Here is a 57,671-nt window from a genome sequence, read left to right as displayed (position 1 = left end):
AGACGCGAAAAGACGATCACGTCCTCACCGTCCTTGCCCGGCCGTGGCGCCGGTTCTTGACGGGTGACCGGCCTTCGGGCGACCGACGCGTATCTCGGCTCCTTCGCTTTCCGGTGCTCGTGTTGGCGTCGAGCGTTGGCTGCATACTCCGCCAAACCCCGCAACGAGCTGTCCGATCGCTTCCGCCATCGCGTGCTCTTGCGAAATGTCCGCATGAAGCTGGATGGCTTGGCGCACACATCCCGGTCGCGCGCGAGTGCTCCGACCTCCAACCCTTCAGCGGCACGTGCCAACGCCGCGGCCCTCCCAATCGCCAGGCCGGCTCCGGTGACAAGCGCTGCTGGTGGCGTCATTTCTAGCCTCCAATAATGTAGATGGTCGTCAGGAACCCGTGACATTGATCCGGGTTCCCCGGCCGGGGGCGTTGGCTGGATGAACAAGACCTGATCCGTGATGCGACTGGAGCCGTTGGCGCGGCAGGATTGCGTTGAATGGACGGGCAAGCCCGGTTCCAAGTCGCGGGCCAGCGGCGATTGGAAAGTCAGCGCTTGGAATCCTCCGCGTTGCTGTCATGCAAGTACCTTGGCCACCACGGCGGCCTCCACGAATGCCCGTCGAGCGAGCTCCGGGCTGCCGTGGCGGGCGATGGCGTCCACGCAACGGCGCTTGGCGATCGCGTATTCCGGGTAAGTATTGGATGGCCAGCGGCGAAGAAGCTCCGAGAGTGCCGCGTCGGGGCCGCCTATCCGTTCGCGGAACCCTGTTCCTATCCTCACGAAAACGGGCGTCTCCCAGGTAACGTGGAAGTCCACGTCAATAATCCTTTCCATGAGGGGCTCCTTTCTTGACATCTTTGCCTACAAACCACGCCCGGGCCGCCAAGTTCCTCCACCGGTCGGTTCGTGCGCTAACGGACACGAGCCATCCGGTTGGGAACCCGTGGCGAAAGCCAGGGTTGGGTGGGTGCAACCAAAACACATGGAGATCGAAAATGTTCTATACTGACGGGAAACTGCAATTCCCCGCGTTGAGACGCCCGACCCGCAATTCGCGCGAGCCTTGCAGCAGGCGATCGGCGGGGTTGAGGGAGAAATTCGCGTCGCCATGCAGTACTTTTTCCAGGCCTGTGGAGCCCGTGGCAATCCAAAGTTCCGCGACCTCTTGATGAACACGGCCGCGGAGGAGCTGGGACATATAGAGATGCTGGCGACCGCCGTCGCGCTCAATTTGGAAGGGGCGCCGGTCTCGGTCAAGGACGAGGTCGCGGCGGACCCGGTGGCGAGCGCGGTGCTCGGCGGCCTCAACATGAAGAACCTGCTGTCGGCTGGGCTTTCCGCGATGCCCGTCGATTCCGACGGCGTCCCGTTCGATATGTCGCACATCTACGCCAGCGGGAACATCGCGGCCGACATGACCGCGAACGTCGCGGCGGAATCCACTGGGCGGGTACTAGCGGTGCGTCTCTTCAATCTGACAAACGACGCGGGCATGAAGGAAATGCTTTCCTACCTCATCGCGCGCGACACGATGCACCAGAACCAGTGGTTGGCCGCGCTCGAGGAGCTTGGTGGTCCCACCGGCGTTTTTCCAATCCCCAACAGCTTTCCCCAAGAAAAGGAACTTCAGGAATTCAGCTACACCTATCTCGGCTTTCAAGCCGACGGCAGCGCCCCGGCCACGGGTCGGTGGTCGGAAGGGCCATCGGTCGATGGCAAGGGAACGTACTCGATGCGATCTCTATCGCCGATGGGCGAGACACCCAATCTTGGATCCGCGAAGCCGAACAGCGGCGCGCAAGCCGAGCAACTTTGATAAAATGGCGGGCTTCGGCCCGCCCCGCCGGATGAGCGATGAAGGATATTTTTCAGCCTTTCTGTCTGCCTGACCGCGCTACCCGCCGCGACTTCCGATGACGCGCGCGAAGCAGGAATTCGCGCGAAAGGTCATCACGTCAAATCTGCTCGAGATGGATGCGGCGAAAGTCGAAGTCGCCAGGGGGCGAGCGAACGATGCCACGTTCGCCCAGGATATGCCGCGGAACCACGGCCAAGCAGCGACGCCGCTCTCGGAAGCCGCCAGGAGCGATGCTGTGACCGTCGCGCGATCGCTCGACTTGGAGCATGGAAAAACTCGACGCGTTACGAGCGAGCGACGCCGCTAATCTGGACCTGGCGTGTCTCTCGACGCAAATGATCGCTCATCAGCAGACATTCGAAATGTTCGAGGCGTATCAGAGGGACGGTCCGGAGACGGTTCCTTGAGGAACTCGCCATGCGATGATGCCGGACCCGCGCATGCATTTAGCTCGTGTCCAGGGATTAGCCAACACATAGAGATACTCACGACGTGTCGGCTCGCGCTGTTTGAGCCACCTTTGGGATTTAGTCATGAGGTAATAGTCGCGCGACTTGCCACGGGATTTTTTTGCTTCCGCGCTCGTCAACTCCTATTCCTTGATGAACATGAGCGTGGATAACGGCGGCAAATCGGCTTCGATCGAGAATGAACGACCGTGAGCGGGTACGGGTTGGCCCGTGGCATCGCGAGCGTCCATTCCCGATCCACCATAGACCACATCGTCCGTGCTCAGTATCCTACGCCACAAGCCATCCAAGGGCACGCCTATCCTGTAGGCGTGGCGAGGCACGGGAGTAAAGTTCGATACAACGAGGCAAGCGCTGCTCCGCGTCTTATCGTACCGGACCATGGCCAGGACGGATCGCTCGGAATCGTCGGCGACCGCCCACTCGAACCCATCCGAATTCAGATCGCCGTGCTGAAGGCTCGGAAAATGCGAATATACCCGATTCAGGTCCCTTACCAATCGCTGGAGCCCTCGATGACGAGGATCGTCGAGCAGATCCCATTCGACCGAACCCTCGTGGTTCCATTCACTTCGCTGGCCAATCTCGCAACCCATGAACAGCAGCTTTTTGCCTGGATGGCCCCACATGAAAGCGAACAGCGCTCTTAGATTAGCGAGTTTGCCCCATTCGTCGCCCGGCATCTTTCCCAGCATCGAGCCTTTTCCGTGCACCACCTCGTCATGGGAAAACGGCAACACGAACCGCTCGTCATATGCGTAGATCATGCCGAACGTCATGGAACCGTGGTGGTATTTTCGATAGACCGGATCATCCGACATGTAGTGAAGAGTGTCATGCATCCACCCCATGTTCCATTTCATGTCGAAACCCAGGCCTCCGTGGGCGGGCGATCCCGTCACTTTCGGAAAGGCGGTGGATTCCTCGGCAATCATCAACACGTTGGGATGGCGTTCGTGAACGACGCTGTTGAGGTGCTTGAAAAACTCGATCGCTTCCAGGTTCTCTCGACCACCAAACCGGTTGGGGAGCCACTCCCCTTCAGGGCGGCTGTAGTCCCGATAAAGCATCGAGGCCACCGCGTCGACGCGCAGACCATCGACATGATACCGTTCCAACCACTCGAGAGCGCTGGCGATCAGGAAGTTTTTCACCTCGGATCGTCCAAGATTGTATATCAGTGTGTTCCAGTCCCGGTGATACCCTTCCCTTGGGTCCTCGTGCTCGTACAGGGCGGTACCGTCGAAGCGGGCCAGTCCCCATACGTCGCTTGGGAAATGGGCCGGAACCCAGTCCAAGATAACGCCAATGTCGCTCTCATGGCATCGGTTGACGAAATATCCAAAGTCCTCGGGCGTGCCGTATCTTCCCGTGGGCGCGAAAAGTCCCAAGGGTTGATATCCCCACGATCCGCCGAACGGATACTCCATGATCGGCATGAGCTCGATATGGGTGAACCCCATCTCCTTGACATACGGCACCAGTCGTTGCGAAAGCTCGAACCAGTCGAGCGACCTTCCGCCGTCGGACATCTCCCTCAGCCAAGACCCTGGATGAACCTCGTAGATCGAGATCGGCCGATCCATGACATCCGTCGTCGCGCGTTTCTCCATCCATGAAGCGTCGCGCCACCTGACAGGTTCCGGCGATGCGACCACGGAAGCGGTGGAAGGGGCGGCCTCGGCACTGCGTGCTACTGGATCGGCTTTCTGGGATAGCAGGTTGCCGTGACTGTCGACAATCTCGAACTTGTAGCGCTCGCCGACGGTCAAGCCAGGAATGAAGAGTTCCCAAACCCCTGCTTCACGCCTTAGTCTCATTGGATGTCTGCGACCGTCCCAACTGTTGAAATCCCCCACGACGGAGACCCTGCGCGCGTTCGGCGCCCAAACGGCGAAGCGGACGCCCTCGACGCCGTCGACGACAAGCGGGTTGGCGCCAAGCGCCGACGAAAGGCGGTAATGAGTGCCCTGCGATATCAAATGCAGATCGAGATCACCCAATAGCGGTGCGAAGCTGTAGGGATCCTCCGTCTCTTGTGAGCCTTGAGGCCAGATAATCCTCAGCCTGTATGATGCTCCGCCCTCCAGGGCCGCCTCGAACAATCCGCCGGCGTCAACCAGCAACGACACCGCCAAGACCGATCCGTCGCCACGATCAAGCAATTCGACGCCTAGCGCTCCAGGAGCAAAGGTACGGATTTTTACCTTGCCGTCCAGCGCCGGGTGAGGTCCTAGAACCGCGAAGGGGTCGCCGTGCCTGCCCTCGACGATCGCGGCGAGTTCGCCTGGATCTAGATCCGATGTCATCACCACCTCGGTCTCCATCATGCGCGATCTCCCCGCGAAGGTGAAACGATTTTCGAAAATCCAAACAATGGTATTGGCAGCCATTTTGGTCGATTGCGCGCTTCGTAGGCGATTTCATAGGCTGCCTTTTCCAGGAGGAAAATGTCGAGAAGCTCGCCGACTGTTTTCGGATCGCTCGGCAGCTCCGGTGACGCCGAAAGGGCTCGGGTATAGTTTTCAAGGAACGCTTTCTCGGCGGAGCCTCCGAACCGACTGATGACTAGCCGCCGACGCTCGTCGTGATGATCGGACACCGCGTCGTTCTCCAGGGTCGCCGTCGCCACGAGGTAGTCGAGCGAACGCAGCAGGCCCGCCGCGTCCCGCAGTGGGCTTGTCTTGGCGCGACGTTCGGCGAGATTTCGCGCTGGTTCGCCCTCGAAGTCGATGATGACAGCGTCGCCCTCCGACACCAGGATCTGCCCGAGATGGAAATCGCCGTGCGCGCGTGTCAACAACGTTGCCGCGGATTTCTCCGAACGCTGGGCGGCAAGCTCGAGAATCTGCTCCTTGCGAGAGAGTAAGTCGCGAACGCCTTCGTCGACCGCGTTATCGCCAGTGTCGCCCAGTTCCCGCAATTTCGAGAAAGCGTACGCGATCTCACCGGTGACCGCTGTCTTGATGGTATCGATGTCAGTCGACGAGGCGTGTCGTGGCGCGAACGATTGGTCATCGGTCGGTTTGGCCAGGAGCACGTGCAGCTCACCAAGGCGTTGGCCAATCATGGCAACGAAATTGAGGAGCGGGTCTAGCTGGTCGTCGGCAAGATCCAGGCCGGCTTCCGTGGTCGCCACCTCGTCCGCGATCCGCCTCAGATTGGCCAGCATCCAGTTCCACGCGTCGCCTTGATTGCGGATCGCGCCTTGAACCACGACGAGGGTCGACCGTCGACCTTCTCCATCGGTGCGAGCGACCTCGCCAAGAAGGGGCGCGGTATGTTCATAGCCTTGCTCTGTAAGAAAGCGGGTCATCTCGACTTCGGGGTGAATACCCTCGAACACGTGCCTGATGAGCTTGATCATCGCGACGTCGCCGATGATGAGCGAACTATTGGACTGTTCGGCCGAAAGCCACCTGATTTCCATTTCGTCGGTGATCTCGAGGCGGTCAAGATGCTCGGTGCCAATATATTCGATCGTACCGGAACGACCGGTAATCATCGATCTGTTTTTCAGGCCCTCGATTATCCCTCGCCCCATGGATTCCACGGTAAAGCCGTCCGTCAGAAATCCGACACGCCGCCCCTGTCTAATCCTTGCCAAGGCAAGCTGCTGGCCAAGGATGTTGGTCGTTGCGTCGTCCCATTCCACGGCGAGTGGAAGTTGATAGCTCTCGACGTGATCAGGTAGGACGGCTTCCAGCTCGCCGAGCACGACGCCATCGGCGAAGGGGATCGGGGTGGCTGAAACCAGCCTTGCCGATTGAAGCGATTGGTCCTTGGCGCCAAACCAACGCCGTCTGGATAGATATGCTGGAAGGATGTCGCCGCTCAAAACCCGTTCGTGCCGGGGTTCGTCCACGAGCTCCGTGAGGCTTCGGCGTATGACGACCGTGTGAAAATCTGGAAGTTGCTCGGGCGGAGCGGTGCGCCACGCTGGACCGTCCGATTGATCGGTGAGTTGAAACCAGAAAAAGCCATATGGCGGCAGCGTCAGAAGATAGGTGAGCTGTCCAATCGGCGGGAAAGGCGACATGCCCGTCATTTCGACGGGCACTCTTCCCTCGAAGGTCGAGAGGTCGAGCTCGACGGCTTGGGGTACTCTCGACAGATTGGCGACGCACAGGATCACCTCGCCCGCGTATTCACGAAGATAGGCAAGGATGCGCCTGTTGTCCGGCGTCAGAAATCGGAGCGATCCCCTACCGAAGGCGGGGTGTCGGCCGCGCAGCGCCAGCATGCGCCGGGTCCAGTTCAACAACGAATGCGCGTCGGAGGTCTGGGATTCGACGTTGAGGGCCTCATAGCCATATTGAGCATCCGATACTGGCGGAAGGACCAGGCGCGCCGGATTGGCCTTGGAAAAGCCGCCATTGCGATCGGGAGACCACTGCATCGGTGTGCGAACGCCATCACGATCGCCGAGATAGATGTTGTCACCCATTCCGATCTCGTCGCCGTAGTAAAGCACGGGCGTGCCGGGCATCGACAGCAGAAGCGCGTTCATCAGCTCGATCCGCCTGCGATCGCGCTCCATCAGCGGCGCCAGACGGCGGCGGATTCCAAGATTTATGCGTGCCCTCTTGTCGGACGCGTAGGTGTCCCAAAGGTAATCGCGTTCCGCGTCCGTCACCATTTCGAGCGTCAATTCATCATGATTTCTGAGGAAGATCGCCCACTGGCAGGTGTCGGGGATATCCGGCGTTTGCCGCATGATGTCCGTGATCGGGAAACGATCTTCCTTGGCGATGGCCATGTACATGCGTGGCATCAGAGGGAAATGGAACGCCATGTGACACTCGTCGCCCTCTCCGAAATACTCGCGGGTATCCTCGGGCCACTGGTTTGCCTCGGCGAGTAACATGACGCCGGGATGGGTCTCGTCGAGAGCTGCTCGGATGCGCTTCAGGATCGCGTGCGTTTCAGGTAGATTCTCGTTGTTGGTCCCCTCGCGCTCGACCAGGTAGGGAATGGCATCCAAACGAAAACCGTCTATGCCGGTCTCAAGCCAAAAGCGCATCACTGACAAGAGTTCCTCCATCACGAGAGGATTGTCGAAATTCAGGTCGGGCTGGTGCGAATAGAAGCGGTGCCAATAGTACGCACCGGCCGTCTGATCCCACGTCCAGTTGGACTTTTCGGTATCCAGGAAAATGATGCGGGTCTCGGGAAACTTTTGGTCATTGTCCGACCAGACATAGAAATCGCGCTCCGGACTATCCGGAGGCGCTAGCCTCGCCCTTTGAAACCATGGATGTTGGTCGGAGGTGTGGTTGATGACCAGCTCCATGATCACTCGAATATTGCGTTGATGGGCCGCTGAGACGAATTTGCGGAAATCGTCGATCGTCCCGTAATCGGAACTGACGCTGCCGTAGTCCGCGATGTCGTAACCATCGTCTCGTCTGGGTGAGGGAAAGAACGGCAGGAGCCATATGGCGGTCGCACCCAACGCCGCGATGTGATCGAGCTTCTCGAAAAGGCCTTGGAAATCGCCTATTCCGTCACCGTTGGCGTCGTAAAAGGACTTTATATGCAGTTGATAGATGATGGCGTCCTTGTACCACGAAGTGACGTCCGCGGTCTGCGTGGCGCTTGCGCCTATTGACACGTCGTCCATATCAAATCTCTCCTGTTTCGACGCGCCAGATAGCGAACGGCAAATGCGATGGATCGAGCCTGAGCGTCCGCCACTTCCCCGTTAGCGAGAACCGGCCGCCGCTGACCAAGTCTTCCACGTCGATCGTTCCACCGTCGTCCTTGCCCGATTTCCATAGGGGAATTTCAACAGTGCTTTCCTCCACGCCATGCGGGTTCAGGCAGATCCCGATAAGGAGAACGTTATGGCGGCCGGGCGCGGCTTTTTCGAAGAAGATCACATTTGGATTCGATGAGCTGAGAAGCGTGAGCCCAAGATGGGAATGGAGCGCGGAATTATCTCGTCGGATCCGGTTCAACATCGTTATTTCCGCCTTGATGTTGCCGGGGCGGTCATAGTCCCAGGCGCGGATCTCGTATTTCTCGCTGTCGGCGTATTCCTTGCGCTTGACGTCTGGTCGGCCCTCGCAAAGCTCAAATCCGTTGTAAACGCCCCACAGACCGGAAAGCGTGGCGGCCAGGGCGGCGCGAATGACAAACGCTGGCCGCGGGGCGTCTTGGAGAAAGTCCGGATTGATGTCGTGCGTGTTGACGAAAAAGTGGGGCCGAAAGTATTCCCGTGCCTCGGTCTGAGTGATCTCGAGCATGTACTGCTCGAGCTCCCACCGGCTGTCGCGCCATGTAAAATAGGTATACGACTGCGAAAAGCCCACTTTAGCCAGCCGATACATCACCTTGGGTCTGGTGAACGCTTCCGAAAGAAACACAACGTCGGGATGTCGGGCGCGAATGTCACCGATCAGCCATTCCCAGAAGGGAAACGGCTTTGTATGCGGGTTGTCCACGCGAAAGAGCTTGACGCCCTCGTTGACCCATAGTTGGACGATATCTCTCAACTCCTCCCAAAGCGCTGGCAAAGCGTCTCGCGCGTAGAAGTCGACGTTGACAATGTCCTCGTATTTTTTTGGCGGGTTTTCGGCGTAACGGATCGTCCCATCCGGCCGCCATTCAAACCAGCCCGGGTGCTCCTTGAGCCAAGGGTGGTCTGGTGACGCCTGAATTGCAAGATCCAACGCCAGTTCCAGACCCTCCTGCCTGGTTGCCGCGATCAACCGTCGAAAGGAATCGAACCCGCCAAGCCGAGGATGGATCGCATCATGCCCGCCATCCGCCGAGCCAATCGCGTAGGGGCTCCCCGGATCATCTGGCGCGGCCAAAAGACTGTTGTTTCGACCTTTCCGGTTCGTGCTTCCGATCGGATGGATCGGTGGAAAATAAAGGACATCAAATCCCATCGCGCGGATCGCGGGTAATCGAGCGATGACGTCGTCAAAAGTGCCGTGCCGGTTCACGTCTCCACTTTGCGATCGCGGAAACACCTGGTACCAGCTAGCAAACGATGCCTCCACGCGTTCCGCATCTATCAACGAAGGCGTTGACCGCACCCGGAATAATCGCGCGCCGGCTTCAAGCATCAGATCCGATAGACGAGATGACAAAAGCAGCCGCGTCTTCTCGGTTGCGTCCGCGTCATCGAGACTAGCAACGATCCCGAGAAGCCTTTCGCGCAGCGCGGGGTCGCTCGTCCCACCAGTCATCGCGGCGGTGGCTTTACCGACCAGGGTCTCTCCCTCGATCAGTTCCAGGGTGAGATCGAGACCGGCCTGCGCTTTCTTGGAGAGCTCATGGCGATATATGGCGAATGGATTCTTCCAGGCTTCAACGCAAAATTCAAACCGGCCAATCCTGTCCAGTCGAAACGCGCCGACCCATCGATCGTTGCCATCAAGCGCCAACGGTGCCCCCCGCCACGCATCATCGTCCACCGCTCGATACAGCAGGGCTGCCTCTATTCGATCGTGACCGTCGGCGAAAATGTCGGCTTGAACGGAGACCAAATCGCCGACGACCCGCTTGGCGGGAAAACGTCCGCCTTCGACCCTAGGCTCAATGTTTTCTATCGCGATTCGTGCTGATTGGTCTGTTGCCTTCCCCGGCGAGGTAACGATCTCATTCGCGATCACGGCGCTCGCGGCCGCGGGGAGCAACGCGACATCGCCGGGCGAAAGCACGCCGCTCGTGGCTTCTTGATCGGGAAAGAATGGCGGGGCGGCCCCCGATATGATGTCAATGGGGTACGAGGAAGGATTGCGAAGATCGCGGTTAATGGCGAGCAATTCCACATGCTTCGCCACGCGAAGATCCGCAGCGTCCGAGAGGGTGATGACGGTCACTCGAGCGGAAGTTTCATGGGCGAAAGGCGCGACCGTTTTTCGCGATGCCATCACCTCGTTGGCGTCTCTAACCGCGGCGGAAATATCGAACCCGCCGTTTGAACGCATCATATGCACGTTTTGGCCCGCGCCTCGGGTCGCGTCTTGTGGCAAGACGGCGCCGAATTCGAATCCCATGGGGATCATGATGCCGTCGCCAAGTCTCGCGGAGAGCCAGAGCGAGCGAAGGGACTTGCGCTGGCGTATCTCTTGGCTATCGGTTCCATGCGCGAGCCTGGTCGCGAACGGTGCTTCGGGAAAGGCGACTTGCATGCCAAGTCGCTGTTGCAAACGGTGTTCCTCTAGAAACCAGCCATCGCGCATGTTCCACCACGCGAGCGAGGAGAACACACCGTCGAAGCCAAGGTCCCGTAACTTTCCGCGAAAGGCGAAATCGGTGCCGGGCGTGTAAACCAGCCGCAACGACTGAGCCGTGCCCGTTGCCGATCGAGCAACGCGATGAAGATCCGCGTCGCTCAATGCATCAAGGCCCATGTAGCGAAATCCGGAGACGCCAAGGGAAGATAGCCGCGACACAACGTCGTTGAGGCCGTCTATATCGGGCGCTTTAACCGAATGCCGCCAAGGCGCGGATGGCGAACGTCGCGGATCGAGCGAACCCGGGCCATCGCCGAGGCTTGATCCGCTCGCGGTGAACGCGACATCCATCATGAGAGCGACGCCCCGCGATCTTGCGGCTTCACACAAAAACGCGGCGCTTTCTTCAACCCCACCCGTAAATCGTAACGCCGGATCGATGGAGCCGTAGTCGACGGAAGCAAAAATGCTTCCTCCCGGATCATGCCTTTGAAAAAATGGACCCGTCAGTACCGCGTTGAAGTTCAATGAGGCGGCATGATCGAACATGGCGAGCCAGCTCATCTCGTCGGGCATGTCGAGTGGATTGACATAATATATGCGGGGTCTCGAGCTTTCGGCGCGGCTCGGAGGTATCATCGGTGGTGTCTCCACGAGCGGGCGCGTTCAGCGCCAGGTTCCTTGACCAGAGCCATCGAAACTTCCAGACGATGTCCTTGTTCCTGGGGGAGGTTTGGAATTGTCGCGCTCGAAGCGATTCATGGCCTCGCCAAGGTGGTGCGCCCGACAATCGAGGCGATTGCCCGGGTCGGTTCGACGTGAAGAGTGATTTGCGATGGAAGTGTTCCCGGCCAGGACGAGGCGAGCGTCAAGAGCCGATCCCGCGACGGAGCCCATGCCGTGTGGAAAGACAACAAGTTGGTCGGGGCGGACATTGTTCTTTTGCTGATGGCACTTGGCGACCAAACGATGTTGACCCGAACAAAGAAGTCGGCCGCGAAGCTGGGTGAGAGCCGCGAGACGTCGACCGCGGAGCAGCGCCTGAAGGCTTGGCGACCAGGCTGGCCCGCCGCTTTCCGCCTCTTTACCGAAGCGGCCGGAACAATTCTCACGTCGCGAATGCCGCCCATTTTTCGGGGGCTTCCACCTGAAGAGAGCCCGCGTCTAGTTGCGGCACAGGCTCTGGGCGTTTCACCAGGTAATGACTTCGCGCTTCTCGATCGATTGGGCGGCGACGTTGCCGGAGCGCTTCAGTTGCTGCCGGAAGGTGAGTTGCCGCCTGTCTTTTCGCCCGCCTTCGAGGTGTTTGCACTCGTTCGCTAGGACTCGGACCCTGCGCGCCGCGTGCCTCGTCAGGATAAAGTGTCAGCGGTGGTGCTCATCCACGCGCGATGCCGTTCTTCATCTTGTCGCGCCTGCATGAAGAAGGCCTTGGAGGCGGGGATCGCATCCTCGTGTCGGGCCGCCCGCTCATAAGCCGTGACTGTATCGTCTTCATTGGTCTTCATCGCCTTGAGGATCGCGGTATCGCCAATGAGACCGGCGAGCGCGATTTTACCGGTGGTGAGCATCTGCTTCATATCGCCCTTGGTCGGGGCCTCGATCCCGAGCTCGCGAGCCATCGCGCTCAGCACGCGCAGATGTTCAACGTGGTCCTCCTTGAACCTGGCGATCTGAGTGCTGAATTCTCGATTATCGAGACGCTCGATGCAAGAATCGTAGGCGGCGATCGCATCGTGCTCGAGGTAGATCAGATCCTTTACCAATTCCTCGATACTTGACTCGTGTCCGACCATCGTGACCATCATGCTCTCCTTGTACGTTGGACAATGTTGGGGAACGGCGTTCGTTGACCGATGTTCCCGCGATTACGCGACTGTCGTGCGCCGTACAAACGCGGAGGGCGAAGTCACCATGGCTGGCTGACCAACATGCGGTGAGATCTTTTCCCATTGGGTCAGGGACAATGTCGATGGCGCGTAAATGTCTGTCGCTGATCGGCCACCACGTTCACTGTTGGACGCATCGTTCGCGCCTTGCATGACCGTAGACGCCTTTCCCGGGGCGATTGCCGATGATCAATATCGCGAACTTCTCTCAGCCTCTCTTCCCGGCTTGCTCGCCGCGTTGTCGCTCTTCCAGGTCTCCATTTTCAGCCTTCCATTGGTGCCCGGGGCCCGATCCCTTGAAATCCAGTGTGAACTTGAGGAACCTGAGCGAGTGACCGTCTGGATAGCCAAGACTGGGCTTGACGGTACTTGCACGAGGCGTGGACGCCGACGGTTATTCCGAGACGATGCATAGACGGCGCCTGTCAAGACGAAAGCAAAAGGTCGGCCGCGCCTCGAACGTCCGCGACCTCGACGTAGGGAAGCCAGTCAGGATTGCCCTTCTCATTCCGCCGGTTAACCCAGATGCCGCGAAAACCTAGCGCGTGGCGGGCTTTCATATCCCAATACATGCCCATGGCCACATGGACAGTCTCGTCCGCGGTCACCCCGATGGCGCGATAGGCATGCTCGAGGAACTTTCTCGAGGGCTTGTAGGCTTGCGCCTGTTGGGCGGTGATAACGTGATCGAATGGGGCGCCGATGCGTTCGACCGTGGGGGCGATCAGGTCGTCATCGGAATTCGTCAAGATGGCCAGCTTGTAGCGTTCACCGAGCCGCCGCAGCGCGTCTGGAACGTCCGGGTGCGGTCAATGTCCTAGGCGAGTTAGCGATACGCTCGAGATCATGATTGTCCAGCTCCACGTGATGCGTTCGGAACGCCGCGAGAAAGCCGGACCGCGGAATATCCTCGTTAGGCCGATGAGGCTTCGCCGCAGTGGTTCGCCTTGCTTCCCTTGAAAAGCTTCGAGGATCTGTCCGGCGTCGACCTCCGTTCGATCACCGGCTGCTAGCGTCCTACCCTTCGTCCAGGAGCACTTCGTACCACCGCACGAGAGCCCCGTAGCAATCAAACGTGATGACCTTGGGAGCAGGGCCGATAAATGACGGTTCAGGCGCGTGGTTCAGGTCTGGTGGAACCTGTTCAAGGGAACCGTTTTCCACGGCCATGTCGGCGGTCGCTTCGACGAGATCGAACGACTGCTCCTCGCCCGCCAGTCGTTCGTCCGCTCGCTTTCCGAGCCGCGTATCATGGCTTGTCCGCGGCCACGTGCTCGGCAAGCTCGCCCTTGCTGATGAAGGTGTCCGTCGCTCCCGCCTCGTGATCAGGGTGCGAAACCTCGATTTCGATTTCTTCCGGAAGCTCGAGTGCTTGTTCAGCGTTCATCAAGCCAAGGGGAATTCGATCACCATCCGATGTGACAGCTACCTCGACGATTTTGGAAAGCTTATCCAAGTCCATCTCCTTCAATGTGACAGTTCCAAAAAACCAAACCGGCGGGGACCCGATCACCTCAGCGCCATCTCGTCCGCTGCCCTTAAACCTTGGCAAACCCGCCTTGGCCCGCCATGAGGCTGGTAGGTGTTGTCTTCAGGCCTATAGGACCGGTAACGCGATGCGCACCAAGTCGCCACGCGCTCCCCCACGGAAGACGATCGCGCGGCTTGGCCTTTCGAGTATTTCGAGACGGGCGTGGTGGTTTCAAGCGGCGGCGAACAGGTTCTGACCTCGCCGCTAAACGAGCGGTAGGAATTCGTCGCGGGATTGAACGAACGATATCGGCTGGCGCACCAATGGAGATGGTCCGCCGACAAGGGCACAGCGCTGGCCGCGGGAGACCTCGAAGCCGCGACTTCCTGTTCCTCCGGCGCCTTTGTCCCGGCGGTCCGAACAGGTGCCGAGGCGTATGTCGAAAGAACGGCGGGTATCCGCTCGAAGGTTTGGGCGGACCGATCGATCTTGACCGGCGCCGAGGTCCACAAATCCGACCCCTCCAATTTCATCGACGCCGACCTGTCGGAGCCTTCTACGACTGAAGTGACGGACGCTACTCCAAGCGACGCGCCAACCGCGCAGGCCAGTCCGCAAGCGAGAGATGTGATGGTCTTCATGACGTTTTCCAGATGCCAAATTGTTCTGGTGGAGAAAACGCGAAAGAAGACAAACCGTTCAATCGAGTTTGAAATCGTCAAGAAGCGGTCGATCGCGGATAGCGCGAGCTGGCCAACGTTGGCCGGCTCCCGGCCCGCGACGAAGCACTGGCGTTTCGCGGTGGTTGTTTGATCTCCTTCGCGCATTACAACGCACGGGCTGATGACAAGAACGGGCCGAGCGATCCTAGCGCCCATCCCTGGGGCATCGGCGGTCCACTTATGTCATCGATGCGGAAGGCTCCGCGCCACATTAGAGCCCGACATGGATGCCTGCCTCTTCCCTCGGACCGCGCCGACGCGTTTCGGTTGGCTAGCCATTCTTCTCGCGCGCGCCGAGTGGGCGGTTCGAGCGCGCGAGACCCGCTCGCGGGCACGCCGCCGTTGTCCGCGCGCCCGCGAGCCCGATGGGAGCGTCGTGGGAAACTCCGTTCGTCCATGGTCCGCGAGGAGAACTGTCTTCACATATTGCCCGCGATCCTCTCATGCGGCATGATTGGCGGTATGCTGAACCTTTTTGATCCAGACAATTTCATCGTGCGCGCCGAGGTTCGTATCCTCGACATCGAACCCGAGATCAGCCGTGTTCTCGAGCTGCCGATCAGCCTCAACCTCGCTCAACTGCACGAAGTGCTGCAGGCTGCGTTCGGATGGACTGATAGTCATCTGCATCAGTTCAATATCGGCGGCCTGATTTATGGCGCGCCGGAGTTCGATGAGGATGGTCTGTCCGACAACACGACCTTCGAGGCCACCGAAGTGAGGATGACTGATTTTCATTTTCCCCATGGCGGCAACGAGGACGCGCTGACCTTCCTCTACGAGTATGACTTCGGAGACGGTTGGCGCCACCTCCTTCGCTTGATCCGCGTTCCTCGCGAGGAGGGTGTGAAATATCCCCGCTGCGTCGCCGGTAAACGCTCCGGACCTCCAGAGGATGTGGGCGGAACCTCTGGTTATGCCGACTTCCTTGAGGCCTGGCTCGATCCCGAGCACGAGGAACACAAGGATATGCGACGATGGGTCGGTCGCAAATTCCATCCGGAAGCCTGTAATCTCGATGATATCAATAAAGCGATCGTCAAAGCGATGCGTCGATCAAGGGGAGGCTATCGCTTCCGTCGAGAAGAGCGTTATTGATCCAGCCAGCGATCAACCATAAGGTCGAGATACCGGGCTGAAATAGCAATCATCATGGTTTCCCGGCTGAAGGGTCCTTGACGCATAAATGCGTGGGTCCGCTCAGCTTCGACGCCAGGCGCGTGCCACGCGATCCAGATCAGCACGGGGCATTGGCGACAAAAACATATCGTTAGCCGGGGTAAAACGCCGCGCGCCACCACGTTCGCGTCACCGAGGGCTGGCATATTTGGAGAAGAGGTAATCGTAGCGGCGCGCGGTCGACCGCGCCCAGATCTGGGCTCCGCCAAGGACGATCCGGCGTGACCGTTGATCATGCCGTCGTCGAAGCGGAAACCTGAGCGGATTTAGCGCGGAGGGCCCGAGGCCGAGGATGCCCCGGGCGCTACGTGGAAGGAAGCCTTGCCGCGCATAACCGGGGAGATTTCATGACGGAAGACACACTCGTGACATTCAATGCTGGCTCATCCTCCTTGAAGATCGGCGTCTTCGAAATGGCGTCGGGCGTGGCGCGTTCAGCGGGGCGGGCGAAGATCGACCTCGAGACCGGCCCTCCCCGGCTGTCTGGCAAGATTGGCGGCCTGGCCTTCGAACGAGAACTTGTTGGCGATCCAAAAGCCGACCTGGGTGATGTCGTCGCGCAGGTGATCGATCATCTGCATGCCGTCTTACCGGGCAAGATCATTGCCGCGGGGCATCGCGTCGTCCATGGCGGCATGACGTTCGACGCTCCGGTTCTGCTTGGTGATCAAGTCGTCACTGACATTGAAGGCTTGATACCGTTCGCGCCACTCCACCAGCCCGCTGCCTTGGGGGTGATCCGCGCCGTGAGGGACAGCCATCCCGCGATCGCGCAAACAGCCTCGTTCGATACGGCCTTCCATGCCTCGCAGAGCGATCTCGTCCGCCGCCTCGCGATCCCGCGGGCGATGCACGACGAAGGCGTTAGGCGATACGGGTTTCACGGCCTTTCCTATGCCTACATCGCTCACGCGATCGCGCGGATTGATCCGCGAGCCGCGGCGGGTCGCGTCGTGGCATGCCATTTGGGAAGCGGGGCCAGCATTTGCGGCATGATCGGTGGCCGGAGCGTCGATGTCAGCATGGGGTTCTCGGCTCTTGACGGAATTCCGATGGCGACGCGGCCCGGCTGGATTGATCCCGGCGCCTTGCTCCATCTCATGCGAAAAGGCATGATCCAGCCGGAGCGGCTGGAGCGGTTCCTCTACCATGAATGTGGCTTGCTCGGTGTCTCGGGCATCAGCGGCGACACGCGGGTTCTACTCAAGGACCCAAGTCGCGAGGCTGCCGAGGCCATCGACCTTTTCTGCCTGCGTGTGGCGGGCGAGATATCGCGGCAGGTGGCCACGCTCGGCGGACTCGACGCCGTGGTTTTCACCGCAGGGATCGGCGAGAACCAACCCGACATCCGCGGCCGGATCGCGGCGCGGCTGGGCTGGCTGGGCCTTGACTTGGACGACGGCCGCAATGAAGCTAACAACCAGATCATCAGCACGGCGAAGAGCCGGATCACGGTTTTCGTCATCCCCACCGACGAGGAACAGGTCATCGCGAGCGAGGCCCTTTCCGTCGTCTCGCGTCATAGGCTGTGAAGGAGAAGATCGTGAACGATGTCGCCATGAATGTCATCGATGATGCCGAACTTGCCCTGATCGACCGTTATTGGCGGGCAGCCAACTATCTATCGGTCGGGCAGATCTACCTCATGGACAACCCGCTCCTGCGCGAACCGCTGAAGGCGGAACACATCAAACCGCGACTTCTCGGTCACTGGGGCACGACACCCGGGCTGAACTTCATCTACGCGCACCTCAATCGGGTCATCAGGAAGCGCGACCTCGACATTCTGTACGTTTGCGGCCCGGGTCACGGCGGCCCGGGCATGGTTGCGAACACCTATCTCGAGGGCACCTACAGCGAGGTCTACCCAGACATCCCCGAAACCACGGAAGGTCTGCGGAAGCTGTTCAAGCAGTTCTCCTTCCCCGGCGGCATTCCAAGTCACGTCGCGCCGGAGACACCTGGCTCGATCCACGAGGGCGGCGAACTCGGCTACGCCCTGGTGCATGCCTTCGGAGCGGTATTCGACAATCCGAACCTGATCGCTGCCTGCGTTGTCGGTGATGGTGAAGCGGAAACCGGTCCACTCGCCGCTGCTTGGCACTCGACGAAGTTCCTCAATCCGTCCCGCGACGGCGTCGTGCTGCCAATCCTTCATCTCAATGGCTACAAGATCGCCAACCCCACGATCCTTGCCCGGAGCAGCGACGAAGATCTCACCAGTCTATTTCGAGGTTACGGGTATGAGCCAATCTTCATCGAGGGTGAGGATCCTCATGTCATGCACCGGAAGATGGCGGAGATAATGGAGTATGTCTTCGAAAGGATCCGCGAACTCAGGGACGAGGCTCGCGCCAACGCATCCTCGCCAGGCGTTCCCCGCTGGCCGATGATCGTCCTGAGAAGTCCTAAGGGATGGACGGGCCCGAAGGAGGTCGATGGGAAGAAAGTCGAGGGCTTTTGGCGCGCGCATCAAGTTCCGGTCGCCAATTGCCGGGGCGACGACGGGCATCGAGGGATTCTCGAGGAATGGATGCGGTCGTACGACCCCGACGATCTCTTCGACCACGAAGGACGGATGAAGGAGGAGCTTCGCGCCCTGGCTCCCACGGGAACGAAGAGGATGGGGGCAACGCCGTTCGCCAATGGGGGCCTGCTTCGCAAGGAATTGCTGGCGCGACCCATCAAGGATTTCGCCGTCGAGATTGGCGAGCGCGGCTCTCAACAGGTCCAGACCACGGAGATCTTCGGCCATTACCTCAGGGAGGTCGTCAAGCTCAATGCCGGCAACAAGAACTTCCGCGTCTTTGGTCCCGACGAGACCGAAAGCAATCGCCTGGGAAGCGTCTTCGATGAGACACAGCGGGTGTGGATGCAGGCCATCGAGGATTATGACGTGCATCTGTCACGCGATGGCCGGGTGATGGAGGTGTTGTCCGAACATCTTTGCCAGGGGTGGCTGGAAGGCTATCTGCTAACGGGACGACACGGCCTCTTTTCCTGTTACGAGGCTTTCATCCATATTATCGACTCCATGTTCAACCAGCACGCCAAGTGGCTGAAGGTCACACGCGAACTGGAATGGCGGGCGCCGATCTCCTCGCTGAACTACCTTTTGACATCGCACGTGTGGCGGCAGGATCACAATGGTTTCTCACATCAGGATCCGGGCTTCGTTGATCTCGTCGCCAACAAGAAGGCGGACATCGTCCGCATCTATCTGCCGCCGGACGCCAACACGCTCCTTTGGGTCGGCGACCACTGCCTGAAGACCTATGACCGCATCAACGTGATTGTCGCGGGCAAGCAGCCGGAGCCACAATGGCTTTCCATCGAGGAAGCCGAGGCCCATTGCAAGGCAGGCGCCAGCGTCTGGGACTGGGCGAGCTACGAGGAAGACACGATCGCGCCCGATGTGGTCATGGCCTGCGCCGGTGACGTGCCGACGATGGAGACGTTGGCGGCGGTGATGTTGCTGCACGAAGCGATACCTGACCTCAAGATCCGCACCGTCAATGTCGTGGACCTACTCGCGCTGCAAGATCCCGAACAGCACCCCCATGGCATCGATAACGCGGCGTTCGACCGCATCTTCACCAAGGACAAGCCCGTCGTTTTCGCCTACCACGGCTATCCATATCTCATACATCGGCTGACCTATCGCCGGACGAACCACCAGAACTTCCACGTGCGCGGTTTTATCGAGGAAGGCACCACGACGACGCCGTTCGACATGACGGTGCTGAACGAGCTGGACAGGTTCCATCTGGCGCTCGGGGTGATAGCCCGCGTGCCGGGGCTGGCGGAAAAGGTGCCGGATGTCGCGAACCGCCTACGGGAGAAGCTCGCGGAACATCGTGCCCATGTCGAACGGTATGGAGAGGATATGCCGGAGATCAGGAATTGGCGATGGAAGCGCTGACGAGGAACTCGGCGCGATCCAGCATCAACCGGCCACAAGAGCGAACCGGCAATGCAGAGGGGAATAGGGTTCGGGTGTCTCGGCGCGCCGAGGCAGCGCGCACCGAAAGGCCTTTCGCGGACAGCGGGAAGCCGCGTTTCACCCCTGTGCCCGCCATGGCGGTCCAGCTCCCTGGAGATTGTCGGGCACGACGTTGACCAGCTTCTCGCGACGCGCGACGTTGCCAGAGCGGATTTGAGCCACATCGTCATAACTGGACCTCACATCGATGGGTCGTCACGCCGATGTTATCTTCTCGTCGCATCAGGGCGATGGCCCTCTCGACGCAAGGCTATCGCCTCCAACGGAGCTTTCAAAGTGATCGCGCTGACAACGGTAGCGCGATCTTCTTGGACGGGTCGGTCGAAACGCTCATCCGAAGCTACTCGCTTGTCATCAGCGAGCGAGAACGGTGATAACACCGCAATAGCTCATCGCCGTCAAAAGCAGAAGCGACGCGGATGCCGCGAGAATGACGCGCCCGCCCGCGCTGGCGACGGTGCGAATGTTCACCGAAAGACCGAGCGCCGCCATTGCAAGGACGGTCAACGCGCTCGATAGCGTTAGCAAGAATGGGATGATCGCGGCTGGTATGAGCCCCATCGAACGAGCGATCACCACAATGATGAAGCCTATGATGAACCACGGAACGAGACCCCGTTGCGAATGGGCGCAATCACCGCGGTCCTTCTGAAGAATTCCAAGGACGAAGATGACCGGCCCCAACATCAGGACGCGCAGCAGCTTGATGAGCGTCCCGGTTTGCACCGCGACTAGGCCTGCGGGCGCGGCTGCCGCAAGAACTTGCGGCACGGCGTAGACCGTCAAGCCGGCCAAGGCGCCGTATTGCGTTACCGTCATGCCCGCATAGAGATAAACTAGCGGAAGGATGAGCACCGAGGCGACACCCAGAACCGCGGTAAAGGCCAGCGCGGCGGCAACTTCGTCCGAATCCGCTTCGATCACCGGAGCAACCGCAACGATCGCGGAATTGCCACAGATCGAGTTTCCGCAGGCGATCAACAGGGCAAGCCGGCTCGACAATCCGCAAAAGCGGGCAACGAGAAAGCTGGCGCAGATCGAGATGACAACGATCGCCACCACGCAGACGACCAGCGTCGCACCGGCGCTTCGTAGCGTTCCCAAACTCAAGGAAGCGCCCAGAAGCACGATCGCGATCTCGAGCAATGTCTTGGAGCTGAAACCGATGCCCGGCTGCCATGATGTTTTGCCGGGTAAAGCCGTTCGCGTGATGATCCCGATCACGATCGCAAAGACCAGTGCTTCGAGAAGCCCAACCCCGAATACGACATGTTCCAGTCGCTCGAACAGATAGGCGGCCGCAGCCACCGCGATGCAGGCAAGCAAGCCGGGAACGATCTGGCGACCATGGTTGTAACAGTTATGGAGGGTCATCGGGCACCTGGAATTCTAATGATTGCTTGACAGATTTTTCAGCTAATCGCGTCGACTTCCATCGAATATTCTTCTACATTTCATTCGACAAAATAGAATGATTTCCCATGACCTTTGAACAGCTTGCAATTTTCGTCGCGGTGGCGGAACGCGAACATCTGACCAAGGCGGCGGCCTCGATCAATCTCACGCCATCGGCTGTCAGCACCGCGATCAAGAATCTCGAGCACCACTATGGCGTCGAGCTTTTTCACCGCGTCGGCCGCCGCATCGAGCTGACGGAATCGGGACGGATCTTCCTCGGCGAAGCGAAGTCATTGCTCTCGAGAGCGCGCGCGGCCGAGCTCGTGCTCAGCGAACTCGGCGGAATGCGGCGCGGAGCGTTGAGTGTGTTCGCCAGCCAGACGATCGCCAGCTATTGGCTCCCTTCCCGCCTCATGCGGTTCCACGCGTCACACCCGGGCATTGACCTCACCCTGACGATTGGCAACACCCGAACGGTCGCCGACGCGGTCATTTCCGGCGAGGCTGATGTCGGCTTCGTGGAAGGCGACATCGACGAGCCGGCGCTCGCGGCCTCGGTCGTCGCGCAAGACGAACTGGTGGTGGTCGTTAGTGCGTCGCATCCTTGGGCGCGCGGCGGAACACCACCGAACGACGAGCTTGTCGCCGCACCTTGGGTGATGCGCGAGATTGGCTCGGGGACCCGTTCCGTATTCGAGGACGCGCTTGTCGAGATGGGTATAAAGGTCGGGGATTTGACGATCGCGATGGTGCTGCCATCCAACGAGGCGATCTTGTCGGCACTCGAGGACAGCCTGTGCGCCGCCTCCGTTTCCCGTCTCGCCGCTCAGCAACACATCGAGGCCGGCAAACTGATCGAGGTCGATTTTTGCCGGCCGGTCCGTGAATTTCGCCTTCTGAACCACAAGGAGCGGCACAACAGCAGGGCCGCCTCGACTTTGATCGAGATGTGCCGCGTCAAAAAGCTCTAGCTGCCGCTCAAAGCTCAGCCAGCGCCGCGAAGGTCGCGGCGAACGATGCGTCGGCGCGATAAAAGACCGGCGGCTCACCGACCGGCGCGGCAATACTGATTTCCTGACCGCCGGCATACGCCTCGCCGCTCCATACGTGTATCCAGTCAACGCCGTTTGGCAGATAGAGCAATCGTTCTTGCTGTCCGGCTTGCCAGACAGGCGCGACAAGCAGTTCCTTGCCATAAAGGTAGCTGTCCTGGATCGCATAGGTGTCGCGGTCGTCTTCATGATGCAGGAAGAGTGGTCTCTGCACCGGAAGGCCTGTTTCCTCGGCGGCTGCCGACAGTGTGCGGAGATAGGGTGCCAGATGCACGTAGAGGCGCGTCATGCGCGCGAAATGCGCCAACACTTGTGGATCCTGGTCAATCTGGACGTTGTCACGGGGCCGATTTCCCTCATGCGTGCGCATGACCGAGGTGAAGACCGACATCTCCGCCCAACGCATCAACAGTTCAGGCGTCCGTACGTTTCCGAACAAGCTGGTGTATCCGCCGATATCGGAGTGATGGTAAGCGTTGCCGAGCAATCCTGACGATAGTGCCGCCGAGATGACGGTCACGAGACCGTCATGGCGCGAAAAGTCAACCGATTGGTCTCCCCCCCATAGCAAAGGGCAATGCGCTTGGACGCCGGTGAAGCCTGCCCGCATGAAGAACAGCGCTTCACCAGTCATGCCACGCGAGGCGACGGCATTGGCATTGACCTCGGCCCAAAGGGTCGGCCACGCATTGTGCATCAGCTTGGCGTCGATGCCATTGTCCAGATTGACATCGATCGGCAGGTATTCGCCAAAATCCGCCATCCAGCCGGATAGACCGAAATCCAGCATCTTCTTGCCGATGACCTCTTCCGCAAACCATTCGGCCGCTTCCGGATTGGTGAAATCGACGACGCCGCAATCGAACTCGCCGAAATCGACCAGGGCTGTCGCGCCTTCCGCGGTCTTGGCAAAATAACCGGCACGTTCAGCCTCCGGGAAGAGCGGACCATCAACGCATAGGTAGGGGTTCACATAGCCCAGAAAACGGATGCCCGCGTCATTCAGCTCGGCGATCTTCTGGCGTAGACCCGGATAGCGCTCCTCGTTAGCCTGCCAGTCCCAAAACAGTCTTGCGCCGAAGGAGGTCTGCCTAAGCCCGACCCAGTCCTCACACCAGAGGCCGGAGACCTGTACGCCGGCGTCCCGCATCGCCTGCAGCCTGGCGAAGGAGTTGACACCGTCTTTCAGGCCAATGATCGCACCCTTATAGACCCACTCGGGTAGGCGCGGCTGGCGGCCGAAGCGCTGGGAAAGCTGGCGGACGAGCTCTACGAAACTGGGCGCCGCGAAGAGCTCGATCCGTTCGGGGATCGCCCAGGCCTCGATCTCGTGGAAGCTCTTGTGGCGGAAGTCGAAGACCGAATAGGCGGTCGTCTCCACATGCAGTGCGTAGCGTGCCGACGAGACATAGGTCGGCTGCGGGTAGTTGGTATTGAAGTAGTCGCCGCCGGCGCGATCCTTGATGTTGGACTTGAAGGTAATCTCGCTGGTCTTGTCGCGGCCGACGCCCGGCTCGGACGTCCAGAGCGGAAAACGCCTGCCGCGCATGTCGAAATAAGACATCTGCTCGCCGCCACCCCAGACATGCTCGTCATGGTCGGCGGCGACCCGCATCCAGAAGCGGTTGATCAGCGGATCGAGGGCTTGGATCTCGATGGCGCTGTCGGTGAGGGTCAGGACGAGGCGTGGCGGCTGGCCAGCGCGTTCCGACAAGGCGATCCGGCGCCCGTCGATCTCGGCATGCGCCAATCTGCTGCGCTCGATCACATAGTCCTCGATGTCGAAATTGCCGCGATACATGTCCATGCGCTCTTCGCCAATGCCAACGAACATCGCGGGTGCGCTGCTCGTGTGGTTGAGAACGACGCGCCCGTCGAGGGACACGGTGAAGCCCGAAGCAGTCGCCTCGAGCACGATGCGTTCTCCGGTCCCGCTCGCGTGCCTGAGTTCAGTCGGCGCCGGACGTTCGAGTGTTGAATCGGTAAACATATGATGTCGCTGCATTGCTGTGGCGTGGCTCATCCCTTGATGCCTCCCGAGGTCAGGCCGGACACGACACGCTCCTGGAAGATGACGATCAGGATTGCCACCGGAACGATGCCGACGACGAGCGCGGACGAGATGACCGGCCAGGGAAAGGCGAACTCGCCCTGATAGAGCTGGATACCGACAGGGAGGGTACGGAGCGACGGATTGGAGTTGAATGACAATGCCAGCAGGAACTCGTCCCAGGCGTTGACGAAGGCGAGGATGCCCGCGGTGAAGACGCCGGGCGCGCAAAGGGGAACGACGACCTTGAAAAGGGCGCCAAGCCGGGTGCAGCCGTCGATCATCGCCGCATTTTCGAGATCGCGCGGGATGCCCTCGAAGAACGAGATCAGCATCAGCGTGCAGATCGGCAGGGACAGCACCGTATAGGGTAGGATCAGTGCAACCCACGTGTTCAAGAGATTGAGCGAGCGCATGATCTCGAAAAGCGGTACGAGCAGGGTCACCAGTGGGAAGGTGGAGACGGCGACAATCAGCGCCAGGATCAGTCCACGGAAACGCAGGTTGAGCCGCGCCAACGCGTATGCGGCGAGAACCGATATGAAGAGCGTGAGCAGCGTCGACAGCAGCGCCACCATGAAGCTGTTGAACAGGAACAGATGCAGCGGCTGGTCGGAGAAAGCCTGCATGTAGTTTGCGAGCGTGGCTTGATGCGGCAGCCAGGTGATCGGTTTCAGCGTCAGTTCGCTCTCCGTCTTCAGCGACGTGAACAAGATCCACAGTGCCGGGAACAGCCCGTTGACGAGCAGGATCGCGGCGGCAATGAAGCGCAGAGGTTTACCGGTCAGGAACGACGCGGGGCTGGGAACGACGACGGCGCTCATGACCTATTCCTTTGTCCTGATGATGCGGAGATAGACCGCGGTGACGACCATCGACAGCGCGAACATGACAACGGCGAGCGCCGATCCGTAGCCGAGGTCGAGGAACGACACGGTGTTCTGGTGGATGTACATGGCAAGCGTCGCCGTCGACGTACCCGGACCACCGCCCGTCATCATGAATGGGATATCGAAAGTCTGCAGCGCGGTAATGGTGCGGAAAATCAGAGCGACGACGATCGAGGGCTTGAGCAGCGGCAGGGTGATCTCGAAGAACTGTCGGATACGCCCTGCCCCATCGACATCGGCCGCCTCATAGAGAGAACGTGGAATGGTCTGAAGGCCAGCAAGGATCATCAGCGCCATGAAGGACGACGTCTTCCACACGATCGTCAGGCAGATTGCGGCGAAAGCCCAGTTCGGGGAATTGAACCAGATGATACTGCCGAAGCCGAGACGCGTGAGCACATCGTTCACTACACCGTATTCCGAGTGGAAGAACCACGCGAAGATCAGACCCGCGAAGGACAGCGGCAGCGCCCAGGGGATGAGCAGCGACAACCGCACCGGCCATTGCATGGCAAAGGGCAGATTGGCGAGAAGCGCAAGTCCGAGGCCGACCAACAGGGCGCCGGGTACCGTGATGATGGTGATCAGCACCGTGTTCCACAGCGTCTGCCAGAACACCGGATCGTCAATCATCGCGCGGTAATTATCGATGCCGACGAACTCCGCCGGCAAGCCGGAAGTTAGCGACAGGTTGAAGAAGCTGGTGTAAACCAGCCGCCCAACGGGATAGACGATGATCAGCGACAGCAGGATGGCTGCGGGCGCCAGCAAGAGAACGGCCAACGCGCGGTCGCTCAGGTCGAGCCATTTGCTCCACCGCGGCAATTGCTCTTCATCCGCGTCAGTGAGCGGCATGATTGATATACTCACGGCGAGCGCTCCTGCTGTGCGTGTTCATGTCATATCCCTTTCTGTCGGGGCGCGGTCAGCGCGACCTGCAACGCTGAAACACGATGCACCGCAGGTCAGCGCATGGTGCGCAAAGGCGGATTATCGCAAGATCCGCTTCAGCCGCGCTTCGATCTGCGAAGCGCCTTCTTCCGGCGTGCTGACACCGGCCAGCACGGCATTGATGGTGGTGCGGATCGTCTCGCTGACCTCGTTGTAGCGAGGGGTGACAGGGCGGGCCTTCGCGGTTTCAACCACCGGCAGAGCGCTGGCGAACCACGGCGCCGCCTTGGTGACGTCGGCATCCTTGTAGAGATCGGCATAGGTCGGCAACAGCGCGCCATTGACCGCCATGAACTTCGAGACTTCAGGGCTGGACAGGAACTCGACAAGCTTCCTTGCCTCTTCCTGATGCGTGGAGTAGGCGGACACGCCGAACTCCCAACCGCCCAGGCAGCTTGCTTGCTCGCCGCCGGTCACTGACGGAAGCGTGGCAACATCGACCTTGCCGACAACGGCCGAATCCTTGCCCTGGAAGCTGGACCAGCCATAGGACCAGTTGATGGCGAACACGACGTTGCCAGCCTGGAATTCCTTGCGAGTGTCATCGGTCGCCACTTCGGAAATGTTCTTCTTGGCGACGCCGTCATCGACGAAGCTCTTCCACAGCGCCAGCGACTTGACCGCGGCATCGTGATCGAAAGTCAGCTTGCCGTTCTCGACGAGCGTCTTGCCCTGGCTCCAGTAAGGCAGGAGGAAAGTGCAGACCGCGCCCTCGATCGCCTTGCCCTGGAATGACAGGCCCTGAAGATCTGGACGCCCTTCACCCTGGGTGATTTTCTTGGCCGCTGCCGTCAATTCATCCCACGTCTTTGGGGGCTGGATGCCGTACTTGTCGAGCAGATCCTTGCGATAGTAGAGGAACATCGCATCGGCGAATGCCGGGATGGCGACCACCTTGCCATCGACGGTATTTGCTTCCGTGTAGGTCGGCAGGAACTTCGACATATCCTTGTCGGAGAAGTCGCTGGTCCAGCCGGCCTTGGCATATTGAGCCGGCCGGATGACATCGAGCATCAGGACGTCGAGATTAGTGTCCTTGGCCGACATCACGGTGTTCAGGTACTGAGCCTGAGCCTCCGACGTGTTGCCGCCAGCCTCGATGGTGACCTTCACCCCTGGCGTCTTGGCTTCGTATTGGTCGAATACCTTGCGCCATACATCGGGATGATGCTGGCTCGACACGAAGATCTTGAGTTCCGTATCGGCGAAAGCCGGAACGGCCGAGCCCAGAATGCTGGCGCAAAGCGCCAAGCCGATAAGTGGCCTGCTGATCATGTTTTCCTCCCAGTGATCATAAGCGCGGACCTCAATCCTCCGCCGCGCAAAGAGCTTCAGGCGATCGCGCGCTGCGTCGCGGCGTCGAACAGATGAATCCTTGAAGGGTTGACGCCGATCCTGATTTCCTCGCCGGCATGCGTGCGAACATCAGGCGGCATACGTGCGGTCAAGACGTCGCCGCCCAACTGGAAATGGACCAGTGTGTCGGAGCCGAGCGGCTCGACGACCTGAACCTTCACGGCCAGTTGGACATCGGATGCCGCGACCGGCGTGAAATGCTCGGGCCGAATGCCTGCGATCACTTCCCGGCCTTCGTCCAGCGTCCCCTGACCTGAACGGACCGCGGCACATGGCAGCTGGTTGCCGTCGGCGAAGACGAGACGGTCGCCCTTGATCGCGGCTTTTGCGAAATTCATCGCCGGAGAACCAACGAAGCCACCGACGAAGACGCTGTTCGGCCGGTTGTAGACTTCATCGGGTGTGCCGACCTGCTCGATATCGCCGCCGCGCAGAATGACGATGCGGTCCGCCAGCGTCATCGCCTCCACCTGATCGTGCGTGACGTAGATGATGGTCGTGCCGATCTGCTGATGCAGACGCTTGATCTCGGTGCGCACCTGTCCGCGAAGTTTGGCATCGAGGTTCGACAGCGGCTCGTCGAACAGAAACACCTGCGGGCGGCGCACGATCGCGCGGCCCATGGCGACACGCTGACGCTGACCACCGGACAATTGCCCCGGCCGGCGATCCAGAAGATGCGAGATGCCGAGGATTTCCGCCGCCTCGTCGATGCGTCGGTTGGAATCGGCAATGTTCGTTCCGCGCACCTTGAGGCTGAAGCCCAGGTTCTCGCGCACGGTCTTGTGCGGATAAAGCGCGTAATCCTGGAAGACCATGGCAATGTCGCGTTCTCGCGGCGGCAGCGCGTTGACGACCCGATCTCCGATACGGATTTCTCCGCCGGAAATGGTCTCGAGCCCGGCCACCATGCGCAGTGTCGTCGATTTTCCGCAGCCGGACGGACCAACGAAAACGACGAACTCGCCGTCGGCGATCTCCAGATCGATACCCTTGACGATGCGCAGAGCGCCGTAACTTTTGTCAAGCTTCCTCAGACTTACCGACGCCATGCGTTCCTCCTCCAACCTTGACCAAAATCAAACCAAGGCCACCTCTTGGCAGCGATCATACCGACCGCGATAAGGAAATCAATGGTGTATCAATTTTATTTATGTCGATTAATTTACAACCTAACCTATTGAATTTTAGAGCATCCATTGTTTACGCGGAAATTGCATTTCGTCATTTTTTCCCAAGCCCTTGGCGGAGCAGGATAATGTCCGACCTTAGCGAAGCCGGCTGACGTAACGTGCCAGTTCATGATCATACCACGTATGCGAGAGCTCGGCCGTCGCACCGTCCTGTGCCTGGCTCATACGCACGACATGGGGTACCGAACTACCCGGTTTCTGCCCAAAGGCCTCGGGCGCCCATTCGGGAACGGCACTCATCCCGATCTGATCCTCGGCGCGCGCTATCCACAGTCCGAGCCTGGTCCTGTAGTAGAGATAAAGAGATTCCGACAATTCCTCCGCGGTGACCGTTTCCACATAGGATCCGTCGAGCCAAATCTCCTCCACGGCCACCACCTTGCCGGACAGACGGCGCAAACGACGGATGCGATGCCCTTCGCTCGAGGCGCCGAACGTCGGCAAATACTCGGGTTTTTTCAGTCGGCATACATCCAGTACCTCGGCGGTCGGAAGCCCGCCGCCGCCGACCAGTTCAAGTCGGAACATGGCGTAGACGCTCTTGGGATCGCTGATCGCCCTGATGTAATTGCCCGAGCCTTGAACGCGCTCCAGAAGGCCGCGGCTTTGCAATTCCGCCAGGGTCTTGCGCAACGTTCCAACGGCGATGCCAAGGTTGGCGGCCATCTCGCGCTCGGGGGCAAGCTTCTCGCCATCGATCAACCGCCCCGCCGCGATATCACGAACCAGAAGCTCGGCGATCTGGAGATACATGGGCAGGCTGCCGCGGGCGTTCTTCATTTGCAGGCTTTCCTTGGGCGCGAGACAAAAAATTGATACACCATTGATTTACTAAAAACCTGATGATATTCAAGTGTCATTCGGCAGCTGAGGAGGAATTTCATGACCGTTGTACCGATAACATCAGGCGATCTCGATGCCGCCGAAGTATCATGGTTTTCCGCGCTTTGCTCCGACGATTACGCATATCTCGGCGTTCCTGACGACACTTTGCGCTCGAGCTGGGCGCATTGCTCGTCAATCGTCCAGAAGACGGAAGCGCTTGGCTTCCGCAACATCCTGTGCCCCTCGTCCTACCAGGTTGGCCAGGACACACTCAGCTTCGTTGCTGGTTGTGCGCCGATCACGGAGAAGATCAACTTTCTCGCGGCGATCCGCTGCGGGGAGATGCAGCCAATCATGCTAGCCAGAACTGTCGCCACGCTCGACCATATGCTGAAGGGTCGGCTGACGCTAAACGTCATCAGCTCCGATTTCCCTGGCGAGGTCGCCGACAGCGCCTACCGCTATCGCCGCAGCCACGAGGTGGTCGAGATCCTGCGCCAGGCCTGGACGCGCGACACGATCGACCACGACGGAGAAATCTACCAGTTCAAGGGCGTCTCCACTGAACCGGCGAGGCCATATCAACAGAACGGCGGGCCGCTGCTTTATTTCGGCGGCTATTCGCCTGACGCGCTTGAACTGTGCGGCGCCCAGTGCGATGTTTATCTGATGTGGCCCGAGGTCAAGGAGCAGCTTGCCGAGCGCATGCGCGCCGTCCATGGCCGGGCCGAGGCCCATGGCCGCACGCTCGATTACGGCCTGCGCATTCATATGATTGTCCGTGACACCGAAGCCGAAGCCCGCGAGTACGCTGAGCATCTGGTGTCAAGGCTTGATGACGAGTATGGCCAGCTGATCCGCAACCGCGCCCATGACAGCATTTCGCTCGGGGTTTCCCACCAGGCGCGGGCCCGCGAACTCGCCGACAAGTTCGGCTATGTCGAACCCAACATCTGGACCGGGGTCGGCCGCGCGCGTTCTGGCTGCGGCGCCGCTTTGGTGGGGTCCACCGATCAGGTGCTGACCGCACTCGAAGACTATCAGAAAATGGGCATCCGTGCCTTCATCTTCTCGGGCTATCCGCATCTCGACGAGGCCGAGCATTTCGGCACGAAGGTTCTGCCGCAGATGAAGACCTGCTCTCTGCCGGAAGTGCGAGGCAGGGTTCCCGCCGAGACCCCAGCCACTCCCCTTGGAAATGGAAAGCGCCACTGATGGAACGCATCGAACTGAACGCCGACGTTTCGCTGAGCCGGCTCGTCTATGGAATGTGGCGCATCGGCGATGACGCCGACACTTCGCCGGCGCATGTGCGGGCGAAGGTCGAGGCGTGCCTCGCCCAGGGCATAACCACTCTCGATCAGGCCGATATATACGGCGGCTACACCGCGGAAGCCATTCTTGGTGGTGCGTTTCGGGCGTCACCCGGCCTGCGCGACAAGCTGGAGATCGTTACCAAATGCGGCATCGTGGCGCCCGCTGGCCGGCATGCCGCCTCGCGCGTCAAGCACTACGATACCAGCGCCGCCCATATCAGGGCCTCGGTCGAGGCGTCCCTGCGCGACATGGCGACGGACCGGATTGATCTCCTCCTTATCCATCGCCCGGACCCATTCATGGACGCGGACGAAACCGGCGCGGCCCTCGATGCACTTGTGAAATCAGGCAAGGTGAAAGCAGTCGGCGTCTCCAATTTCCGCCCCTGGGATTTCGCACTGCTGCAATCGGCCATGAACACGCCACTGTCGACCAACCAGATCGAGCTCAGCCTCTCCGCCACTGACGCCTTTACCAACGGCGATCTCGCCTTCCTGCGGGAGCGCAAGCGGCAGGTCATGGCCTGGTCGCCGCTGGGTGGCGGTTCTCTGTTGACCCGGGGTGGTGCGCTCGCCACCGGACTTGCCAAGATCGCGGCCGAACAGGGTGTCGATGTCGCCGCGGTCGCTGTCGCGTGGCTGCTGGCGCACCCGGCTTCGATCCTACCGGTGCTGGGGACCAACAACTTGCGGCGGATCGCGGCAATCTCCGACGCGAATAAAGTGTCAATCGATCGCCAGACCTGGTTCGAGCTCTATTCACTTGCCATTGGACATGAGGTGCCGTGATGACAATCGTCGAAACCGCGAGATCCTTCGAAGAGCATGTGTTCATACCTGATGCCGAGACCACGCGCAGCTACCGCAACGCGCTCGGCGCTTTCCCAACGGGCGTGACCGTTGTGACCGCGAACACCGATGCCGGTCCAATTGGCATGACGGTAAACAGCTTCGCATCGGTCTCACTCGACCCACCGCTGGTGCTCTGGTCGCCAGCCAAGAGTTCGTCGCGCCACGCACTCTTCACGTCCGCCGGACATTTTTCCATTCACGTCCTGAGCGCGGAGCAAACAGCGCTTAGCAGCCGCTTTACGCGGGGTGGCCAAGGCTTCGCGGATCTAGGATGGGAGCATAACGTGGAAGGCGCTCCCATCATCCCTGGAACGCTTGCCCGGTTCGAGTGCGAGCAGCAGTCTGTCTATGATGCTGGCGATCACTCACTGGTCATTGGGCGGGTATTGCGGGTCGGGCTGCGGGATGGCGAGCCGCTTTGCTTCGCACGCGGTGGTTTCGGCCGGTTCGAGCGTCATGCCTAAGAGCTTGATCGGACAAGGCCCGAGGCAAGTTTCATTTCGCCGTGGTATCTGTCGCCCATCACGCGCGGTTTCCAGTTTCGCTCGCTGAGTTACGGGCGGGCAAGCGTGGGCCGCTGTACCAATGTCAAGCCGGACACGATCCGGCGGTTTTTGCGCGGGCGGCGGAAAAGCCTTCAGCTCTATCCCATGGGAGATGAGAAGCCCGCCGCCTAACATCTGAAAATTCCGCCGTTATCGATTGCGGTGCGCACCATGGCGGGGTATGGATTCGCATCGGACCCGAGGGCAAGGGAACTGCATGTCACCATTGAGTAGCGGTTCCAGTGAATTGCAGCCGGGCTCCGTCTCGCGCGCGTCACTCGCGATCATTGGCCTGATGTTCATGGCGCTGCTCTCCGTCCTAGGTTTATGGCTCGGTTCAAGCTACCAGGCGACCGTGAAACGCGCTGACGCCCAGGTAACCGCTGCTTCGAAAATCGTTGCCGCTAACGCGGTCTGGCTCAATTCGCTTGCTCGCGAGACACTACACCGCATAGACGATTCCCTGGGGTCGAACGTGCTCTCCGCGGATGCGGAACGGGTCCACGATCTCAACGCGGCCGTCGCGGACCTCCCGCCGCAGGTGACGGCATACGTGGTCGGCGCCGACGGTCTCACGCTGTTTTCCAACAACCCCAGGACACAAGCGATGGACGTGTCCGATCGCGACTACTTCACACGGCTGAGGAATGGCGCGGACGAATACACATCGGACTTGATCGTCAGTCGCTTGACCGACCGCCAGATTTTCGTCGTCAGCCGGCGGCTCGAACGGAATGGAAACTTTGCTGGTATCGCCGCTATTGCCTTTAACGCGGATGTACTCAGGCCAATCTGGGATGCTGTCGATATCGGACCAAATTCGACGGTGAGCTTGATCAGGCGCGACGGCAAGCTCATCGCGCGCCATCCAGAGCCCCCGGGTCCGGTCGACATGGGTGGGTACGTGCTTTTTACTGACTACATGAGGAAGGCGACTGCTGGTGTCTATCGCTCCTATTCGCCTGTTGACGCCCAAGACCGACTGGTTGGCTACCGTATCATAGAGCGAACACCATTCGTCGCCATCGCGTCGGCCGACATTGGCGTCCTCATGCAACCATTCTGGGACGATGCGAAGATCGCTGCCCTTTTGATATTTTTCGCGGTAATCGGCGCGATCGCGGCCGCGCTCTGGATCCAAAAACTAATCAGAATAGATGGGTTGCACACTCGTCAGCTCGCGCAAGCGCTGGCAGCGAACCAAACACTGATGCGCGAGATACATCACCGGGTCAAAAACAATTTGCAGACGGTCATGGCACTACTTCGCCTCGAGGGGTTCGAGCCCGACGTGGTGCGAAGGCTCAATGAGCGTATCTCCGCGATGTCGGCCGTGCATGAACAGATGTATGGCTTCGATCAGTTTAGTGGAGTATCCGCGGTCGAGTTCATCCCGTCCTTCGTGAGCACGCTCGTGAACGTTCATGGGCAGTCCGTGACTGTTTCGTTTGATGTCGAGAACATGACGATCGCGCCCGACCGAGCCACGCCCTTCGCCCTGCTCGTCAATGAGTTGATCGCGAACAGCATGAAATACGCCTTCGCCGGCCGAGAGGCGGGGTCCATCCGTGTCGGTCTTCGATCCGGGGCCGAGGGTTTCGCCGAACTGTCCGTCGTTGACGACGGGATCGGCTTTAATGGAGACACGGATTCGCCCGGCATGGGCACACGCTTGATCAAGGCTTTCGTTCAACAGCTGGGTGGTGAGTTTCGTTTCGTGAAAGACAATGGAACGAAATTCACGGCGGTGTTGAAGATCGCCGATTGAGCACACCGAAGCGTCCTCCCCACGTCCGTGAGCCACTTTCATTTTGGACACGGCGCGTCGCGCCAACATCCGGGGTTGTCGGGTGAAAGGCCCGTGCGTCGACCCGTTGCCCCATACACGGATCAAAACCACGGGAACTTTCCTCAAGCTCCGGATTTGTCAGACGAACCAAGAGGAGGTCCAAGCATGTTCGTCCGAGACGTTATGACGAGGCAGGTAATGACCGCGGCGCCCGATGCCAGCATCAGGCAGGTTGCGCGGGTGATGTCACAGATCGATTCTGGCGCGGTCCCCATCGTCAACGACAAGGTTCTCGGTATCGTGACTGATCGCGACATCGTAGTGAGGGCGGTGGCCGAGGGGCTCGATCTTGACGGCCCGGTGTCGGAGATCATGACCTCGGGAGTTGAGAGCTGTCTTGAGGATGACGACCTGCGCGAAGCTTCTCGCGGAATGTCTGAGCTGCAGATGCGCCGTCTGTTGGTCTTCGACCGGGCGGGCAATGTATGTGGCATACTTTCGCTCGGGGATATGGCGGTTCTTGATGAGGAACTAGCGGGCGTTACGTTGGAAGAGATTTCGGACGACGAGGAGCCGAGATAAGCCGTCGTGTCCCAACCATGTTCGCGACGTGAAGGCCAGTTGTTAACCTCCTGAAAACCCAGTAAGTCGCTGGTCTTTCCACGACCTTCAACCTCTTCACGCCTCGGAGATTCTTGAAAAGCGAAGTTGCCCGTCGACCCCGCCTGGCCGCGGTGTGATCTCGGATGCCGAGGGCGCTGACCGAATGATGTGATGTGCACGCGCTTTGGGTTTGGGTCCAAGTCGTATCACTCGGCCAGCCCACGAACTATCGGCCAAGCATGCAAATATCGCAATACTTGCATGTATGTTCGTACGTTACCGCGCTGATGATCCAGCCACCGCGCAAGCTTGATCAGTCACTGATCGATTTGGCGACCAAGCGTGCAGTCGAAAAAATGATTTCAGCGACCACCTTGCGATCGCCTCGCCTATTTCGCGAGCCAGTGCAAAACTCACTTGGTTCCCAAGCGCCGAACCGCGCCAGGGTCTTTCAGCGAAGCCTCGCGAGCCGGCGGACATACGGAGCTAGCATTTTCCAGATCGAACGCCATTTATCGTGAAATCGAGGGTTTGGAGAGAAGGACGTCATGCGGGACATACAAAGTGACGAGGCCGACCTTAACGCCTCGATCATCGAAATCGAAGCTGTTGAATTTGATCCAGGATCTCCGGGCTGAGCAGCATTGTACGCCCGGCTTGCTGGTGGCAGCACCTTGAGGCTGGAATTTGACGCAAAGGCGTTCGTCACGCTGGAGACCGCCATTAGCGCGGCGCAAAAGCAGATGACCGAGGACCAGGGAGTGCAGTGACGCCCGCAATGAGGGTGTTTATCGCCCTCCGGACGCTTCTCGCGGACCATGCTCAAGAGGAGCCGCGGGCGTGGTCCATGCCGGCGGCTGGCGACCGGCGCTTGCGATCGGCTCGGCTACCAGCGCGCCGATCTCGCCCAGCACTGGATATTCCCTTGAAGAAGCGGGCGACCATCCGTCCGCTGGCGCTCGCGGGGATCGTCTTTGGGTCTGGCCGGTCATCGCGCTGTCCCTCTTTTCGTTGTTGAGGATAATGGTAGCAATCGCGATGGACGGTCGTCCACACATGGGACGTGAAGCGAATCGCGGCAAGGACGGCATTTTGGGCCGGACGGCCTGCCGTGCGTGTGATCCAAGCCCTTGCCTGGTTACGTGATGACCCAATCGCTCCCGATGCCTCCGTAAATGGGATCGCCAGATCCATGGCCGAAAATCCCAATCGGGCCGAAATCGAGCGAGATCCGCGCGACAACATCAACGTCGTTCCGGCCTGGATGTACCCTTACGTGGACGCGATTATCCGGCGACCTGCCCTTGGCGACGACACAGCCAACGAGCGTCCTGGCTTACGGAGGAAAGGGCATAATGCTGCGCTCGACCGCCGACGAGCAGCGCGCCCTATATTCGGCGGTTGCGGCTATTACTCTTATAGACGTGGCTTCGGCCGTGGCGACGTCGCGATCAGGTCGAGGGAAGCGCGCGATCGAGCTGATCCATTGCTGATCCGCCGCTTTGCCGAGGGTCAGAGGAGAGCATTGGAAGCGTCAGAGGAAGAAGAACTCGTATGCGATCGTCGAGCCATTGCGCGGCCTTTTCACCCGCCGGATTGCCCTCGTCGTAGGTCGCAACGTTCTCGACCTGAGGGACGCGGCATGTCTCAGACGGGATTTCCACTCCCTCCGCGAGAACGTGCCCGCGAGGATGAGCGTGATCCCGTAGCGTGACGCGTAACATCAAGAGCGCGGTTAAGTGCCTCTGCTCCCTGAACCTTGGCAACCGCGATCGCCCGCGACACGAGCGCGGGGCGCTATTGCTGAATAAGGAGCATCGACCAGTAAGACGCGTGGATCAGTATCGCGATCGTCAACGGCCTGGAACCACGCGCGAATTCCGACGTTTCACTGCCATTCCAAGGACACCAACGCCGACTGCTTGTCGGCGGCGAATCAGACGGAAGGAACAACATCGTGGGCATCTTTGACCGCATCAAGCAGGCTATCCTCGGCCAAGCGCACGCTGCCCAACAGCGCGGCGGCGGTGCTTCGGTCCCGATCGGGCGGACGACCGCCGCGGGCGCGACAGCGCAGTCTGGTTCATCGTTGTCGGGGGGCAAGCCAACGCCCTCCCCGGTGTCCACCCAACCCACGACACCACCGTCCGGCCAGATCGCATCCCCAGCTCCTTCCCAGGAACAGGCCTCCGCTGGCGCTTCCTCGACCAGTTCCCCCCGGGACGTCGACATTGTCCCCATCTTGGATGCCGCGGTGACGAAGTCAGGTCAGAAGCTCGACTGGAAGCGTTCGATCGTTGACCTGATGAAGGCTGTGGGAATGGACGCCAGCCTCGACGAGCGTACGGAACTCGCGCGCTAACTTGGCTACGCCGGCGATGCGCACGACTCCGCGAGAATGAACACCTTCTTGCACAAGGCGCTGATGAAGAAGCTTTCGGAAAATGGTGGAACGGTTCCGGCTGATCTTCTCGACTAATCACCGATCCTCATTTCATCCAGCAGGGCGCTAACAGGTGTGTGTCGCATCCGTCCACTGAAAGGAAAAGACCATGATGAGCGGACCAATGAAAGCGCTTCTAGGCGCTATCGTCATCGCGGGGTACCAGAACCGCGATAAGATTGGGGAATTCATTCGAGGCTTGCAGGGCCCACGGTCGGGGGGTGATTACGCCAGTGGACGGGAACCTGGATCCACCACGTCGCAACCCGCCGGTGGGCAGGGAGGCATCTTCACGGGCCCCGGCGGCCTTGGTGATCTTCTTGGCGGACTGACGACTGGCGGAATTCTAAGCGGTGGCCTCGGCGACCTCCTGAAAACGTTCCAACAGAACGGCCATGAGGATAAGGCGAGGAGCTGGGTCGAAACTGGTCCCAACGCGACCATGGACAACGACCAGCTTTCGGAAGCGCTTGGTCCGGAAGTCATCAACGAACTGTCGGCCAAGACAGGATTGTCGCCGCGAGACATCCTCGACCGCCTTAGCCGCGACCTTCCCACCGCTGTCGATAACCTTACTCCCCATGGCAAGGTGCCGGACGCGGGGGACGAATTCCTAGCTTCCGCCAGCGCGGCAACAAACAGCCCCCAGACGCAAACCTAGTCGAAGAACTCAATAGGAGGAGCCGATATGCCAGACTCGAAATCGCCAGCCGTCCAGTCAATGCTGAATGAGCAAGCCAAGCAGCGCGAGAGCGCCCGCGAGGGTCACCTCGACAAGGGTCTCGAGGATACATTCCCCGCCTCGGACCCGGTATCGGCGACGACCACCTCGATCCCCGCGGGTCGCACGGATCCAGATGAAGCAGCTCGCGTCGCCAATGACCCATCCTTCGCGACGCAGGGCGATTATCCCTTGGTCGACGCCGCCCTCGCCGCGACAGGCGAGAAATCGAGCGGCTTCGACCACGATGTTCGGCGTGAGGGACTTGATGGCCTCCGTCGCGATGCTGGCCGCGTGGCGGACTCCATGTCAGAGGTCGCGGAAGGCGGTGTTCACCTGGCGAAGTCGCAAGTCCGCGGGATATGGACAGACGTGGAGGCCAGGATCCGCGATCGCCCCCTCACGGCGGTCGGTATCGTGGCTGCCCTTGCTTATTTGTGGGGTGCGACCCGCTAGTGCGCATAAGCGGCGCAAGGGAGCCTGGCCGGCGCCCGTCGCCGGGGTCCACCCGGGTTCCAAAGGCTGCCGAGAGTTGGCCGCCTTTGTCCGCGAGAGGCATTTATCGGGTGGACGCAGCGAGTGTCCGCCCCACGCTTTCTTGAACGCGGGCGGCGGACCCCGGAGGCGCGGCGGCTGGCATGAGAGCGCGGCCGCCGCGTTAACCCGCCGCAACAAAAACGGTGTGTTCGCTTTCACGGCTGCCCGTCGGCACTCAAGCTCTTCTGTGTCCAGATTGTTAGTGATGTGTCGGGATGACGGATTTGGAAGCAGCGATGCATTCGAGCACGTGGATAAGCTTCTCGAACTCTCGCAGTATGTCGAGAAGATCGGTGGTCTCCATCATGGATATTTCGTCAACCGAGCCGCGGACCGTTAAGATGAGAGTGTCGATCCAAATGTGTTTGTCTGGCGGGACGCCTTGGACTGCCGTTGCGTAATAGGTTTCCAACTGCCCGAGAATCCGTTCGATCAGGCAGTGGCGATGATGTCGATCAAGCAATGGCAGCGCGTGGCAGGCATCGTTGATGTCGGCGGCAAGTGTCATGCTGTCCTCCTGGGCGTTTCCCAGATTTATCACAACAACCGAAACGGCTATTGGGACTTAGGTCCGAGTCTTGTCATCAGTCCGGTTCCGTACGGTGTGGGCCGCGCGCCGCACCACGTCGCGCGCTTGAGTTCGCGGCAAGCGGCGGCTGGCGGTGCGCGACCATGGTTCAAGTTGCCTATCCGCGCCGTGCCTCAATCAGATGGTGAAGACGCCACGATTATCGGTCCGGCCTGGGTTCAGGTGCCCCCACTCCGCCATGAGCTTATATCGATGGACTTAGGTCCCCCGCCTCGATGTCCCCTCAGCGTTGAGGGCGGCATGTTCGACGATGGTTTCCTCGCGCGAGCTACATCGTGCATCAAGACGGGAAAACAGATGCGCTTCGCCCGACGCCCGGCCCGCCCCAAATACTGGTCCAACCAAAGAGGCTCCGCGCTATGAAACCGTAACCGCGTCCATTCATCGATGGCCCAGCCTCACTTATTGGAATTGCGCGTGACCGAGGGCGTTTGATTTGTCGCATTCCCCGGTTTCATTTCACGGTTGTCCCCCGCCGCCCCTTTTTCTCGCGTCAATGAGAACACGTCCATCGGCTTACTTGCCGTTACCGGTATCAGGCGACTCGTCGCGGGAACCCAAGCATCTGACTGAACCGGTCTGGTTGGGGGTTTCCCGTCAGGGCAATTCGACGAGCTCAGCCAGAGCACCGGGATTTATGTCTAGTACGCGCCACGCCTACCCCGAATTTTCATGGGTAAGGAACCACATCACTTTATGAGAGCTCAATGTTTGCTTGCCTTGTGGCTGTCGAAGGCTCGGTGGCCTTGGTTTTCATATTGAACCGGGCCGCGCGGAGACGCGCGGTCTTGGCATGACCAGACAAGTTCAGGTCTGATGACATCCTATACATCGATGTCTCGTGTACCACCAAACATGGTCCAGGATTGATCGCACTTTGAGATGAGGCATGCTTGCGGCTCGTCTAGCATCGTTGCTTTTCAGATCACCGCGCACCATCACCTTGACCGGGAAACCAGGTCGCCATGTCCGTCGTCTCATGCCACCTCTTCAAATGCTATTCCGGAACGCTTTCCGGGCGGCTGAGTTCCAGGGGGAGATGTCGAGCGGAAGGTGCGGAACGAATTGCTTGAACGGAGGTTCACATCGCACGGACGAAACGCTCGCCACGGTGCGTTCTAGTGGGTAACGCGGCTGAGAAGGTTTCGGGGAATGCAAAAGACCGCCGGCAAGGCTCGCCAGGTGGAGGCGGACGTTCGACGGGCAAAAGGTTGAGCGAGGAAAACAAAGCTCGACAGTGCATCGCGCCCGCGACGGGACCAGCTGGATGAACCGGTCGCGCGTTTCTAGCGGGCGCCATCCAAAGGAAACGGCGAATGTCGCCTACTTGTATAACTCTTGAAAGATAGGATTTCCAATGTCTCAAGGCGATAATCCGAACACCAATCCCGTCCGTGCCCTTCTCGCGGAGCTTGGCATTGTTGACCCGATTTCTGTTGCCGATGTCCAGGAGCGGCATGCTGAGATTATCGCGGCCTATCAAGATGGCAAATTGACCGAGGCCGCCCTCCGCCACAGTCTAGCGCGAGCTCGCGACGAAACCGTCACTGGAACACTCGATACCGAGCCAGATCAACCCAATCGAAACCTGCGGTAACGGGGTGACGCGCGTGCCCAATTAGGTCGACACAGGAGCTCGAAAGACATTGGCTCGCAGGTGAGAGAGGTCAGGAACATCCAAGGCCTTGTTGGGTGCGATCCAGCGCATCATTGGAATGCTCCGAGCCGTGAGCCCTATCCCGTCATGAGAACTGAAGACGGCGACTGTCGGCTCCCACTGGCTCTGTTTCCTGGCGGGAGATGCCTTGCCTCGCGACGGGCACGGACCGCACTGGACTGGTTGCCTCTACCACCAACGGGACGGTCACCGGCGTAAAAACGCCTAACGCACCGGCCGGGTGGCGCGATCTTTCACTTCCTCCGCCTTGCCTGGATTTCCTCCGACTTGCCGCGGCGCGTTAGACCCGCGCGCGGCCGGTGCGGCTGTTCATGGTTCGCGCGGTCGGCGCCCGCTGGAACCGGAAAGAGAATACTGGACTACCGCCGACGTCCCGCCACCGCATCGGGAAGCGTCAACACTTGAAACGACGGACACAAATCGCCAAATCAACAGAGTCGGGATAGCTATATGAAGTGGCCAAATGACGAAGCAAGTTTCCGTTCCAAAAAGTTCACTCGATACGTTGGGCGCCATTGCAAGGTTTCGCCGTCAACATCGTTCCAGCCGGGGCTGGCTGCTGGGTAACAGACAAGTTTCGTCGGCGGCGATTGCTCGCTTGGAACAGAAATCCCTGGTCAAGGAGGTCGCCTTCAAAGGCGAGCCAACCCTCATCCTCACCGAGGTCGGTAAGCACCTCCTCGCGGAGCACCCACGGGATTAAGATCGGGGCTTTGAACGCCCCTTTTGAATGGCCCGGTGCTTTCCTGTCGTGAGCCTTGGAGCTTCAGATATACCGTGCCGGAGAACGGACAGTCGATGATCACGTCACAAGAAAAAGCCCACGACGTGGAGGCGTGGGCTTTTCTTCTCCGCTGTTGAGGGTTAGCGGAGGGAACGAGATCCCCGAGTTCAAAAGGTCCGTTCGCGATGATAACTTCGCTTAGCATCGAAGGTTCCCCACCAATAAATTGGCATTTGTCCGGAGCTTGCTTTCGTTGCGTCGATCGACAAATGGATCGCCCACGCCTAACACAATCCGGGGCAGACCATCTGAGCGGCTAGGTATCTTCAATCCAAGAGGGTCGCCCTCGCCCACGATGAATGCTACGGATTGCTCGGCTTTTGCGGTTGCTCCCCAGCAAGCATCTCGTCGATGCTAACACCTTCGCCACTGTCCCCTGATCTCAATGCTCCCCGAGCTACCTTTAGGTCATCCATCATCTTCTCAGCGAAAGCGACAGCTTCCTTATCATTCAAGGCACTATCGGCGGACATGCGGACGCTAACGAGCTCGTTGCCTTCCCCGTGATACTCGACGGTGATCGTGCCCTCGGTCGTTCTTGCTACGTTTATGCCTAACAGGCGCATCTAAAACTTCCTTGATTTGTCGACGCGACGAATAGATCGCTCGCGCACAGGAAAGCTCTCGATGATAATAAGGTTCCATTGCACACGCCAGGCGATCGGGACGACACGCGCTCAAGTTCAAAAAGCGCATTTCAAGGGATGATCTCCTTGCGAGCCTGTCCTCGACGCCGGCGAGGTTTGTTGACTATGCCTTGTTCGCGCCGAAGGAGCATGAAACCGCCGCAAGCGTTACAGTAGCCAGCCAAAGCGGCGGCCTTGATCGGGATATGGCGGCGCTTAAGGGTGGCGGTCGAGGAGCTGGCTAATTCATCGGCCTCGAGCTTCGTCGTCAGATTCCGTCAAACGGGAAGCAACTCAGCGCACCCAGCTTACAGCCTTGGGGACGTCAGTCGGGTTGACGACCTCACAGCCGACACCGCTTACGGATGCCGTTGCTGCACTAAACCGCGCAAGGGCTGCTTGGGAGCCTTCGCATGATCTACCTTTGGAGGGTAGCCGTGACCGCGGCGAGAGCATCCTTGAGTTGTGTTTGGCTGTAGGGCTTTGCCAGTTTTAGCAGATTTTCGCCTACGCCCGCGGGGAGTTCGGCGTAGCCTGTAGCAAGTACGATTGGTGTACCGGGACATATCTCCGCGGCTCTCGAGGCGAACTCGATTCCGGTCATGTGTGGCATTGCTTGATCGGTTAGAATGACATCCGGTACAAACCCTTCCAGGAGCATCGCGATCGCGTCCACGCCGGACTGCGCCTCAACGACGGTGTGGCCTAGGTCCTCCAACATGAGGGAAGTGTTCATCAAGACGAGCCCGTCGTCATCGACCGCCAGAATATTCAGTGATCTATCGAGCCTTGTCGGCTCCACGGGGTCCACTTGCTGAACCGGGACCGCCTGCACTTCAACCGCTTTGGCAATGGGCAACCAGAGTTCGGCGCGCGTCCCCTCGCCTTCTTGAGAATGCAGAACGAGCGCCCCGCCCGATTGAGCCATAAGTCCATGGACCATTGGCAGCCCTAACCCGGTTCCCTTGCCAATCCCCTTGGTGGTGAAAAACGGAGTGATGGCTTTTTCAAGTGTCGCCGCGTCCATCCCGGACCCTTCGTCCGCCACGGAAAGGCAGACATATTCGCCGGGCTCCAGGTCGCGAACCTGATCACGTTCCACGAGGCGGCGGCTGGCCTCGATCTTGATCACGCCGCCTTTTGGCATCGCGTCTCGAGCGTTTACAACCAGGTTTAGCACCGCCGCCTCCAACTGGTTTGGATCCGATAGGACCGCGGGCAATGAGAGCGGATATGTCGTGGCGATCTCGATCTGTGGCCCGATCGTCCGCTCTAGCAGAACAGCCATTTCCCTGACGAGTTCAGGAACGTCCACCGCTTCCAGGTTTAGATCCTGCTTTCGAGAGAATGCAAGAAGTCTCTGAGTGAGCGCGGCGCCTCGCTTCGCTCCCTGGATAGCGATATCAATGAGTTCTTCGTTTTCCTGTCCAGCCGCCGCGCGCTTCTTCGCGATTTCAAGACTGCCCAGCACCGCCATTAGTAGATTATTGAAGTCGTGCGCGATGCCGCCCGTGAGTTGGCCGACGGCTTCCATCTTCTGGGCTTGAAACAACTCGCGTTGGGCAAGTTGCAGCGCCTCTTCGGCCTCCCGCTTCTCGGTGACGTCCCTGGTGACCTTGGCGAAGCCGAGAAGCTCTCCACTGTCGTCCCGGATGGCATCGATGATCACACTCGCCCAAAAGCGGCTGCCATCCTTTCGGATCCGCCATCCTTCGTTTTCGAAGCGGCCCTCGGTCGAGGCAATGGCGAGTGCCTTCACCGGCAGCCCCGCGACACGGTCTTCATCGGTGTAGAAGCGGGAAAAATGCTGTCCGATAATCTCCTGGGGTTCATAGCCCTTGATCCGCCGCGCGCCAGGGTTCCAGCTCGAAACCTCGCCATTTGGGGTCAACATGTAGATGGCATAGTCAGTGACGCCTTGCACCAGGAGCCGGAACTGTTCCTCGCTCCGTCTGAGCGCCTGTTCAGCCGCCCGTCTCTCGGTAAGATCGCGCGTAATCTTCGCGTAGCCCACCAGCTCGCCATCTTTGTCCCTGATCGCGTCAATAATGACGTGGGCCCAGAACCTTTCTCCATCCTTTCTCACCCGCCAACCCTCGGCTTCGAAACGCCCTTCACGCGCCGCAGTTGCGAGCGCCCGCTTCGGGAGACCGGATGCGCGGTCCTCGTCCGTGTAAAATCGCGAGAAGTGCTCGCCAAGAATTTCGCGCTCCGTATAGCCCTTGAAGCGGCTGGCACCCGTGTTCCAACTGATGACTCGGCCATCTGGATCGAGCATGTAGATTGCGTAGTCGACAATCGCTTCGACCAGGGTTCGGTAGCGGCCGTCCAACGTGCCTACTAGGCCGTCGGTAACTTCAGCGATCATTGTATCCCCTTGGACACTAGCTCATGAGGTAACATCTAGGCCTTTCAATCCTTCACATACGGCGGCAATCGGTGTGAAGCCAAGTCTCTCTCGGCCCAATGCTCGTGCAGATATAGGGCCCCAACGCGCCGATCAGGTCAATCGTCCGTTTCCGTACAAAGCCAGACCGGCACGGCGCCAGGTCCACCTGGGATACGGTTTATCAAGCTAGGCCATGAAGTCGCCAGCTGTCAGGTTCGAAAATGCGCCCGAAGCCGCGCGATGGAGACTTTGATTTTGCTCCTGGAAAGCTTCGCCACGGGCTCGGCGTCCCCCACGCCTTGAGCGGTGGGAACCTTCCGTGGCGCTCCTGGTGCGAGCAATGCCTTCTCCAATTCCGGCGTTTGGAAAAAGGTAGGAATGGCAGGCATGGAAGTCGTGATCAGACTCGTGGCAAGGGCCACAAGGCCGTCGGCGACCGTGATATACGTGATGCCAACCACCGCCAGCATCCTGCTGGAGGTCATGTACCCTCGGCTCCATCGTTGAAAGGGTATGATAGGTCGAAGCAGCGTCGCTCCAGGGAGAACAGCCAGGTGGGACAACGACGCCCCATCCGCCATCGATCGCCGATGTTGCCATAATGGGATCAAGCGGGCTTATGCTCACGCTCGCGCGCCCTGTCATCGACGACATCCTCGACGCATTCCGCCTTCTCCGCCAACGCTCTGCTCATCTCGCGAAGCTGCTGGTCATCCAGTTTCTCGATGCCGACGAACTTGTTTTGAGCCTGCGATGACAGGATCAGTTCATCCAGCTTCGCCTGCAAGGCCTTGCCATCACGGTTCTGCGAATTCTGGAGGACGAAGACCATGAGGAAGGTGATGATCGTCGTGCTTGTGTTGATCACAAGCTGCCAGTTTTCGCTGTAGTTGAAGATCGGTCCCGTGACGGCCCAAACAAGGACTAAAGTCACAGCCAAGACGAAGGTCGCGGGCTTTCCTGACATGGCCGCGACGGTGGAAGCAAACTTGGAAAAACCCTGGGATATAATGCTGTCGCTCATGGAAACCTCTCTGGTACCCGGCAAATGACAACGCCAACGTCGGTCAGGGGTTCCTGACATGGGACTTCAGTCCGATATCATTTACTTTCGTCGGCTCGGCCCGGTGAAATGCCGAAGCGTGCTCAAGGTCAGTGCGCGACCTTGCGTTTTTTTGCCAGCGAGATTGCCAACGTAATTGCCATTGCGTCCATATCGAACGGCTTCTGAAGGCAGTGGACAGCGGAAAATCGCGTCGGGACCACCTCCCCGTCGGGGTCAGTGATAAATATGAATGGGATCCCATTCGCATTGAGCTTGTCAGCTAGGGAATATACGCGATCCTCGCCAAGACAAACATTTAGAACGGCGGCATCGATTTCAACTTGCTTGACGGCATCAAGCCCTTCTCGCAGCGAGTGAAAAGGTCCAACCACGTCTGACCCCTGGAATTCGAGCGCGGCACTCACACTTGAAGCCCGCGTGTTGTCTTCCTCGACCACTAGAATCCGTCTGTTCAAAAGGTTCATGAAAAACATGGGGTGCCCCTGCTATGTAGGACATCAGTTCACCTCGAAAGCCGTCGGTCAACATTCACTCGGGAAGAGTAAACTTCTGTTCGCTTTCGTACAAACGGCGGTCGCGCCAAGAAACCGATTTTCGAGCCGCCTTCGGCCAAACACGGTGTTCGGGGAAGTTGAGGATCCATTCGAGTCCGCGGCGGGGGCGTTCGCGCTCGCATCGGGGCAACAGCGCGTCGCTTCGATACATGATTATGGATCGCGTGAACGTGACCGCTCGGTGGATTCCACCAGCGTCCGGGCGCCAACATCGATGGGCTGGCATTTGCCGTGACGACGTCACTGGGAGCGCCTTCGGGTTCGGACCCGCCCGGTGTTTTGATGTCTTGGCGAACCACGCGATGTTCGCACTTGACTGGTAAATCCGCCAAAGTCCGGGCGCCAAGGCTCAGCGTCTCGCGGTCGTATCGCTCAAAGTCTCCACAGCCGCATCAACTCCAGCGGAGCCGACACTCCCGCCGCCAAGACGTAGGGATCGCCTGCTACCCCCTTGCGGTTTCGGGCGGTGAGCTTCACAGGAAGTCCGTGTCCCATCCCGTCGATCGAATAGAACGCGATAGGGTTCTTGCCCCGGGAGCCCCACGTTCGGCGCGTGCCCCATGATTTCTTTTCCTTTCGAGGTCTCAGCTGGTCAATGTCACCAGCCTGCAGCCACTGCTCGAGCATGGCGTCCGCGTTCTTGGGGTTCACCACGGTATCGTCCTTACCCTGCCAGATACTGATCGGCGGGTATGATTTCTTGTGGTCGAACAGTCCCGCGACGCGGCTCCCCCAACCCGACGAAGGCGGCGTTGCTCCATTGCTCATTGCGCCCATGGCGGAGATGGCGTCGCGCACCGAGCCGACTGGCATTGCAGCCACGAAGGCGGCACCAGCGAACGTTTCGGGGTAGTGGGCGACGAGGGCCGCGGCCATCGCTCCACCCGCGGACAAGCCGACGATGGAAATTCGCGAGCGGTCGATGCGATGCTTCTGGCAGGCATGCTCGATCATTTGCTTGATCGACATGAGCTCGCCACGGTCGTGTGCGACAGCGCTCGGTCGAAACCAGTTGAAGCAGCGCTGCGGATTGTTCCGGGTGGTCTGTTCGGGGAAGAGAATTACGAACCCCCTAGCTCTCGCAAGCCGCGTGAACCCACTCGCGGCATCAAAGCTCTCGGGTGTCTGTCGGCATCCATGGAGCACAACGACGAGTGGCGATTTCGGCAGCAAGCCCGCAGGCGCGAAGGACTTCATGAGGAGCCCTCCAGGGTTGCTGTCAAACTTCGACGTTGTCGCGAATGTCGATATCGCGGTCCGCGCGGCTTTGCGTGCTCGCGGCCGAACCTTCACTTCCAACGGCTTGCCGATCTTCCCCGGGGCGCGAAGCAACTTCGATAGCGACCTTGGCAATCGCAACATCAGACGCAAGCCACATTATCGTCGGGACCCATCGTTTGCTCCTTGTGCAGCGCAACATTTGAAATAGGTCAGTGGAGCGTCTTTGCAATCGCCGCGGGCCCCGTGGGTGCGAAAATCGCGTCAACCACCCGTCGCTGGACAACGTTGGATGGTTATGTCTTCAGATTCTCCACCACGATCGCCACCGCCCGCTGAAGTGGAACTGGTGTCTGGCACAATTTCTCGACAATCTCCAAACCGATCTTTGAGCTTAGAAAAGCACGCATTTGAGGGGTCACCGGATCAGCGAAGCCTTCGGCTCCTCCCATGTAGTTAAGAGGAAGACCTTCGAAGAAATATGCAGATGGAACGTTTAGAAAATGCATCATCGCAAACATGGTGGAGGCGCTAACGCGGTTCGTCCCCCGCTCGTATTTCTGGACCTGCTGAAAGGTCACACCAATAGCCGCGCCCAGTTGGCTTTGTGACAGCCGTTTGGCCTTCCTCGCGGCAGCGATTTGCATTCCAACATGAACATCGACGGGATGAGGGCTCCCGTCGTGAGCCGAGCCCATACGAAAGTCGTGCATAGGGTGCTTTTCCAATGTTTCCTCCGTCAAAACGAATAGGTCGATTGCAATATGTCGCAGATCACCTCGGAACTTCCTAGCTCAAAAGGGGTTTTAAGTCTGTCAGGCTCTCCAAGCTTGCCAGGCTCCAGTGACTTGGCCCTGTCCGCGGTGAGGCTAGTTTCATCGGCTGCTCTGATCGAAGGAGACCTGCCTCGATCGTGGGATGGAAGGCCGCGTTTTCACATGGGCTGGAAAGCAAGCTCGGATGTGCGATCGACCATGAACATGGCATCTTTGATATGTGTTTACCCCAAGGGCCGATGGTTCTCGGCATTGAGCGTTTAACTCGCCGATCGCTATGATGGACAACCGATGAATTTGGGTGGGTCGACGTTATCGATATCTTCATGGACGAGACGACGGAATAGAAGGGTCGACCCTTGGCAAGACTCGAGGAAAAGATCTCTCGCTTGCTTTTCCAGGATGCTGATAGCAATCGACCATCACCGCCGATGCCTCGGTTTTCGGGGGATAGTCGCGCGTTTATCACCCCCCGCCAGGTGCCAAAGACCACGAGAGCCAGCATCAAAATGAAGAGCGCCAGCCCAAGCGCGGACCGGGCTCTCTTCTTTCTGGAGCCTGTGCTCGCCGGCCCTGATACGGGGTTCGCACTGGACCTCCATCGAATTTCGGAGGCTCAGCTACGACTATTGCGCCGTGAAGAAGGTGAGTAGGACCTTGCCTTTCTCACCGAGTAGGCAAACAAACCGGTCCGGCTTACCAGTCTGCTGTTTGCGGCTGATGTAAGCCTCTCCTAGGACGACCGTCTTCACAGGCACGTCGCCAACCTTGGTGTCGGCCTTGCTCACAGCGAGACTTTCCATGTCGAGGACGAGATCCGTGATTTCTGGTGAACGCTCTTGTAGCGCCAACAATCCGGTCGACTTGCATGCATCGACCGCCGGATCCGCGGGCGCCTGGCTCTGCGCTTGCGCGCTGCATGAAAGCAAAGCTAATCCGGCGGCGTAAAGTGCTGATCTTGTAATTCTCATGAACCTCCCCCTAAGGAGAGCCCGCGACGAGCGCGAGCCCGCGACATCGGTCGATGTCATGCCTTGTCGACGACCTTCTTCACGGCTTCCTTGGCATCACCCTTGGCGACCTGAGCCTTGCCCTTGGCTTCCTGGAGGGTTCCCTTGGCTTGCTCTTCGTGATTGCCGACGGCCTTGCCCGCGGCCTGGCGGGCGTTGCCCGCGACCTCGTTTGCCATGCCTTTGATCTTGTCTGACGTGCTTCCCATGGTCGAATCTCCTTGGTTGGGTTTCAAGGAAAAGCGCGGCTGGATGTTTCGTTCCACGGCTGGGAGATGGCGCGATGAAAATGGTCATTTGACCGACGGCGCTGGCGGCGATGGGGAGTTGAGCATTTCATGCCGTTTTCCACTTTCGATGATTGTCGCGTTCTTTGGAACTGCAACCGGCGGAAAATCTTACGAGAGTCAGGGTTAGCCGGCTAAAACACTCTCTCTGCCAGACCGATATAATGGACAGCGGCGAGCTTGTATGTGCGGAGACGGAGCGCGAAACGCCGCTGACGCACTCGTTCCGCCAGCACGTGGTCGCAAGGGCCGCTCCCCTGGTTATCGAGGATGCGACGTCGACCCTCTTGTCCGCGACAACCTTGCCGTCCCAGAGCTGAACGTCTGGGCCTACCTCGGCATTCCCCTTGCTGACTAGTGAGGGCGATGTCCTGGATCTCTTCGCGCGATTGACAGTCAGCCGAGCCATTGGTCGCCTCGCGAGCAGGATATCCTAGCGGACTTTGGCAAGCTCGTGGAAGAGCAGATCGCCCTACGCGAGCGGGTGGCGGAGTTCGCGCGGTTGGACACCGCCCTCGACCCAATCATAGTCGATTGAACGTCCGAGCTGCCCCGATGTCGTCCGAGTCTAAGTCTCCTGCTCCAGATCTGAAAATTGGCACAGTTCATTACTAGCGGGCTGGACAAGCGTTATCATTGGCCTAAGTCGCTTCTGCAACGATCCCCGGGACATACGATGACAGTACAAGCTTCCGATAAATACCTGGATATCTTCGTCGGTGACGGAGAAATGGCGCAAATGATGCGCCAGCATGATTGGGAGTCCAGCTCGCTGGGCTCGCCAGATTCATGGCCTGAAGCGCTAAAGGTAGCGCTGCGGTTGCTGTTGACGTCAAAGTTCGAAATGTGGCTTGGTTGGGGGCCTGACATCGCGTTTTTCTATAACGATGCTTACCGGCCAACACTGGGGAACAAGCACCCCAATGCACTGGCTGTGCCGACGAAAATCTTGTGGGCGGAAATCTGGGACGATATCAGGGAGCGGCTGGAAACCGTTTATGGATCTGGTCAAGCCACTTGGGACCGTGCGCTCTTGCTTCTGCTTGAGCGCAACGGCTATTCCGAGGAGACCTATCACACGTTCTCGTACAGCCCTCTGATCGGCGACACTGGTAAGGTGGAAGGCGTTTTCTGCGCCGTGGCCGAGGAGACCAAGCGGGTCATTGGCGAGAGGCGCATCTTGACGATGCGGGCGTTGGCCTCGGAACTCGCCGCCGTCGATACGCGAATTGACGTGATCAGAGCTTCCCATCGCGCTCTAAAGGACAATCTTCAAGACCTGCCGTTCAGTGCGCTTTATCTTTTCGACGAAAGTGGCAACGCAAGACGGGAGTGGGTATGTGGCGCGCTGGATAGCCATCCATTGATGCCGGCGGAAATCGTCGGCAGCGCTGGTTTTTGGGACTTGGAGCGCGCGTGGACGGAGCAGGACGTCGAGCTGGTCAGCTTGACGGGCATTGATGGCATTCCTTCGGGACCTTGGCCCAAGGCACCGAAACAGGCGGCGGTCGTTCCCCTGATTGGACAGGGCGGCGGTAGGCCGAAAGGAATACTGATCGCGGGGCTGAATTTCCATCGCGCGGTCGACGACGAGTATCTCGACTTCCTCAAGCTAATCACGGGGCAGATCGCCTCGCGGCTGGCGAGCACTGAAGCGTTTGAGACGGAACGTCAACGGGCGGCGGCCTTGGCGGAAGCGGCCGAAATGCGTGAACAAGCCGCCGTTGCCCTGGAGCAGCTTAACCAGCAGCTCTCGTCGGAGGTCGAACTTCGCACCGCCGAGCGGGACCGTATGCGAGACCTGTTCCAGCAGGCGCCGAGCTTCATGTGTATCCTGAGTGGACCGGATCACATCTTCGAGCTCGTCAACGACTCCTACCTACAACTGGTCGGAAACCGTCAACTGCTAGGCTTGAGCGTAAGGGAAGCCTTGCCCGAAGTGGAGGGGCAAGGATTTTTGGACTTGCTGGATGGAGTGTACCTGTCGGGCAAGCCGTATATCGGACGGAACCTAAAGGTGTTTCTGCGGCGCGATGGCGACAGTACGCCCGACGAACGGTTCATCAATCTGATCTACCAGCCGATATTCGATGCTAGCGGCCACGTGGCTGGCATCTTTGTCGACGGCTTTGACGTCACACATCAGAAGCGTGCGGAAGATCAACTTCAGAGCCTCAATCATACGCTTGAGCAACGTGTCGAGCAGCGCACACATGAACTGCGTTCCGCGGTACTCCAGTTGGAAAAGGAAACCGTAGAGCGCGAAACCGCGCAGATGGCTCTGCGGCAGGCGCAAAAAATGGAGGCGCTCGGCAATCTCACCGGAGGCGTCGCGCACGATTTCAACAACCTTCTGCAGGTCGTGAGCGGCAACTTGCAACTCCTGTCCAAAGACATCGGCGGCAACGCTCGGGCTGAACAGCGCCTTGAGAACGCATTGGCTGGCGTTGCCCGAGGCGCGAAGCTGGCGTCGCAGTTGCTGGCGTTCGGGCGTCGCCAACCGCTCGAGCCCAAGGTCATTGATTGCCGGAAGTTGATCCAGAACATGGACGACATGCTTCGCCGCGCCTTGGGAGAAGAGATCGAGCTCGAAACCGTCGTTTCCGGCGGGTTGTGGAACACGCTGATCGACCCCAGCCAGCTGGAAAACGCCATCCTTAATCTGGCGATAAATGCAAGGGACGCGATGACCGGCCGCGGGCGCCTGACGATCGAAACGGCAAACGCCGTGCTCGATGACGATTATGCTCGCGCTCACGAGGATGTCCGTCCTGGTCAATATGTGCTGGTCGCCGTCACCGACACGGGATCCGGGATACCGGCCGACATCATCGAACATGTGCTTGAGCCATTCTTCAGCACGAAATCCGAAGGCAGGGGCAGCGGGCTCGGGCTGTCGATGGTTTACGGCTTCCTGAAGCAGTCCGGCGGCCACCTCAAGATTTACACCGAGGTCGGCCATGGCACGACAATGAAACTCTATATGCCGCGGACAAACCAGGTCGGGGACGGGCTCGCGAACCTTAATGCCCTTCCAGTGACGGGCGGCACGGAGACCGTGCTTGTCGTTGAAGACGACGACGGGGTGCGGGAGACGTCGGTCGCCCTTCTGACGGATCTCGGATATCGCGTTCTCAAGGCCCATGATGCCCAGTCCGCATTCGCGATCGTCAACAGTGGCATCCCGATCGATCTCCTATTCACCGATGTCGTGATGCCCGGTCCCATGCGCAGCACGGAACTCGCAAGGAAGTGCAAGGCGCTATTTCCTGGCATGGCGGTGCTTTATACTTCTGGTTACACGGAAAACTCGATCGTCCACGGCGGCAGGCTGGACGCCGGCGTCGAGCTACTATCCAAACCCTACACACGGGAGGCGCTTGCCCGCAAAATCCGGCACGTGCTGAACAACGCACGCCAGCACCAGATCGCTGTCGAGCGGCTCGGGAGACAGGAGCAGGCGGCTGATCCCGCCCAAGAGGCAACCCGCACCCAGGCCGCACGGGTTCTCGTCGTCGAGGACGAGCCTCTGATCCTGATGTCGACTGTCGATATGGTCAACGAGCTCGGCCACGACGTTCACGAAGCAAGCTCGGCCGAGGATGCCTTGGCGGTGTTGGAGAAACACGGCATCGATATCCTGCTCACGGATGTCGGACTGCCGGGAATGTCAGGGACCGATCTTGCCCGGCACGTTCGGGAGCGCTGGCCTTCCGTGCGCATCGTGTTTGCCAGCGGCGACGATAGCGCTAAGTCAGCGTCCGGTATCGAGGATGCCCTTCAGCTGCCAAAGCCATTTACCATCGACCGCTTGTCCAAAGTCCTGTCGAGTTCTATCGAAAGTGTTTGATCTTTGAATGCGAACCGGCGGATCGACCGACGTAATGGGGCTGCGGTTTCTGACACCTCCTCTTGGTGGAAAAAGCCGCTAAAGCGGGCTTTTCCATTGGAGTGGCGGTAGGGGCAAGGCTTGTCGAGACCCCTCTTGAAGTGTGTTTCGCAACATCGGCCACGCCGGGCCGTGGCCCGCCGTTCCATTCGCGATGCGAAGGAGGGCAGCGACTGGCGGATGCCCGCGCAGGCGAGTGAACGATGCGAAAGTAGCGGTTGGTGAGCGGGGAACCACGTGGTGGACCGATGGCGCTCCCGATTACAATCGCCACCTCGCACGCAACACTCCCTATGCAGACTGGCATCCCGACTGTGAGGATCGCGCACTTATCGCGAAGGAATCCTCGAATGTGAAACGCTAAGTAGTGCGGCCGGTGAGCGATACAGAATGCGGGTTAGCTGACGATAGGGGCGAAGAGAGCGCTTGATCAACGAGCACACATCCTTGTTTGGAGCGGTGTTCCAGCGAAGGGCCGTCGTTTCCAATTAAAGGAAAGAAAGCCACGAGCGGTCCGAGGCGGTGTTGCCTCCACTTGTCTGAAAATCTGTACGGCGCACTGCCCATGTTCGAGATAATCGCGAGAATCGGGCAAGCGGAGGGGTGGCCCCCGCCTGCTCTTGGTGATTACCGGGTGGCGGTAAGCTTGAGACGGGACACGCCTGCGGCCACGTTCAGACCAGTGTTCGCCTCGCCGCTCAATGGCTGCAACGCATAGTTCTTGGAATTTCCGCCCACGAGCGCATTGGCGCCCAAGCCCACGCCTACCGAGGCCGCGGCAGATGCGCCGACATAAGTTCCAGCCAGCGCTCCATCGCCAACTCGCGTTGGAGCAGTGTTGACAACGATCCAGCTAAGATACGACTTTCCGGTGATGCCGACATCGACGCCGAGCTTGCCGATCGTGCCGGTGTAGCGCTCGATTTTGCCAGTCCGCTGCTTGAAGTTGCAAGTCACGGCTTTGCTCGATCCAATGATCATTCCCGTCCCACCCGCGACTTCGCATGAAAGGGTACCCAACCGTTCCCGCGGCTCGGTCGCGGCAATGTGCTGTGGAGAGTGCTTGGACTGTTTATGCATCGACGCGGCGTTCGCCTGCGGAACGAGCGCGAGCGATGCTAATGTGGTGATCAGGATTGCGTTTCTCATCTTGGGGTCCTCTTGTTCAGCCCTCTCGATAAACGCCATCCCTGGCAACTCGTTCAAACGGCTCGTCGCTTTCCGGCATGATCGACGGCGATCAACTACACTCTGTGGATCTGTCACGATACCTTCAGTATTCATTCAACAATCCGATGAGTACGGAAATTAGAAGCTCGAAGCTTTCGAGTCGCACCGGCTGCGCAAGATCGGCAGCGGAGACGTGTTGTTTCTCGACCCGCACACGACTTTCAAACCGCAAGTGATGTCCCCGTGACCGGCAGCGATGAAAAGCCGCGACTCGCCAAATTAAGCTGGAGGTTTACTGCACCGGTGGCATCGAACCCAGTGATCAAATCGAGTGGGTAGCGGAGACACCAAGCAGACTGAATTAGGGTTCTAGCAGACGGTACGCTGTGACCTTCAAAATGATCGATGGTCTGAATCTTGCTAGGTCGCGTCCCCATTAAAGGGTTTCGCTTTAGTCAGGATGATGATTCAATGTCCTTGGAAGGAGATTGATATGCGCCGTCATGAACTTAGCGATGAAGAGTGGGCGATTATCGCACCACTTTTGCCGAATAAGAGCCGTGGTGTCGAACGTGTTGATGACCGCCGGGTGATCAATGGCATTTTGTGGCGTTTCAGAACTGGCTGCTCTTGGCGGGATATCCCTGAGCGCTACGGCCCTCGTACTACACTTTACAATCGGTTCTCGCGCTGGCGTAAAGCCGGCGTTTGGGACCGACTTCTTGAAGCGGTATCAAGGCGTTACGACGGCGATATAGTTATGATCGACTCGTCGTGTGTGCGCGTTCACCAGCATGGTGCCAACGCAAAAAAGGGGGCTCTACCGATCCTTGCATGGGACGTTCGCGCGGCGGCCTGACGACCAAAATCCATGCCATGGTCGATGCGGATGGCCGACCGTTACGAATGGAGCTGACAGCAGGCCAGGCAGCGGATGCTCCGGTCGCTGAGAGGCTGATATCTGACATCGAACCAGGCACGACGCTACTTGCAGATAAAGCGTATGACACGGATGCGATCCGAGCGTTTGTGAAAGGCCGCAAGGCTTGGGCTAACATCCCAACAAAGATAAATCGGAAGCAGAGCTTCAGCTTCAGTCGCTGGGTCTATAGGCAGCGAAACCAAGTGGAGAGGTTCTTCAATCGTATCAAACACATGCGGGGCCTGGCCACGCGCTACGACCGTCGCCCTGACAATTACCTTGCTGCACTGAAACTCGTTGCGACACGAATTTGGATCAATTCAGTTTGCGAGTCCACGTCCTATCCGGATGTAGGTCCGTTCGGATTTTGTGACGAGACGAACACGTTGAACCAGTCCGAGATTGGTGCGTCCATCTTCCTGTCTCACGATCAGACGAAACACAAGTCCGGACTATGACGTCCTTCAAGCCGAACAAGCGTGCATGGTCGTAGGGATGCGATTTTCCGGAGCTTCGAACCCTGGCTGCCGACACGTTGCGATGCGCGCGCCGTAGTCAGGTTTCGCCGCTTCATTAATCCAAAGACGTTCCGCCAGGGATAGAGTTTGGCGCGCAACTTCCCATCCCATCCCTCCATCCACGAGGAACGCAACCTCACTCGCGAGCCGGCGGGAAGCCCTTCGCGCGCCTACTCCATCGTATGGCCCGATATGACCCCATACCAACCCAAGACGGCACCATCCGCGCCAAGATGGGCGCGAGCACGGCTCAAGACTGGGCGGTATGTTCCATCGGGCCGGGCAATCCTAAACTGGATCTCCCACGGCTTTCCCGTCGGGATCCATTCCAACCAGGTTGATCGTACCCGCACCCGGTCCTCCGGATGCATCTTTCCCATCCACCGATCAATGCGGTCCTGCATCGTATCGTTCGGGAGATCCTCGAATGTTGGGCTGATGTAATAAACAACGCCTTCTACCGTGGCAGCCCAGGCGATATCCGGATTGAGTTCAACGGCGCGACGAAAGTGCTCTTCGCTTTGCTGGAGCGTTTGCATGACGAGGTTCTGCTCAGTCACATCTATGGCGACGACCGAAAACCCAAGGTTCTCGCCGCCGATGTCACAGACCTTCTGCGCAAAGACGCGAAACTCCTTGTTGCCCATGCGATAGTCTTGAGGTGGAAGTGGATCCGTGCCTAGCGACCTGCTCAGGACGGTTTCGACGCGCTTGAGGATCTCACCCTCCATGACATCGTAGATCGTCTTGCCTTCCAGTTCGCGTCCGGTGAGCCCGTGCATTGCCGCAAAGATGTCATTCGCCCGCACGTGCCGGAAATGAAGGTCAAGGAAGCAGAGGCCGACGGGAGCCTGTTCATATAGAGTTTCCAGCTGATGGAGTTGCTGGAACGGAGACGTGTCAAGCAAGGAGGTTGGGGCAGGCATCTGTGGAAGACGCTGAAAAACGTCGAATGCCTCGGACGCGGGCACGCCTTTTCCAAAAAGCCAGCCTTGTGCCAAAGGACAGCCAAGCGCTCGCAGTATCGCCGCCTCGGTCTCCGTCTCGACGCCCTCGGCGACAACCGTTATGTCGAGACTCTGGCCCAAACCGACGACTGACGAGACAATCCTGCGCTTACGGTTATCATGCTCCAGACCGCGCACGAACTGAGCGTCGATCTTGAGCTTACGGAAAGGGAGGGACTCTAGTCGCGCAAGGCTGGAATAACCTGTTCCGAAATCGTCAAGCGAGATTGCGACTCCGATCTGGTTGAGCCGGTTGAGTGTCCGGTAGGCAACCGCACTATCGGAAATCAAGGAGCTTTCCGTGATTTCCATCTGGACACGGCCGAGCGGGAACCCCGTTCGCGAAGCTATGGCGCTTAGCCAATCCGGCAAGTCATCGCGGAGAAGCTGATCGGGGGTAACGTTGAACGCAAGAAAAAACCGACCCTGCCATCTCGCCGCCGCCGCGCACGCCGATTGCAGTAAAGCCTCCAAAAGAATGTCAACGAGCTGATGTTTGTCGAGAAGGGGAATAAACTGCGCTGGGCTGATGTCCCCGAGTTCGGGATCGCTCCACCGAGCGAGGATCTCAAATCCAGCGAGAGATCCAGAGCGAAGGTCAACGATTGGCTGGAAGGCCGGCCAAATATCCTCGCGCATCAGCGCGATTTCGAGCCGGGACCGTAGCTCCCCGGGGGGCATCGTCATGTTGAAGTAAGAAACTTCCATCCCCCCGTCCCCATGAATTCAAAGCTCCCAAACATCTTGCGACAGTGACCTAGTGCAAGATCGTAGTCCACTCTAGTAAAATCGTCGAACCCGCATACAAGATCGCGAACTTCGATCCGATCTTTTATGTAACATGCCAGTGCTATCCGCCACGATAGCATTCGTGAAAATGGTTTGAC

The 57,671-nt window shown here is 59.2% G+C and carries 44 protein-coding genes and 4 pseudogenes (1 of these 48 running past the window's edge); 21 read left to right on the top strand and 27 right to left on the bottom strand.

Translation table 11 applies throughout. The features are described from left to right. On the bottom strand, nt 1-353 hold the 5' portion of the coding sequence (locus tag ACVTFQ_RS26555; protein WP_470424239.1) for a hypothetical protein. Its footprint begins 100 nt before the window's first position; only the first 353 of its 453 coding nucleotides appear in the window; the start codon lies at nt 351-353; its stop codon lies off the left edge, out of view. 216 nt (nt 354-569) lie between these two features. Beyond that, nucleotides 570-830, bottom strand: a complete 261-nt coding sequence (locus tag ACVTFQ_RS26550) for a DUF982 domain-containing protein (protein ID WP_470424238.1) — start codon at nt 828-830, stop codon at nt 570-572. 161 nt (nt 831-991) lie between these two features. Between ACVTFQ_RS26550 and ACVTFQ_RS26545 the strand changes: the two are divergent. Both ACVTFQ_RS26545 and ACVTFQ_RS26540 read left to right on the top strand, forming a co-directional pair. Next, a pseudogene (locus ACVTFQ_RS26545) lies at nt 992-1,812 on the top strand (manganese catalase family protein). Nucleotides 1,813-1,909: 97 nt separating this feature from the next. Further along, on the top strand, nt 1,910-2,161 hold the full coding sequence (locus tag ACVTFQ_RS26540) for a DUF4142 domain-containing protein (protein WP_313760645.1): 252 nt from the start codon (nt 1,910-1,912) through the stop codon (nt 2,159-2,161). 285 nt (nt 2,162-2,446) lie between these two features. Here ACVTFQ_RS26540 and glgB read toward each other — a convergent pair whose 3' ends face one another. The 3 genes from glgB to ACVTFQ_RS26525 are packed head-to-tail and all read right to left on the bottom strand — an operon-like array spanning nt 2,447 to nt 11,155. Then, the gene (gene glgB, locus ACVTFQ_RS26535; protein ID WP_313760644.1) at nt 2,447-4,654 is read right to left on the bottom strand and encodes a 1,4-alpha-glucan branching protein GlgB; all 2,208 of its coding nucleotides are present in this window, start codon (nt 4,652-4,654) and stop codon (nt 2,447-2,449) included. Then, nucleotides 4,651-7,947 carry a maltose alpha-D-glucosyltransferase gene (treS, locus tag ACVTFQ_RS26530; protein ID WP_470424237.1) on the bottom strand — a complete coding sequence of 1,099 codons (3,297 nt, stop codon included), beginning with the start codon at nt 7,945-7,947 and terminating at the stop codon, nt 4,651-4,653. Before treS ends, glgB begins: the two co-directional genes overlap by 4 nt. A 1-nt stretch (nt 7,948) precedes the next feature. Next, nucleotides 7,949-11,155, bottom strand: coding sequence for an alpha-1,4-glucan--maltose-1-phosphate maltosyltransferase (locus ACVTFQ_RS26525; RefSeq protein WP_470424236.1), 3,207 nt, complete (start codon nt 11,153-11,155; stop codon nt 7,949-7,951). A gap of 424 nt (nt 11,156-11,579) precedes the next feature. Between ACVTFQ_RS26525 and ACVTFQ_RS26520 the strand changes: the two are divergent. Then, nucleotides 11,580-11,794, top strand: a pseudogene (locus tag ACVTFQ_RS26520) (HipA N-terminal domain-containing protein); the annotation flags it as partial. A 74-nt stretch (nt 11,795-11,868) separates the two neighbouring features. On the opposite strand, the gene ACVTFQ_RS26515 reads toward ACVTFQ_RS26520, so the two are convergent. The 4 genes from ACVTFQ_RS26515 to ACVTFQ_RS26500 all read right to left on the bottom strand — a co-directional run bounded on the left by ACVTFQ_RS26515 (nt 11,869) and on the right by ACVTFQ_RS26500 (nt 14,226). Next, nucleotides 11,869-12,321, bottom strand: a complete 453-nt coding sequence (locus ACVTFQ_RS26515; RefSeq protein WP_313760640.1) for a DUF2383 domain-containing protein — start codon at nt 12,319-12,321, stop codon at nt 11,869-11,871. Between the two features lie 509 nt (nt 12,322-12,830). Next, nucleotides 12,831-13,154, bottom strand: a complete 324-nt coding sequence (locus ACVTFQ_RS26510; protein ID WP_313760639.1) for an HAD family hydrolase — start codon at nt 13,152-13,154, stop codon at nt 12,831-12,833. Between the two features lie 500 nt (nt 13,155-13,654). Continuing rightward, nucleotides 13,655-13,861, bottom strand: a complete 207-nt coding sequence (locus ACVTFQ_RS26505) for a hypothetical protein (protein ID WP_283193707.1) — start codon at nt 13,859-13,861, stop codon at nt 13,655-13,657. A 53-nt stretch (nt 13,862-13,914) separates the two neighbouring features. Then, nucleotides 13,915-14,226, bottom strand: a complete 312-nt coding sequence (locus ACVTFQ_RS26500) for a BA14K family protein (protein WP_313760649.1) — start codon at nt 14,224-14,226, stop codon at nt 13,915-13,917. On the opposite strand from ACVTFQ_RS26500, the gene ACVTFQ_RS26495 reads away from it, so the two are divergent. The 4 genes from ACVTFQ_RS26495 to ACVTFQ_RS26480 all read left to right on the top strand — a co-directional run bounded on the left by ACVTFQ_RS26495 (nt 14,171) and on the right by ACVTFQ_RS26480 (nt 19,699). Further along, nucleotides 14,171-14,689 (top strand): hypothetical protein, encoded by a 519-nt coding sequence (locus ACVTFQ_RS26495; RefSeq protein WP_313760650.1) that lies wholly within the window; start codon nt 14,171-14,173, stop codon nt 14,687-14,689. The two genes, ACVTFQ_RS26500 and ACVTFQ_RS26495, sit on opposite strands and share 56 nt — an antisense overlap. A gap of 335 nt (nt 14,690-15,024) precedes the next feature. Further along, on the top strand, nt 15,025-15,696 hold the full coding sequence (locus ACVTFQ_RS26490; RefSeq protein ID WP_313760648.1) for a plasmid pRiA4b ORF-3 family protein: 672 nt from the start codon (nt 15,025-15,027) through the stop codon (nt 15,694-15,696). A 428-nt stretch (nt 15,697-16,124) separates the two neighbouring features. Further along, nucleotides 16,125-17,309: an acetate/propionate family kinase gene (locus ACVTFQ_RS26485; RefSeq protein ID WP_313760638.1), complete on the top strand. Its 1,185-nt coding sequence runs from the start codon at nt 16,125-16,127 to the stop codon at nt 17,307-17,309. A gap of 26 nt (nt 17,310-17,335) precedes the next feature. Further along, nucleotides 17,336-19,699, top strand: coding sequence for a phosphoketolase family protein (locus tag ACVTFQ_RS26480; protein WP_470424609.1), 2,364 nt, complete (start codon nt 17,336-17,338; stop codon nt 19,697-19,699). A 435-nt stretch (nt 19,700-20,134) separates the two neighbouring features. Here the strand turns inward: ACVTFQ_RS26480 and ACVTFQ_RS26475 are convergent, their stop codons facing one another. Then, nucleotides 20,135-21,154 (bottom strand): YeiH family protein, encoded by a 1,020-nt coding sequence (locus tag ACVTFQ_RS26475; RefSeq protein ID WP_112436259.1) that lies wholly within the window; start codon nt 21,152-21,154, stop codon nt 20,135-20,137. Nucleotides 21,155-21,261: 107 nt separating this feature from the next. Between ACVTFQ_RS26475 and ACVTFQ_RS26470 the strand changes: the two genes are divergently transcribed. Then, nucleotides 21,262-22,149 carry a LysR family transcriptional regulator gene (locus ACVTFQ_RS26470; RefSeq protein WP_112950532.1) on the top strand — a complete coding sequence of 296 codons (888 nt, stop codon included), beginning with the start codon at nt 21,262-21,264 and terminating at the stop codon, nt 22,147-22,149. 7 nt (nt 22,150-22,156) lie between these two features. Here the strand turns inward: ACVTFQ_RS26470 and ACVTFQ_RS26465 are convergent, their stop codons facing one another. The 6 genes from ACVTFQ_RS26465 to ACVTFQ_RS26440 form a co-directional block, all read right to left on the bottom strand. Continuing rightward, nucleotides 22,157-24,148: an alpha-glucosidase gene (locus ACVTFQ_RS26465; RefSeq protein ID WP_470424608.1), complete on the bottom strand. Its 1,992-nt coding sequence runs from the start codon at nt 24,146-24,148 to the stop codon at nt 22,157-22,159. Nucleotides 24,149-24,249: 101 nt separating this feature from the next. Next, the gene (locus tag ACVTFQ_RS26460) at nt 24,250-25,104 is read right to left on the bottom strand and encodes a carbohydrate ABC transporter permease (protein WP_112436261.1); all 855 of its coding nucleotides are present in this window, start codon (nt 25,102-25,104) and stop codon (nt 24,250-24,252) included. Nucleotides 25,105-25,107: 3 nt separating this feature from the next. Further along, on the bottom strand, nt 25,108-26,025 hold the full coding sequence (locus ACVTFQ_RS26455; protein WP_111563989.1) for a carbohydrate ABC transporter permease: 918 nt from the start codon (nt 26,023-26,025) through the stop codon (nt 25,108-25,110). Nucleotides 26,026-26,160: 135 nt separating this feature from the next. Further along, nucleotides 26,161-27,396: an ABC transporter substrate-binding protein gene (locus ACVTFQ_RS26450; RefSeq protein WP_111563988.1), complete on the bottom strand. Its 1,236-nt coding sequence runs from the start codon at nt 27,394-27,396 to the stop codon at nt 26,161-26,163. Between the two features lie 56 nt (nt 27,397-27,452). Continuing rightward, nucleotides 27,453-28,529 carry an ABC transporter ATP-binding protein gene (locus tag ACVTFQ_RS26445; protein ID WP_470424235.1) on the bottom strand — a complete coding sequence of 359 codons (1,077 nt, stop codon included), beginning with the start codon at nt 28,527-28,529 and terminating at the stop codon, nt 27,453-27,455. Between the two features lie 216 nt (nt 28,530-28,745). Continuing rightward, a complete protein-coding gene (locus ACVTFQ_RS26440; protein ID WP_111563986.1) occupies nt 28,746-29,450 on the bottom strand; it encodes a GntR family transcriptional regulator in 705 nt (234 codons plus the stop codon). A gap of 102 nt (nt 29,451-29,552) precedes the next feature. On the opposite strand from ACVTFQ_RS26440, the gene ACVTFQ_RS26435 reads away from it, so the two are divergent. From ACVTFQ_RS26435 to ACVTFQ_RS26400, 8 genes and pseudogenes are all read left to right on the top strand, one after another. After that, nucleotides 29,553-30,710, top strand: coding sequence for an LLM class flavin-dependent oxidoreductase (locus tag ACVTFQ_RS26435; protein ID WP_470424234.1), 1,158 nt, complete (start codon nt 29,553-29,555; stop codon nt 30,708-30,710). Next, on the top strand, nt 30,710-31,600 hold the full coding sequence (locus tag ACVTFQ_RS26430; protein ID WP_470424233.1) for an aldo/keto reductase: 891 nt from the start codon (nt 30,710-30,712) through the stop codon (nt 31,598-31,600). The genes ACVTFQ_RS26435 and ACVTFQ_RS26430 overlap by 1 nt, the downstream gene beginning before the upstream one ends. Then, nucleotides 31,600-32,127 carry a flavin reductase family protein gene (locus ACVTFQ_RS26425; RefSeq protein WP_111563983.1) on the top strand — a complete coding sequence of 176 codons (528 nt, stop codon included), beginning with the start codon at nt 31,600-31,602 and terminating at the stop codon, nt 32,125-32,127. Before ACVTFQ_RS26430 ends, ACVTFQ_RS26425 begins: the two co-directional genes overlap by 1 nt. A 298-nt stretch (nt 32,128-32,425) precedes the next feature. After that, complete coding sequence (locus tag ACVTFQ_RS26420; protein WP_470424232.1) at nt 32,426-33,976, top strand: sensor histidine kinase; 1,551 nt, start codon at nt 32,426-32,428, stop codon at nt 33,974-33,976. A gap of 186 nt (nt 33,977-34,162) precedes the next feature. After that, a complete protein-coding gene (locus ACVTFQ_RS26415) occupies nt 34,163-34,579 on the top strand; it encodes a CBS domain-containing protein (protein ID WP_111563981.1) in 417 nt (138 codons plus the stop codon). A gap of 1,978 nt (nt 34,580-36,557) precedes the next feature. Next, nucleotides 36,558-37,079: pseudogene (locus ACVTFQ_RS26410) on the top strand (DUF3597 domain-containing protein). A gap of 73 nt (nt 37,080-37,152) precedes the next feature. Beyond that, nucleotides 37,153-37,704 (top strand): YidB family protein, encoded by a 552-nt coding sequence (locus ACVTFQ_RS26405; RefSeq protein ID WP_111563978.1) that lies wholly within the window; start codon nt 37,153-37,155, stop codon nt 37,702-37,704. Nucleotides 37,705-37,731: 27 nt separating this feature from the next. Beyond that, nucleotides 37,732-38,220: a hypothetical protein gene (locus ACVTFQ_RS26400; RefSeq protein ID WP_470424231.1), complete on the top strand. Its 489-nt coding sequence runs from the start codon at nt 37,732-37,734 to the stop codon at nt 38,218-38,220. Nucleotides 38,221-38,500: 280 nt separating this feature from the next. Here ACVTFQ_RS26400 and ACVTFQ_RS26395 read toward each other — a convergent pair whose 3' ends face one another. Further along, entirely contained in the window at nt 38,501-38,809 is a 309-nt protein-coding gene (locus ACVTFQ_RS26395; RefSeq protein WP_470424230.1) for a hypothetical protein, read from the bottom strand. Nucleotides 38,810-40,247: 1,438 nt separating this feature from the next. Here ACVTFQ_RS26395 and ACVTFQ_RS26390 point away from each other — a divergent pair. Both ACVTFQ_RS26390 and ACVTFQ_RS26385 read left to right on the top strand, forming a co-directional pair. Next, nucleotides 40,248-40,487 (top strand): hypothetical protein, encoded by a 240-nt coding sequence (locus ACVTFQ_RS26390; protein ID WP_470424229.1) that lies wholly within the window; start codon nt 40,248-40,250, stop codon nt 40,485-40,487. A gap of 544 nt (nt 40,488-41,031) precedes the next feature. Continuing rightward, complete coding sequence (locus ACVTFQ_RS26385; protein ID WP_111563974.1) at nt 41,032-41,271, top strand: hypothetical protein; 240 nt, start codon at nt 41,032-41,034, stop codon at nt 41,269-41,271. Nucleotides 41,272-42,396: 1,125 nt separating this feature from the next. Here ACVTFQ_RS26385 and ACVTFQ_RS26380 read toward each other — a convergent pair. The 8 genes from ACVTFQ_RS26380 to ACVTFQ_RS26345 form a co-directional block, all read right to left on the bottom strand. After that, nucleotides 42,397-44,346, bottom strand: coding sequence for a hybrid sensor histidine kinase/response regulator (locus tag ACVTFQ_RS26380; protein WP_111563972.1), 1,950 nt, complete (start codon nt 44,344-44,346; stop codon nt 42,397-42,399). A 230-nt stretch (nt 44,347-44,576) separates the two neighbouring features. Beyond that, a complete protein-coding gene (locus ACVTFQ_RS26375; RefSeq protein WP_111563971.1) occupies nt 44,577-44,852 on the bottom strand; it encodes a hypothetical protein in 276 nt (91 codons plus the stop codon). Between the two features lie 122 nt (nt 44,853-44,974). Continuing rightward, nucleotides 44,975-45,391 carry a low affinity iron permease family protein gene (locus ACVTFQ_RS26370; protein WP_111563970.1) on the bottom strand — a complete coding sequence of 139 codons (417 nt, stop codon included), beginning with the start codon at nt 45,389-45,391 and terminating at the stop codon, nt 44,975-44,977. 128 nt (nt 45,392-45,519) lie between these two features. Next, nucleotides 45,520-45,906, bottom strand: a complete 387-nt coding sequence (locus ACVTFQ_RS26365) for a response regulator (RefSeq protein WP_111563969.1) — start codon at nt 45,904-45,906, stop codon at nt 45,520-45,522. Nucleotides 45,907-46,359: 453 nt separating this feature from the next. Continuing rightward, nucleotides 46,360-47,349: an extracellular catalytic domain type 1 short-chain-length polyhydroxyalkanoate depolymerase gene (locus tag ACVTFQ_RS26360; RefSeq protein ID WP_111563968.1), complete on the bottom strand. Its 990-nt coding sequence runs from the start codon at nt 47,347-47,349 to the stop codon at nt 46,360-46,362. Nucleotides 47,350-47,501: 152 nt separating this feature from the next. Then, nucleotides 47,502-47,933 (bottom strand): helix-turn-helix domain-containing protein, encoded by a 432-nt coding sequence (locus ACVTFQ_RS26355; RefSeq protein ID WP_210208060.1) that lies wholly within the window; start codon nt 47,931-47,933, stop codon nt 47,502-47,504. 674 nt (nt 47,934-48,607) lie between these two features. Then, the gene (locus ACVTFQ_RS26350) at nt 48,608-48,952 is read right to left on the bottom strand and encodes a hypothetical protein (protein WP_111564035.1); all 345 of its coding nucleotides are present in this window, start codon (nt 48,950-48,952) and stop codon (nt 48,608-48,610) included. A 56-nt stretch (nt 48,953-49,008) separates the two neighbouring features. After that, a complete protein-coding gene (locus ACVTFQ_RS26345) occupies nt 49,009-49,200 on the bottom strand; it encodes a CsbD family protein (RefSeq protein WP_111563967.1) in 192 nt (63 codons plus the stop codon). On the opposite strand from ACVTFQ_RS26345, the gene ACVTFQ_RS26340 reads away from it, so the two are divergent. Both ACVTFQ_RS26340 and ACVTFQ_RS26335 read left to right on the top strand, forming a co-directional pair. Further along, nucleotides 49,199-49,408: a hypothetical protein gene (locus ACVTFQ_RS26340; RefSeq protein WP_470424228.1), complete on the top strand. Its 210-nt coding sequence runs from the start codon at nt 49,199-49,201 to the stop codon at nt 49,406-49,408. The genes ACVTFQ_RS26345 and ACVTFQ_RS26340 overlap by 2 nt on opposite strands. 600 nt (nt 49,409-50,008) lie before the next feature. Then, entirely contained in the window at nt 50,009-53,128 is a 3,120-nt protein-coding gene (locus ACVTFQ_RS26335) for a hybrid sensor histidine kinase/response regulator (protein ID WP_470424607.1), read from the top strand. 666 nt (nt 53,129-53,794) lie between these two features. Here the strand turns inward: ACVTFQ_RS26335 and ACVTFQ_RS26330 are convergent. Further along, nucleotides 53,795-54,316 (bottom strand): DUF992 domain-containing protein, encoded by a 522-nt coding sequence (locus ACVTFQ_RS26330; protein ID WP_111564033.1) that lies wholly within the window; start codon nt 54,314-54,316, stop codon nt 53,795-53,797. A gap of 508 nt (nt 54,317-54,824) precedes the next feature. Here ACVTFQ_RS26330 and ACVTFQ_RS26325 point away from each other — a divergent pair. Continuing rightward, a pseudogene (locus tag ACVTFQ_RS26325) lies at nt 54,825-55,582 on the top strand (IS5 family transposase); the annotation flags it as partial. A 365-nt stretch (nt 55,583-55,947) separates the two neighbouring features. Here ACVTFQ_RS26325 and ACVTFQ_RS26320 read toward each other — a convergent pair. After that, a complete protein-coding gene (locus ACVTFQ_RS26320) occupies nt 55,948-57,492 on the bottom strand; it encodes an EAL domain-containing protein (RefSeq protein ID WP_111563966.1) in 1,545 nt (514 codons plus the stop codon). Between the last annotated feature and the right edge of the window lie 179 nt (nt 57,493-57,671).

The sequence above is a fragment of the Rhizobium sp. O111 genome, from assembly GCF_055616315.1.
This window is presented reverse-complemented; position numbering and strand designations above follow the sequence as displayed.

Excerpts from the sequence above, each read along its gene's own strand:
- ACVTFQ_RS26550 (WP_470424238.1), bottom strand. The coding sequence starts at position 830 with ATGGAAAGGATTATTGACGTGGACTTCCACGTTACCTGGGAGACGCCC.
- ACVTFQ_RS26540 (WP_313760645.1), top strand. The coding sequence starts at position 1,910 with ATGACGCGCGCGAAGCAGGAATTCGCGCGAAAGGTCATCACGTCAAAT.
- glgB (WP_313760644.1), bottom strand. The coding sequence starts at position 4,654 with ATGATGGAGACCGAGGTGGTGATGACATCGGATCTAGATCCAGGCGAA.
- treS (WP_470424237.1), bottom strand. The coding sequence starts at position 7,947 with ATGGACGACGTGTCAATAGGCGCAAGCGCCACGCAGACCGCGGACGTC.
- ACVTFQ_RS26525 (WP_470424236.1), bottom strand. The coding sequence starts at position 11,155 with ATGATACCTCCGAGCCGCGCCGAAAGCTCGAGACCCCGCATATATTAT.
- ACVTFQ_RS26515 (WP_313760640.1), bottom strand. The coding sequence starts at position 12,321 with ATGGTCACGATGGTCGGACACGAGTCAAGTATCGAGGAATTGGTAAAG.
- ACVTFQ_RS26485 (WP_313760638.1), top strand. The coding sequence starts at position 16,125 with ATGACGGAAGACACACTCGTGACATTCAATGCTGGCTCATCCTCCTTG.
- ACVTFQ_RS26480 (WP_470424609.1), top strand. The coding sequence starts at position 17,336 with ATGAATGTCATCGATGATGCCGAACTTGCCCTGATCGACCGTTATTGG.
- ACVTFQ_RS26475 (WP_112436259.1), bottom strand. The coding sequence starts at position 21,154 with ATGACCCTCCATAACTGTTACAACCATGGTCGCCAGATCGTTCCCGGC.
- ACVTFQ_RS26470 (WP_112950532.1), top strand. The coding sequence starts at position 21,262 with ATGACCTTTGAACAGCTTGCAATTTTCGTCGCGGTGGCGGAACGCGAA.
- ACVTFQ_RS26460 (WP_112436261.1), bottom strand. The coding sequence starts at position 25,104 with ATGAGCGCCGTCGTCGTTCCCAGCCCCGCGTCGTTCCTGACCGGTAAA.
- ACVTFQ_RS26455 (WP_111563989.1), bottom strand. The coding sequence starts at position 26,025 with ATGCCGCTCACTGACGCGGATGAAGAGCAATTGCCGCGGTGGAGCAAA.
- ACVTFQ_RS26450 (WP_111563988.1), bottom strand. The coding sequence starts at position 27,396 with ATGATCAGCAGGCCACTTATCGGCTTGGCGCTTTGCGCCAGCATTCTG.
- ACVTFQ_RS26445 (WP_470424235.1), bottom strand. The coding sequence starts at position 28,529 with ATGGCGTCGGTAAGTCTGAGGAAGCTTGACAAAAGTTACGGCGCTCTG.
- ACVTFQ_RS26440 (WP_111563986.1), bottom strand. The coding sequence starts at position 29,450 with ATGAAGAACGCCCGCGGCAGCCTGCCCATGTATCTCCAGATCGCCGAG.
- ACVTFQ_RS26435 (WP_470424234.1), top strand. The coding sequence starts at position 29,553 with ATGACCGTTGTACCGATAACATCAGGCGATCTCGATGCCGCCGAAGTA.
- ACVTFQ_RS26430 (WP_470424233.1), top strand. The coding sequence starts at position 30,710 with ATGGAACGCATCGAACTGAACGCCGACGTTTCGCTGAGCCGGCTCGTC.
- ACVTFQ_RS26425 (WP_111563983.1), top strand. The coding sequence starts at position 31,600 with ATGACAATCGTCGAAACCGCGAGATCCTTCGAAGAGCATGTGTTCATA.
- ACVTFQ_RS26420 (WP_470424232.1), top strand. The coding sequence starts at position 32,426 with ATGTCACCATTGAGTAGCGGTTCCAGTGAATTGCAGCCGGGCTCCGTC.
- ACVTFQ_RS26415 (WP_111563981.1), top strand. The coding sequence starts at position 34,163 with ATGTTCGTCCGAGACGTTATGACGAGGCAGGTAATGACCGCGGCGCCC.
- ACVTFQ_RS26405 (WP_111563978.1), top strand. The coding sequence starts at position 37,153 with ATGATGAGCGGACCAATGAAAGCGCTTCTAGGCGCTATCGTCATCGCG.
- ACVTFQ_RS26400 (WP_470424231.1), top strand. The coding sequence starts at position 37,732 with ATGCCAGACTCGAAATCGCCAGCCGTCCAGTCAATGCTGAATGAGCAA.
- ACVTFQ_RS26395 (WP_470424230.1), bottom strand. The coding sequence starts at position 38,809 with ATGACACTTGCCGCCGACATCAACGATGCCTGCCACGCGCTGCCATTG.
- ACVTFQ_RS26390 (WP_470424229.1), top strand. The coding sequence starts at position 40,248 with ATGTCTCAAGGCGATAATCCGAACACCAATCCCGTCCGTGCCCTTCTC.
- ACVTFQ_RS26385 (WP_111563974.1), top strand. The coding sequence starts at position 41,032 with ATGACGAAGCAAGTTTCCGTTCCAAAAAGTTCACTCGATACGTTGGGC.
- ACVTFQ_RS26380 (WP_111563972.1), bottom strand. The coding sequence starts at position 44,346 with ATGATCGCTGAAGTTACCGACGGCCTAGTAGGCACGTTGGACGGCCGC.
- ACVTFQ_RS26375 (WP_111563971.1), bottom strand. The coding sequence starts at position 44,852 with ATGACCTCCAGCAGGATGCTGGCGGTGGTTGGCATCACGTATATCACG.
- ACVTFQ_RS26370 (WP_111563970.1), bottom strand. The coding sequence starts at position 45,391 with ATGAGCGACAGCATTATATCCCAGGGTTTTTCCAAGTTTGCTTCCACC.
- ACVTFQ_RS26365 (WP_111563969.1), bottom strand. The coding sequence starts at position 45,906 with ATGTTTTTCATGAACCTTTTGAACAGACGGATTCTAGTGGTCGAGGAA.
- ACVTFQ_RS26360 (WP_111563968.1), bottom strand. The coding sequence starts at position 47,349 with ATGTTGCGATTGCCAAGGTCGCTATCGAAGTTGCTTCGCGCCCCGGGG.
- ACVTFQ_RS26350 (WP_111564035.1), bottom strand. The coding sequence starts at position 48,952 with ATGAGAATTACAAGATCAGCACTTTACGCCGCCGGATTAGCTTTGCTT.
- ACVTFQ_RS26340 (WP_470424228.1), top strand. The coding sequence starts at position 49,199 with ATGGTCGAATCTCCTTGGTTGGGTTTCAAGGAAAAGCGCGGCTGGATG.
- ACVTFQ_RS26345 (WP_111563967.1), bottom strand. The coding sequence starts at position 49,200 with ATGGGAAGCACGTCAGACAAGATCAAAGGCATGGCAAACGAGGTCGCG.
- ACVTFQ_RS26335 (WP_470424607.1), top strand. The coding sequence starts at position 50,009 with ATGGCGCAAATGATGCGCCAGCATGATTGGGAGTCCAGCTCGCTGGGC.
- ACVTFQ_RS26330 (WP_111564033.1), bottom strand. The coding sequence starts at position 54,316 with ATGAGAAACGCAATCCTGATCACCACATTAGCATCGCTCGCGCTCGTT.
- ACVTFQ_RS26320 (WP_111563966.1), bottom strand. The coding sequence starts at position 57,492 with ATGGAAGTTTCTTACTTCAACATGACGATGCCCCCCGGGGAGCTACGG.